Origin of the sequence: Allorhizocola rhizosphaerae, from assembly GCF_003426775.1 — a bacterium.
Classification (GTDB): Bacteria; Actinomycetota; Actinomycetes; order Mycobacteriales; family Micromonosporaceae; genus Allorhizocola; species Allorhizocola rhizosphaerae.
Genome location: NZ_QJUG01000021.1, coordinates 1 through 54946, shown reverse-complemented (window position 1 = coordinate 54946; position 54946 = coordinate 1). Strand labels below are relative to the sequence as shown.

Annotated in this window: 41 protein-coding genes and 1 pseudogene; 23 read left to right on the top strand and 19 right to left on the bottom strand. The window is 67.4% G+C overall.

Annotated elements, in window-relative coordinates; all coding sequences use genetic code 11:
• Together DM816_RS06430 and DM816_RS06425 are read right to left on the bottom strand one after the other, a co-directional pair.
• Nucleotides 1-361 (bottom strand): leucine-rich repeat domain-containing protein (locus tag DM816_RS06430; protein ID WP_211588568.1); only part of this gene is annotated, 361 nt, incomplete at its 3' end.
• 515 nt (nucleotides 362-876) lie between these two features.
• Complete coding sequence (locus tag DM816_RS06425) at nucleotides 877-1917, bottom strand: DUF4238 domain-containing protein (RefSeq protein WP_117209215.1); 1041 nt, start codon at nucleotides 1915-1917, stop codon at nucleotides 877-879.
• 994 nt (nucleotides 1918-2911) lie between these two features.
• On the opposite strand from DM816_RS06425, the gene DM816_RS06420 reads away from it, so the two are divergent.
• Nucleotides 2912-4558 carry an alpha-amylase family protein gene (locus tag DM816_RS06420; RefSeq protein WP_117209214.1) on the top strand — a complete coding sequence of 549 codons (1647 nt, stop codon included), beginning with the start codon at nucleotides 2912-2914 and terminating at the stop codon, nucleotides 4556-4558.
• A gap of 333 nt (nucleotides 4559-4891) precedes the next feature.
• On the opposite strand, the gene DM816_RS06415 is transcribed toward DM816_RS06420, so the two are convergent.
• Nucleotides 4892-5461, bottom strand: coding sequence for a dihydrofolate reductase family protein (locus DM816_RS06415; protein ID WP_117209213.1), 570 nt, complete (start codon nucleotides 5459-5461; stop codon nucleotides 4892-4894).
• A gap of 124 nt (nucleotides 5462-5585) precedes the next feature.
• Here DM816_RS06415 and DM816_RS06410 point away from each other — a divergent pair, with 124 nt between their 5' ends.
• Entirely contained in the window at nucleotides 5586-8249 is a 2664-nt protein-coding gene (locus DM816_RS06410; protein WP_162907175.1) for an ATP-binding protein, read from the top strand.
• Between the two features lie 583 nt (nucleotides 8250-8832).
• Here the strand turns inward: DM816_RS06410 and DM816_RS06405 are convergent.
• Nucleotides 8833-9657, bottom strand: coding sequence for an NUDIX domain-containing protein (locus tag DM816_RS06405; protein ID WP_281274300.1), 825 nt, complete (start codon nucleotides 9655-9657; stop codon nucleotides 8833-8835).
• Nucleotides 9658-10162: 505 nt separating this feature from the next.
• Here DM816_RS06405 and DM816_RS06400 point away from each other — a divergent pair.
• Nucleotides 10163-13729: a M4 family metallopeptidase gene (locus DM816_RS06400; protein ID WP_162907174.1), complete on the top strand. Its 3567-nt coding sequence runs from the start codon at nucleotides 10163-10165 to the stop codon at nucleotides 13727-13729.
• Nucleotides 13730-14156: 427 nt separating this feature from the next.
• Nucleotides 14157-15500 carry a hypothetical protein gene (locus tag DM816_RS06395; RefSeq protein ID WP_117209209.1) on the top strand — a complete coding sequence of 448 codons (1344 nt, stop codon included), beginning with the start codon at nucleotides 14157-14159 and terminating at the stop codon, nucleotides 15498-15500.
• Between the two features lie 617 nt (nucleotides 15501-16117).
• On the opposite strand, the gene DM816_RS42255 is transcribed toward DM816_RS06395, so the two are convergent.
• On the bottom strand, nucleotides 16118-16342 hold the full coding sequence (locus DM816_RS42255) for a hypothetical protein (protein WP_162907173.1): 225 nt from the start codon (nucleotides 16340-16342) through the stop codon (nucleotides 16118-16120).
• Between DM816_RS42255 and DM816_RS06390 the strand changes: the two genes are divergently transcribed.
• Complete coding sequence (locus DM816_RS06390) at nucleotides 16341-21596, top strand: RHS repeat domain-containing protein (protein ID WP_162907172.1); 5256 nt, start codon at nucleotides 16341-16343, stop codon at nucleotides 21594-21596. The two genes, DM816_RS42255 and DM816_RS06390, sit on opposite strands and share 2 nt — an antisense overlap.
• Nucleotides 21597-21672: 76 nt before the next feature.
• Here the strand turns inward: DM816_RS06390 and DM816_RS06385 are convergent, their stop codons facing one another.
• Nucleotides 21673-22518: a glycosyltransferase family 2 protein gene (locus DM816_RS06385; RefSeq protein WP_246001646.1), complete on the bottom strand. Its 846-nt coding sequence runs from the start codon at nucleotides 22516-22518 to the stop codon at nucleotides 21673-21675.
• Nucleotides 22519-22869: 351 nt separating this feature from the next.
• Here DM816_RS06385 and DM816_RS06380 point away from each other — a divergent pair, with 351 nt between their 5' ends.
• From DM816_RS06380 to DM816_RS06370, 3 genes are read left to right on the top strand one after another with little or no spacing between them, the layout of a single operon-like run.
• A complete protein-coding gene (locus DM816_RS06380) occupies nucleotides 22870-25188 on the top strand; it encodes a glycosyltransferase (RefSeq protein WP_117209207.1) in 2319 nt (772 codons plus the stop codon).
• Nucleotides 25178-26569 (top strand): oligosaccharide flippase family protein, encoded by a 1392-nt coding sequence (locus DM816_RS06375; protein WP_117209206.1) that lies wholly within the window; start codon nucleotides 25178-25180, stop codon nucleotides 26567-26569. The genes DM816_RS06380 and DM816_RS06375 overlap by 11 nt, the downstream gene beginning before the upstream one ends.
• Nucleotides 26562-27707, top strand: a complete 1146-nt coding sequence (locus DM816_RS06370; protein WP_117209205.1) for a polysaccharide pyruvyl transferase family protein — start codon at nucleotides 26562-26564, stop codon at nucleotides 27705-27707. Before DM816_RS06375 ends, DM816_RS06370 begins: the two co-directional genes overlap by 8 nt.
• 91 nt (nucleotides 27708-27798) lie before the next feature.
• Here the strand turns inward: DM816_RS06370 and DM816_RS06365 are convergent, their stop codons facing one another.
• Nucleotides 27799-28005: a hypothetical protein gene (locus DM816_RS06365; protein ID WP_117209204.1), complete on the bottom strand. Its 207-nt coding sequence runs from the start codon at nucleotides 28003-28005 to the stop codon at nucleotides 27799-27801.
• 148 nt (nucleotides 28006-28153) lie between these two features.
• Nucleotides 28154-28900: a hypothetical protein gene (locus tag DM816_RS06360; protein ID WP_117209203.1), complete on the bottom strand. Its 747-nt coding sequence runs from the start codon at nucleotides 28898-28900 to the stop codon at nucleotides 28154-28156.
• Between the two features lie 118 nt (nucleotides 28901-29018).
• Here DM816_RS06360 and DM816_RS06355 point away from each other — a divergent pair, with 118 nt between their 5' ends.
• The 7 genes from DM816_RS06355 (at nucleotide 29019) to DM816_RS06325 (ending at nucleotide 37261) form a co-directional block, all read left to right on the top strand.
• Nucleotides 29019-29471: an NUDIX domain-containing protein gene (locus tag DM816_RS06355; RefSeq protein WP_117209202.1), complete on the top strand. Its 453-nt coding sequence runs from the start codon at nucleotides 29019-29021 to the stop codon at nucleotides 29469-29471.
• 244 nt (nucleotides 29472-29715) lie between these two features.
• Complete coding sequence (locus tag DM816_RS06350) at nucleotides 29716-30135, top strand: hypothetical protein (RefSeq protein WP_117209201.1); 420 nt, start codon at nucleotides 29716-29718, stop codon at nucleotides 30133-30135.
• Nucleotides 30136-30261: 126 nt separating this feature from the next.
• Nucleotides 30262-30714 (top strand): amphi-Trp domain-containing protein, encoded by a 453-nt coding sequence (locus DM816_RS06345; RefSeq protein WP_162907171.1) that lies wholly within the window; start codon nucleotides 30262-30264, stop codon nucleotides 30712-30714.
• Between the two features lie 472 nt (nucleotides 30715-31186).
• On the top strand, nucleotides 31187-33106 hold the full coding sequence (locus tag DM816_RS06340) for a fibronectin type III domain-containing protein (RefSeq protein WP_117209199.1): 1920 nt from the start codon (nucleotides 31187-31189) through the stop codon (nucleotides 33104-33106).
• Nucleotides 33103-34101 carry an AAA family ATPase gene (locus DM816_RS06335; RefSeq protein ID WP_117209198.1) on the top strand — a complete coding sequence of 333 codons (999 nt, stop codon included), beginning with the start codon at nucleotides 33103-33105 and terminating at the stop codon, nucleotides 34099-34101. The genes DM816_RS06340 and DM816_RS06335 overlap by 4 nt, the downstream gene beginning before the upstream one ends.
• Nucleotides 34098-35201 (top strand): DUF58 domain-containing protein, encoded by a 1104-nt coding sequence (locus DM816_RS06330; protein ID WP_117209197.1) that lies wholly within the window; start codon nucleotides 34098-34100, stop codon nucleotides 35199-35201. Before DM816_RS06335 ends, DM816_RS06330 begins: the two co-directional genes overlap by 4 nt.
• Nucleotides 35198-37261, top strand: coding sequence for a transglutaminase TgpA family protein (locus DM816_RS06325; protein ID WP_117209196.1), 2064 nt, complete (start codon nucleotides 35198-35200; stop codon nucleotides 37259-37261). The genes DM816_RS06330 and DM816_RS06325 overlap by 4 nt, the downstream gene beginning before the upstream one ends.
• Here the strand turns inward: DM816_RS06325 and DM816_RS06320 are convergent.
• The 8 genes from DM816_RS06320 to DM816_RS06285 all read right to left on the bottom strand — a co-directional run bounded on the left by DM816_RS06320 (nucleotide 37204) and on the right by DM816_RS06285 (nucleotide 44682).
• Complete coding sequence (locus tag DM816_RS06320) at nucleotides 37204-38937, bottom strand: serine/threonine-protein kinase (RefSeq protein ID WP_162907170.1); 1734 nt, start codon at nucleotides 38935-38937, stop codon at nucleotides 37204-37206. The two genes, DM816_RS06325 and DM816_RS06320, sit on opposite strands and share 58 nt — an antisense overlap.
• Nucleotides 38938-38981: 44 nt before the next feature.
• A complete protein-coding gene (locus DM816_RS06315; protein WP_117209194.1) occupies nucleotides 38982-39755 on the bottom strand; it encodes a class I SAM-dependent methyltransferase in 774 nt (257 codons plus the stop codon).
• A gap of 87 nt (nucleotides 39756-39842) precedes the next feature.
• Entirely contained in the window at nucleotides 39843-40172 is a 330-nt protein-coding gene (locus DM816_RS06310) for a nucleoside triphosphate pyrophosphohydrolase family protein (RefSeq protein ID WP_117209193.1), read from the bottom strand.
• A 44-nt stretch (nucleotides 40173-40216) separates the two neighbouring features.
• A complete protein-coding gene (locus tag DM816_RS06305) occupies nucleotides 40217-41179 on the bottom strand; it encodes a glycoside hydrolase family 6 protein (protein WP_162907169.1) in 963 nt (320 codons plus the stop codon).
• Nucleotides 41180-41255: 76 nt separating this feature from the next.
• Nucleotides 41256-41483: a DUF6458 family protein gene (locus DM816_RS06300; RefSeq protein WP_117209191.1), complete on the bottom strand. Its 228-nt coding sequence runs from the start codon at nucleotides 41481-41483 to the stop codon at nucleotides 41256-41258.
• Between the two features lie 311 nt (nucleotides 41484-41794).
• Nucleotides 41795-42037 (bottom strand): hypothetical protein, encoded by a 243-nt coding sequence (locus DM816_RS06295; protein WP_117209190.1) that lies wholly within the window; start codon nucleotides 42035-42037, stop codon nucleotides 41795-41797.
• Nucleotides 42038-42067: 30 nt separating this feature from the next.
• Nucleotides 42068-42988 (bottom strand): PrsW family intramembrane metalloprotease, encoded by a 921-nt coding sequence (locus tag DM816_RS06290; RefSeq protein WP_117209218.1) that lies wholly within the window; start codon nucleotides 42986-42988, stop codon nucleotides 42068-42070.
• Nucleotides 42989-43284: 296 nt separating this feature from the next.
• Nucleotides 43285-44682: a CHASE3 domain-containing protein gene (locus tag DM816_RS06285; protein WP_117209189.1), complete on the bottom strand. Its 1398-nt coding sequence runs from the start codon at nucleotides 44680-44682 to the stop codon at nucleotides 43285-43287.
• Between the two features lie 54 nt (nucleotides 44683-44736).
• On the opposite strand from DM816_RS06285, the gene DM816_RS06280 reads away from it, so the two are divergent.
• Nucleotides 44737-45381, top strand: coding sequence for a response regulator (locus DM816_RS06280; protein WP_211588569.1), 645 nt, complete (start codon nucleotides 44737-44739; stop codon nucleotides 45379-45381).
• Here DM816_RS06280 and DM816_RS06275 read toward each other — a convergent pair.
• Nucleotides 45302-45694: a response regulator gene (locus DM816_RS06275; RefSeq protein ID WP_246001643.1), complete on the bottom strand. Its 393-nt coding sequence runs from the start codon at nucleotides 45692-45694 to the stop codon at nucleotides 45302-45304. The two genes, DM816_RS06280 and DM816_RS06275, sit on opposite strands and share 80 nt — an antisense overlap.
• Nucleotides 45695-45797: 103 nt before the next feature.
• Between DM816_RS06275 and DM816_RS45175 the strand changes: the two genes are divergently transcribed.
• The 4 genes from DM816_RS45175 (at nucleotide 45798) to DM816_RS06255 (ending at nucleotide 49760) form a co-directional block, all read left to right on the top strand.
• A complete protein-coding gene (locus DM816_RS45175; RefSeq protein ID WP_281274299.1) occupies nucleotides 45798-45926 on the top strand; it encodes a hypothetical protein in 129 nt (42 codons plus the stop codon).
• 38 nt (nucleotides 45927-45964) lie between these two features.
• The gene (locus DM816_RS06270) at nucleotides 45965-46420 is read left to right on the top strand and encodes a YbhB/YbcL family Raf kinase inhibitor-like protein (RefSeq protein ID WP_117209188.1); all 456 of its coding nucleotides are present in this window, start codon (nucleotides 45965-45967) and stop codon (nucleotides 46418-46420) included.
• Between the two features lie 245 nt (nucleotides 46421-46665).
• Nucleotides 46666-47385, top strand: a complete 720-nt coding sequence (locus DM816_RS06260) for a beta-phosphoglucomutase family hydrolase (RefSeq protein WP_117209187.1) — start codon at nucleotides 46666-46668, stop codon at nucleotides 47383-47385.
• Nucleotides 47385-49760, top strand: coding sequence for a glycoside hydrolase family 65 protein (locus DM816_RS06255; protein ID WP_117209186.1), 2376 nt, complete (start codon nucleotides 47385-47387; stop codon nucleotides 49758-49760). The genes DM816_RS06260 and DM816_RS06255 overlap by 1 nt, the downstream gene beginning before the upstream one ends.
• 96 nt (nucleotides 49761-49856) lie before the next feature.
• On the opposite strand, the pseudogene DM816_RS44230 reads toward DM816_RS06255, so the two are convergent.
• Nucleotides 49857-50216 (bottom strand): annotated as a pseudogene (locus DM816_RS44230) (SRPBCC family protein); the annotation flags it as partial.
• 86 nt (nucleotides 50217-50302) lie between these two features.
• On the opposite strand from DM816_RS44230, the gene DM816_RS42250 reads away from it, so the two are divergent.
• Nucleotides 50303-50479: a hypothetical protein gene (locus DM816_RS42250; protein WP_162907167.1), complete on the top strand. Its 177-nt coding sequence runs from the start codon at nucleotides 50303-50305 to the stop codon at nucleotides 50477-50479.
• 41 nt (nucleotides 50480-50520) lie between these two features.
• On the top strand, nucleotides 50521-51573 hold the full coding sequence (locus DM816_RS06245) for a glucose 1-dehydrogenase (protein WP_117209184.1): 1053 nt from the start codon (nucleotides 50521-50523) through the stop codon (nucleotides 51571-51573).
• 19 nt (nucleotides 51574-51592) lie between these two features.
• Here DM816_RS06245 and DM816_RS06240 read toward each other — a convergent pair whose 3' ends face one another.
• Nucleotides 51593-53557: a SpoIIE family protein phosphatase gene (locus tag DM816_RS06240; protein ID WP_117209183.1), complete on the bottom strand. Its 1965-nt coding sequence runs from the start codon at nucleotides 53555-53557 to the stop codon at nucleotides 51593-51595.
• A gap of 14 nt (nucleotides 53558-53571) precedes the next feature.
• On the opposite strand from DM816_RS06240, the gene DM816_RS06235 reads away from it, so the two are divergent.
• A partial coding sequence (locus DM816_RS06235; RefSeq protein WP_117209182.1) for a HAMP domain-containing protein occupies nucleotides 53572-54946 on the top strand: 1375 nt, incomplete at its 3' end.

The window sequence follows — 54946 nt, the reverse complement described above, 5'->3', positions numbered from 1 at the left end:
CGGCCGGCACCGCCGTGAGCTGATTGCCGGACAGGGACAGCGTGGTGAGCGAGGTCAGGTTGCCCAGCTCGGCCGGCACCGCCGTGAGCTGATTGCCGGACAGGGACAGCGTGGTGAGCGAGGTCAGGTTGCCCAGCTCGGCCGGCACCGCCGTGAGCTGATTGCCGGACAGGGACAGCTCGGTGAGGGAGGTCAGGTTGCCCAGCTCGGCCGGCACCGCCGTGAGCTGATTGCCGGACAGGGACAGCTCGGTGAGGGAGGTCAGGTTTCCCAGCTCGGCCGGCACCGCCGTCAATCCTCTGCGCGAAAGGTCAAGCGTTGTTGCCTGCTCTGCTGCTGCCTTGACTATGACATCAGCCACCGAGAGTTCCACATGTTCTCCGCAACGTCTGAGAGCTTTTACACCCAAGTCAGCCACAATAAGGCGTGAATCAATGTCATCCCAACCTTTGGAGCCAAAGCGCCGACGGAGTCGTCGGTAACCCATGTGACTGGATCCCAGTGATCAGATCACATGGACCAGAAACTAGGTTCCAGCCATAGAGTAGTGAACCACGTCTGTCACGAGCCACATACTAATGCCGATTGCCGCCATAACGGACAATTCATCATGAAACGTTGATGTCTCCGATCGGTGCCCGTCGTCATGGGAAACATGGCAGACGACGAACCTTGCCGACACGTCGCCTCGTGGGTACAGCAGCCGTACCGGACAACAGTGTCCAAAGGCGACCCTCAGCACCACGACGAGCACGGCAATGGCCGTGGATGAGCTTCGTATGGTTAATCCGCGTTTCAGGGTTCGGGCGGTTATCGACCGAGGTCAAGCTGGCAGCAGCCGATTCCTCTTGACTGGACTTTCAATTCGCTGGCCGTTTACCGACATGATTGCTGCCAACTACGTGGTTCCGACCAAACTCCGTCGTTCTCCCCGTGGTTCGAGTAGCGAAGCGCGTGGAAATGTGCGTTAGTCCGGACAAACGGTTCAAGACTGCTGCCGGGCCGGAAATACATATGGCGAGCCGCACCACGGATCTGATGGCGGTTTAGAACATCAACCTGGTCTTGACTAAGTGGAAGATATGTGTCGGTTTCGCCTAGCGCGATCATGCAATATGGCGTGATAGGGAGAGCGATAGTGATGGCCTCGTTGAGGCCAACGCCATCTCGAAGGCCAATCCGCCCATCACTGGAAATGGCCAAAGCAGGGGCGTCTCCGAGCAGAAATTCGCCGGTTTCCGGCGTGCAGACCTGGAGGCCCCAACCAGCCAAAGTGGAGACGCTGAGGCGATACAGACGCTCGAGACTGTCGCGGAAAAATCCGTCATCGCGCCATAGGGCTTGCATCGGGGCAAGGGCATCATCAACTATGAATTCCAAACAACCGGGGCCAGGAACTAAGCCGTGATATCGACGCCTGAACTCATATTCGGCCATCGATCGACGTTCAGTTAGGAGAAGTCGGCGTAAGGCGGCAACCCGATCGTGCCAAATTGGATCAAGGAAAGAGCGGAGGTGAACGTTCCGTACATGATGCATGGCTATCGCCCCTTTTAAGACCTCTACTAAATCGGGGCGAGATAAGACAGTCCTTTCTAGACATGCATCGATGGCTTCTGGAAGGCGATTTTCGGTCTCATGCCAAACCATCTCCATCGTCTTGGAGGCGAATCGCACGAAGTCAGCGATATAACCGGTCCCAGCCGGGAAGTAATAGCAGGGCTTTGCCGAAGGCCACTCAAGGTTGATGCTTCCAATCCGTCCCGCATGCGGCAAGCCATTCGGCGCAGCGAAGCGCCGAAGGATTAGCTGCGACACCACGTGTTGCTTGCGGACATGGCCCCCCGACTGCACGTTTAGTACCCGAATCTGCTCCACCGTTCGATGTGGGTAACGCTGTGGGATCATCAAGGTCATAGCATCATTGTCGCAAAGGCGAACCGCCAGGCCGAGTTGTTATCCGCTCCGGAGGGCTCATGCAGTCATCTCCGCAATGTGGTGCGCACGGCCAGGGGATCATGCAGGTCGAGGCTTGGCTGACAACGGAAGTTCACCCACCATTCGAGCGGGCCCTCAAGGTCGGGTGGTTCCTGTCCACTACCCAGCCACTAACCGCGAACGTGCAGAAGGCCGAGGACTGCGCTGGTGGCGATCGCCCAGATGCGTTGGTCGCGAACACGGTTGGCCTGCACCAGCTTCCTCCTTGGAGGACGTCAGGAATCGAGAGCAGGACAAGGCTAACTAAGGTTACAATACCGCCGATTCGCGATCATGAGACGCATAAAACCAAGATCGATCGTGCCCCCGTATGCGCCTCGAACCGGTTCCTTCGGGTGTCGCGAGCGGTCATTCGCAGACGGCGCGAGCAGGACATTCGAACATATACCACTTGATCACGGAGGCTTCCAAGCCGATTCTCCGGAGGTTCCCGTGCCCGCCGACTTCGGCGGTATCGGTCGGGCAGAGGACCGAGCGGTTCGGGATATTTCCGGGATGATCTTGTCCTGTTGATAGGGAAGAATCGACGTCAGTTGAGGCCACGACTGCCCCCGGCAAGGTGCCGTGATTGGACTCATAATCCGCCGGTCGCGGGTTCGATCCCCGCCCGCCCCACCAGATGATCGTTTGCTGGCTAGCCGGTAGATTTCGCGTGGCTTGTTGAGCAGGTCGAGCAGGATTTCGATGGCTTCGCGCCTGGCGTTGATCTGTGGGTTGCCGGTCTCGGCGAGTTGGCGCTGTAGGCGTTCACGTTCGTCGCGGACTGGCGGAGCCGTTGGCTGACCTTCGCCTTGGGCCACTCGGGATCGTCGCGGCAGGTCAGGTGCTGGGAAGAAGCGGCGGGATCCTGCCCGAACATGAGCTTTGTCGCTGGCATGTTTCGTAGGCCGCTGATCGGGTCACAGGATTTGGTATGACCGGACGCTGGTACCAGAAAGCTGTCATTTACTGCCTGGACGTGGACACCTTCGCCGATTCGGACGGCGACGGCGTCGGCGATTTTCGGGGCCTCATCGGCCGGCTGCCCTACCTTGCGCGCCTCGGTGTGACCTGTGTGTGGCTGCACCCGATCCATCCGACAGAGGGCCGTGACGACGGTTACGACGTCACCGACTTCTACGGCATCAACCCCGCCCTGGGGACGCTGGGTGACTTCGCCGAGTTCCTGAGGGAAGCCGAAAGCACGGGCATCAAGGTCATCATCGATCTGGTGGTCAACCACACCTCCGACCAGCATCCGTGGTTCCGCTCGGCCCGCGCCGACCCCGGCTCGCCATATCGCGACTTCTATGTATGGAGCGACGAGGAGCCGGCCGACCGCCATCAGGGCATGGTGTTCCCCGGCGAGCAGGCCGAGACATGGAGCTACGATCGCACCGCCAAAGCCTGGTTTTACCATCGTTTCTACAAATTTCAGCCGGACCTCAATTTCGCCAACCCCGCCGTGCGCGAGGAGATCAAGAAAATTGCCGCCTTCTGGTTGCAGCTCGGGGTGGCGGGGTTCCGCATCGACGCGCTGCCGTTCATCATCGAGCTGACCAAACCCGGCGACGCCGAGGCAGCGAAGGATCTCTCGTTCATAGCCGAGCTTCGCCAGCATCTACAATGGATTCGGCCCGATGTGCTGCTGCTGGCCGAGGCCAATGTGGAAGCCGACCAGCTGGTCCGCTACTTCGGCGACGCGCCGGACTCCAACAACGGTGTGCACATGCTCTTCGACTTCATGCTCAACGGCCGCATCGTGCTCTCGCTGGCGCGCCACGATCCGGAGCCGATCATCGACGCGTTACGTGACACCCCGGTCCTGCCCCCGCATGCGCAGTGGGCCACCTTCCTGCGCAATCACGACGAGATCGACCTGTCCCGGCTGACCGCCGAACAGCGCGGTGAGGTCTACGCAGCCTTCGGCCCGCAGGACAACATGCGCCTCTACGATCGGGGCATACGGCGGCGGCTCGCCCCGATGCTGGCCAACGATAGGCGCCGCATCGAGCTCGCCTACGCCCTGCAGTTCTCGCTGCGCGGAACCCCCGTCCTGCGCTACGGGGAGGAGATAGGCATGGGCGAAGACCTCTCCCTGCCTGGCCGTGAAGCGATCCGCACCTCGATGCAGTGGTCGTACAAGGCCAACGGCGGCTTTTCCACGGCCCCGGCCACACAGCTGACCCGCCCGGTCATCTCCGGCGGCGACTTCGGCTACCAGAAGGTCAACGTCACCGCCCAACGGCACGACCCCCGATCCCTCCTGGCCTGGTTCGAACGCATGATTCGCACTCTGCGTGAGGCGCCGGAGGTCGGCATCGGCACCTGCCGCCACGTCGACATCCCGCTACCATCCGGCGTGCTGGCCCACCGCGCCGACGGCGAAGGCGGATCGTTGCTATTCCTGCACAACCTCGCCGATCAGGACGTGACCGCGGACTTGAGCTCACTGGCCAAAGAAGCCGACCAGCCTAACGACATCCTCGCCGACCAGGACTACGAACCCACCGCCGATCTGGCGTCGCTGCGCCTGGCCGGCTACGGCTACCGTTGGATTCGCCTGTATCGCAACCCATAAACCGGCGCGGCGGGAGGCGCCCAGGCCGTCAGCTCGACCGTCGCGGGACCGGCTGGGATGTCCTTCCCGCGCCGGGCGTTGTCTCACACTGGATCCCGAACCTGCACGGCAAGCCCTAACCAGCAACGATCCTGATTGGACCTGCAAGCGCCGTATAACAACTGGAACCGGCCGTCGTGTGCCATACGGCCGATGTCCCGTCGCTGTTCACCTGAGCGTTGCTGTCCGTGACCGATGCCGTACGCGGAGGCAACCATTTCGTCGCCCGCTGTGCGACGCGCCAGGGTGGCGGCCGGGTGTCTGAGATGGACGCCCGGCCGCACCCGGGCGCCGTTACCGTTCGGATGCCTCGTCCGGCGCATAGGCGAGATTCAGCACACCGGACTTGAAGGTCTCGGAGGAGAGCAGCTTCAGCGGAATCCGCTTATCGCCTTCGTCGAACAGGCGCATGCCGTCGCGCACAGCGATCGGGTGCATCAGGAGGTGCAGCTCGTCCAGCAGGCCTGCGACCAGGAGCTGCCGGACGATCGAAATCGAGCCGCTGACCGCGATGGCGCCGCCCGGCTCGTTCTTGAGGGCCGTCACCGCACCGACGAGGTCGCCGCTGAGCTGTTCGGAGTTCCGCCAGGTGAACGCGAGCCGCTGACGCGATACGACAATCTTGCGGTTGTCGCCGAGCGACCTGGCGATGGCCGCGTCCTCCTCGCCGGCCGCCTCGCGCTGCGGCCATGCTCCCGCGAAGTCGTCGTAGGTTACGCGGCCAAGAAGGAGGGTGTCGGCGGCGCCGACCGCTGCGGCGACGGCGGCGCCCATCTCGTCGTTGAAATACGGGAAGTGCCACTGGTCGGGCGCCTCGACGACTCCGTCGAGCGAGATGAACAGGCTGGCGATGATCTTTCTCATGACTTTTCTCCATCGAAGGTGTCGGGGATGGTCCGTTCACCACAGCCTCCAACCGGCGACGCGTACGATCATCGGTGCCGACCACCTATCCACCACCCATATGGCCACGGAGACCTTAGGGGCGATGACGACTCAAGCGGTGACAGAGCGGGAGGCGCAGGTCCTGACACTGCTGGCGGATCGGCTGTCGAACGCCCAGATCGCCAACCGGCTGCACATCTCGGTGCGCACCGTCGAGCACCACGTGTCCGCGCTGTTGCGCAAGCTCGGTGCCGACGACCGGCGGGCACTGGCCGAGTTCGCCGTCCGGCACCGGGTGGGCGTTCGCCGGCTGGCCGGACTGCCGAGGCCGCACACGAGCTTCGTCGGCCGCGCCGTGGAGCTCGATCTCGTCCGGGCGGCGTTGGAAGGTAGCCGGCTGGTCACGCTGGTCGGTCCAGGCGGCGTGGGTAAGACCAGGCTGGCGGTCGCCGTGGCTGAGGCGATGGCGCCGGCGTCCGGAAACAGGGGCGGGTTCGTCGACCTGGTGCCGGTACGCGACGGCTTCGTCGGCCCGGCTGTGGCGGCGACCCTGGGTGTGGCACAGCGGCCGCATCAGCCGCTGTCCGACACGATCGTCGAGTACCTCGGCGACGCCCCGGCCCTGCTGGTGCTCGACAGCTGTGAGCACGTGCTGGACGGGGCGGCCGAACTGGTGGCGGCCGTGCTCGCGGCCTGTCCAGCGGTGCTGGTGTTGACCACCAGCCGAGAACGGCTGCGCCTGCCGGGTGAGCAGAGTGTGCCGGTCGAGCCGTTGCCCGTCGCCGACGAGGCGGTGGCGTTGTTCCGGGACCGGGCCGCGGCGGCCGATCCCCGGTTCGGCGCCGAGCCGGGCACGCTGGCCCGGATCTGCGCCCGGCTGGACGGCATGCCGCTGGCCATCGAGCTGGCCGCCGCACGGGTGGCCGCGCTCGGCATCCAGGGCCTGATGACCGCGCTGGATGACGCCGTGCGGGTACTGGCCGGCGGTCGCAACCCCGATCCGCGGCACCGCTCGTTGCGGGCGGTCATCGACTGGAGCCACGACCTGCTCGACGAGGCCGAGCAGGTGCTGTTCCGGCGCCTGGCGGTCTTCGTCGGCCCGTTCGACCTGTCCGCGGCGACGGCGGTGGCCGACGCCGGTGACGCCATCGCCGTGGCGAACCTGCTCGGCCGATTGGTGGACAAGAACCTGGTCGTTCTCCTGCCTGGCAGCGGGCGGTGGCGGCTGCTGGACACGATCCGCGTCTACGCCCGCCAGCGGCTGGCCGCCGACGAGTGGGCCGCGGTCCGGCGCCGCCACCTGGGCTGGGCACAGGTGATCGCCACCGCGATCGAGGACCGGCTCGGCGCGAACTGGTCAGACGAGTTTGATGCCGTCGTCGACGACCTGCGAGCAGCACTGCAGGAGGTGCCGCCCGGCCCCGATGACGTCGCGCACCGGTTGGCCCGCGGCCTCGGCCGTCTCACCTACGCCCGCCAGCTCAGACAGGAGGCGGTCGACCGCTACCAGCAGGCCGCCCGGCACGCTCCCACGGCCGCCGACGCCGCCGCCGACCTCGACGCCGCAGCGGACTGCGCAGTCGTCACCTACCGCGCAGACATGGCGTTCGAGCTGTGGCTCGACGCCGCCGACAAAGCCGGCCAGGCGGGTGAAGCCGACACCCGGGCCGCGCTACTGTCCCGAGCGGTCGAGATCAGCTGCCGGTATCCCGCGACTTTCGCCGTCGCGATACCCCACGATCGGCTGCGCGAGCTTCACCGCGAGGCGACAGCGTCAGCTAGCTCGGACAACTCCCGTACCGTGGCCGCGCTCGCCATCAACGCGGCGTGGCTGGCCGGACCGCCCAGTCCGGACCAGGCGCTGGCCGAGCGGGCGCTGGTCGCCGCGCGGGCCGCGGGCGACCCGGTGCTGCTCTGGGCGGCCATCGACACCGCCGCCTCGATGTACGAGCGGAAGGGCCACCTGCAGCGGGCGCATGAGCTGGCCCGCGCCGGGCTGCCGCTGCTCGCCGAACTGGACCGCAGCCAGCCCCGGGCCGGTGCGACCGTGCGCTCCATCCACTACCTGGGCGGCGTGCTCGCCATCGCGGTCGGCGACCTGCCGGTGGCGATCGGGGCCGCGCGGGCCGCCGCCACCGATCCGATCACGGCGGAACCCATGGCCCTGGGCAGCCTGCTGGTGCCGCCGCTGGTGCTCAGCGGCGACTTCGACGAGGCCCTGCACCACGCCGACGCTCTATGGCATGCCTGGGAAGCCGGTGGTCGCGCTGTCGCTGGCCGGCTGTGGTTTCCCGCCGCTACCGCCGCCCTCGCGCACGGGCTCAGCGGTAACCGGAGCGGCTTCCGCCTTTGGCGCAACCGGATGGGCAACCTCGCCGGCCCGCACAACGCGTACCGGTTACGCACCGCCTCGTCGGCCCGCTTCGCCGACGCCCGCATGGCGGTGCACACCGGTGACCTGACCGACGCCGCCGCCATCGTCGATGACGCGTTCTCGGACCCGGCGCCATCACACCGCTACCGCGTCTTCGCACAGGCCGCCGCGGCCGAACTGGCCGTTGTCGCGCGCCTGCCCAACGCCCACCGGTACCTCGACAGGGCGGCCGAACTCGCCACCGAAAACGCATGGGCAGCCGCCTGTCTGGCCCGGGCCCGCGGCCGGAACCACCGCGACCCCGGGGCCCTGCGGGAGTCCATCAACGGCTGGGAACGCATCGGCGCGCGCTTCGAACACGCCTACACCGTCGAGCTGCTCGAGCATGGCTAGGCCGAAGTTGGGGTCATTTCCCAGTGCCCTAGGGCCACATCAATCCCGAACACCTCGATCGCCGTGGCGCCGACCGTGCCCGCTCGGATGATCGTGGGGCGCCAACGGCCGCGAGACAGCGGATGCTGAAACCAGCGACCCGGATCGTCCGGTACCCCGCTACCTATAGCTGACATAGTTGAAAATGGTGTACCGCGAACGCTGAAATGGCCTCTGGCCGGCGTGAATGCGGTTCGGATTCTGCCACCTTAAGTCCACTTAAGTACATGAATATGTTTCCGACCTGGACATTCATGGTTCGAGAGACGCGTGTCGATGCCGACTCCGGCAGCTGCGGGTGGTAGCCCGCGCTCGGCTGATTGACTTTGAGTGGGCTGAACTGGGGTTTCGGGATTCGGGTTCTGCGACTTCGCTATGCGGATGACTTGAGGCGGCAGAATCCGAACCGGTTTGGGTGCTGATCAAAAGTGGCAGATCCGGACGGGTTGAGCCTGCCCGCCGCCGGTTCTATCGGCGAGCGCGGTGCCTCGTCAGCTCGAATTCGGCTTGGACACCGGCATGGGTGGTCGCTGCCGAAGCTTTGCTAGAGGCCGAGTTGGACCGGATGCGCCGGGGTGCCTGTGGTGAGAAGCGCCGTCAACGGTGTGGCGAGGTCGCGGGGCGAAAACAGATCATGGCCGGCGTAGCTGACGATCTCCGAGAGCTGCCACCAGCGGAACGCGGCCAGGTTCTCGGCGGCGAGTTGGTCGTCGGTCCGTTCGCCGCGGGGCTGGAAGTGGCTCGCGCGGATGAGGAAGTAGTCGTTGATGATGCCGTCGAAGCCGGGCGCGTGGTCGGCGGCGACGACTTCCTGGTGCCAGACGTGCGGTGGGTCCACGGTGACCGCGAGACCCGTCTCCTCGCGAAGTTCGCGACGCAAGGCCGTCAGCGGGTCCTCGCCGGGTTCGATGCCGCCGCCTGGTGCCGCCCACACGACCTTCGCGTGGCCCGGCACTGCCGGGTGAGGGAAGACGAACCGGCACAACAGTATGCGATCGTCCTCGTCGAGCACGATCGCACGGACGGACCGGCGCAGGTTCGGCGTCATGGTGTGTCGGACGCGGCGCCGGGGCGAGCGATGATCGACATGTCCGGAGACTATCAGCCCCTCACTCGATCTATGTGCCTTGCCGTGCCCTTGTACTTCCAGCTGGTTCGTCTGTCCGAAGTGGATGATCATGTCAGCGGGGCCGAATCTGAACTCACCTTGTATGGGCTCAACCGAATCCCGTTTCAGTTCGTTCTCCGTCGTGACCGTGTCCAGCTCGTTGCGGACGAACGCGGCGTATTCAGGCTCCGCCGCATCGGCGAGTGCGTGTGCCCTTACAGCGGAGCCGATTTTCACCTTGCCTCTGGCTGCCGCCTTCAGGTTGAATGCTCGGCAGTGGCGGCACCCGGATCGACCGCGACCGTCCGTGAGTTATGAACTATTACCGCTGTGGCTTTCCTCAGCTATCCCATTCCAGGTGTCCTCACCGTGATGTATGTACATGTATACGAGGCGCCAGGAGTATGGTCAGGTGATCGCCAGTCGTGGCACCATCAGCCCGACGCACCACCGATCGCCCCACCAACCAGCCCGACCCACGGAGAACGCCGGAACGACCCGCGATCAACCACACCCCAACCCGAAACCATCCATCAACACCTAGAGGAGCTGGTTTGTCCAGCACCGCTTTTACTACGCCATGTCGAAGCAGGGTAGGACGATCGGTTGAATAAGGGTTGGCGAAATATAGACGTCTGCCTGTTCGGCCACATACGCTCGCCAAATTGTTTCGTCAAATCGTGGAGTTTCGTTGAACCAACGTCAGTGGCCAGTCGGGAAAAGACTGGCCTTTGTTATCGCGTCCGTCGTCGGCGCGGGTGGCCTCGTGGTCGCCGCTCCAACCACCGCAGCGCAGCCAGCTTCCGAAATCGCCATGGTGCGCGACGACAAGGGTCGTGTACGTGCAGTCCATCCGGCCGCGCAAAAGGTCATCAAGCCCAAGCCGATCAACGGCAAGACACCGTCGACACCCGCGGAGGCGGCACGCTCACACGCCAACCAGCTCGCGAACATGTTCGGCGTCCGCGACGCGACCAAGGAGCTGGGAGTCTCTGGGGAAACGCAGCTGAGCGACGCCAAGGTCGTTCACTTCGCCCAAACCATCAACGGTGTTCCGGTCATCGGCGGTGAGATCAATGTGCTGGTGGACGGGGCTGGAAACCTGCGCGGCATGAACGGCGAGACCAGCACGGCAGCCCTGTCGGGCAAGGCGAAGGTCACGGCCCGTGCCGCCGCCGACACGGCCATCAAGGCCACCGCCAAGGCCACCCGCATGCCGGAGCAGGCGCTCAAGGCCGGCAACCCGGTGCTGTCGGGTTACGACCCCGTGCTGATAGGCGGTCCCGGATCCGCTGCCACGGTGTGGAAGGTCGAAGTGACCGCCGGCAAGGGCATGGGCGTACGCCAGCTCGTTCTGGTCAACGCCGAGGACGGGCGGGTCATGCTCAGCTTCTCGCAGGTCGCACACGCCGACCGGCGAGTCTGCAACTTCGACAACGTTGTCAACCCGGACAACAGCTGCCCGGGCGGTGCCACCGTCGCCCGGCCGGAAGGACAGGGACCGACCGGGAACTCGACCGTCGACGCGGCCTACGAGTTCTCCGGCGCGTACAACTCGATGCTGGCGACGCTGGGCCGCAACAGTATCGACGGCAACGGCATGGCGCTGGTGTCCTCTGTGGACTTCTGCCCGGAGGCGCCGTGTCCCTACGAGAATGCGTTCTGGGACGGCGTACAGACGACCTACGGCCGGGGCTTCATGACCGAGGACGTGCTGGCGCACGAGTTCACCCATGGCGTCACCGAGTTCACTTCGAAGCTGCTGTACTACTACCAGTCCGGCGCCATCAACGAGTCGATCTCGGACGTGCTCGGCGAGGCGTTCGACCAGCTCTACACCGGTCCGTTCGCAGGCAACGACACAGCGTCGGTCAAGTGGCTGATGGGTGAGGACGCGACGGGCGGTGCCATCCGGAGCATGGCCAACCCACCGGCGTTCAATCAGCCCGACTCCACGTCGAGCTCCCTGTGGAAGCCGGACCCGTTCGATCTGGGTGGCGTCCATATCAACAGCGGCGTGGGCAACAAAGCGGCCTATCTGATGACCGATGGCGGCTCGTTCGGCGGGTTCGTCATCCCGCCGATCGGCGACATCCTCAAGGTCGCCCGCATCTGGCTGACGGCCGAGGGCCTGCTGACCGCCGGCTCGGACTACACCGACCTGGCATACGCCCTGCACCAGGCGTGCATCAACCTGACCAAGACACCGGCGTTCGGGATCACCAACCAGAACTGCTTGTCGGTTCTCTACTCGACCGGCGCGGTCGGCATGTCCAACACCCCGGTGGCCGAAGGGGCGATTCCGCAGGCATCCCAATGCACCCCCGGCACGGCGAGCACCAACGTGCTGTTCGAGAACTTCAACTGGCCGGCCAGCGCGACCCTGCCCCCCGGCTGGTCGGAGTCGGGCGAGTCGTCCATCGACGGCCGGGCGCGTCCGAGCAGTTCGGCGGGCAACGCGCTGTTCATGCCCGATCCGTTCATCGATCCGTTTGTGACCGAGACGGTCGAACGCACCTCCTTCGTTCAGCTGCCGGTCTCCTCATCGCTGTTCGCCTACTTCAACCACCTCTACTCGTTCGATTTCGTCCCGCCGGGTCTTCCGGGCCAGGGCTACTTCGACGGTGGCCGGGTGGAGATCGATGTCGATGGCGACGCCTCCGGCTGGATCCCTCTGGACACCGGCTGGAACGTCGGCCCGGACAAGTCACTGTCCGGCAGGTTGGGCCTCTGGTTCAGTGGTGACAGCCGTGGCTGGACCTCGAGCCGGGTATCGCTGGCGGCGTACTCCGGAAAGCGGGTCAAGCTTCGCTTCGTCGTGGGGACCGACGGGTTCACGCCCTACTCCGCCGCGCATGGCTGGTGGATCGACAATTTCAAGATCTACAATTGCTCGGGCAAGAGGCCGCTCACCACCGACATCAACGGCGACGGCCACGGCGACGTGGTCATCGGTGAGCCCGGTAGGAGGGTCTCCGACCTGGCCAACGGCGGGGACGTGCGGATCGTGTGGGGCAACTCGCAGGGTCTGGACGTCTTCGGAAACGAGGTCTTCAGCCAGGACAACGCCTTTGTGGCCGGTACAGCCAATGTCAATGGACGGTTCGGCGCCGCGGTGGCGACCGCCGACTTCCACGGTGACGGCTTCGCCGACATCGCCGTCGGCGCGCCCAACAGTCCCGAGGGCGAGGGCTCGGTCACGCTGCTACGGGGGTACGCGTGGGGCGTGACGACACAGAATTCCTTCGTCGCCGCACCCGCCGGCACCTCGGTCCCGGCGCCGTTCGCCAACAGCAACTTCGGTGCGTCCCTGGCCGTAGGTGACTTCAACAATGACGGGTTCGGCGACCTGGCGATCGGCGCCCGCGGCCACAACGCCGGACGGGGCGGGGTCAAGGTTCTGTATGGATCGGCCAGCGGCCTGGTCAGGACGACCGGCGCCACCAACTGGTTCGTCCAGGGTGCCAACTCCGTGCCGGGCACGGCCGAGGAGGGCGACGGCTTCGGCTCTTCCCTCGCGGCCGGGGACTTCAATGGCGATGGCCGGACCGATCTGGCGATCGGTGCGGTCGGCGAGGACATAGGTGCCGCGACCGACGCGGGTTCGGTGACGGTCCTACTGGGCACCGCGAGCGGCCTGAGCGGCACCGGTGCTCAGGAGTTCACCGAGGGCGCGGCGGGCATGCCGGGCACGGCCGAGTCCGGTGACCAGCTCGGCTTCTCGCTGGGTGCCGGTGACGTCAACGGCGACGGCAAGGCCGACCTGGTCGTGGGTGCTCCCGGCGAGACGGTCGGGGGCAACGCCAACTCCGGGGCGATCTTCCTCCTGCGAGGCGACACCGCCGGTCTGTCCACTATCGACAGCCAGGTCATCGACGAATCCAGCGCCATAGTTCCGGGTGACGCCGGCACCGCCAAGTTCGGTTACTCCGTCGCGGTCGGTGACCAGGACGGAGACGGTCGGGCCGAAGTGGTGGTCGGCGCCCCCGACAAAAACGTCGGCGGCCAGGATCAGGCCGGCGCGGTCACCGTGCTTCCCGGCTCGGCCTCCGGCCTTGTCGTCGCGGGCACCACCTGGAGCCAGGGCACCAACGGGATACAGGACACAGCCGAGGCCAATGACCACTTTGGCGCGGCGGTCCGGATGGCGAGAATCCGCTTCCAGTCGAGGTTCGACATCGTGGCCGGTGCTCCTGACGAGACCGCCGCCTTCGTCGAGCAGGGCCTGGTGCACTTCCTGACCAACACCGCAACCGGCAACCAGGCGGTCAGCTCCAGCAACCTCATCGGCGGCGGCATGGACAACGCGGATTTCGGGGCAGCAGTGGGCTAACCGCGGCCCGGCGGAGGGGCGGCCCATAGGCCGCCGGAGTAACAAAGGTCGGCAGCGGGTGTCGCTCGGTTCGCCGAGCGGCGCCCGCTTCGCCACACATGAACATGTAGGAATAGAGGCATCTCTTGCCGGGCGATTGTCGTCACTCCGGGTGACTGCGACATTTACGCAGGGGAATTCTTGGGTACCACCTTATCCATTTTGGACAGCCGACGTTCCGGGCGTCGTTGCTGGCACAGGCATTTCAGCCGACCGGGGTTGGTGGTGAGCCGGACGGGCTGTATTCTCCTCGCGAGCAGATGCTCGGGGGGAGGAAGCCTTGGGCCTAAATGACGAGCGCGCACTCTACGGGTTAGAGGGCGATGACGGCCGACCCGACCCGGCCACTGCGCGCACGGCTACCGAATTCGTTGCTCTACTCGGTGCTTTGGTCGAACAGTCCGGGCTGTCACTATCCGAGATCGAGGAGCTGGCCGCGGCCAAGGGCTATGTGCTGCCAGAGCAGATCGTCGCAACGGCGCTGAGCAATGATGCCTTGCCACCCCAGCAGCTGGTCGTCGCGTTGGTGCGTTCCATCGGCACCAACGACCGCGAGGTGAAGTACTGGGTGGAAGTATTGTGGCGCTTGGAGTCCAGGGCCGCATACGACCCTGCTCAGGCCGATCAGGAGCATGAGCGCAAGGCGCCGCGTGACATCGAGCAAATCTATGGGCCCGAGGACGAGCCCGGACCCTCGGAACCATACGTGGTCCCGGCGCCCTATGACGTCGGCCGGGTCCCCGATGTCGACGAAGCATATGAACAACAGTATGCGGCACCGATGTCCTATGAGGCCGGTCAGGTCCCCGGCGTGGCTGAGCCTGACGAATTCCCGCAGCACTACGGCGCCGAGCAGGGTCAGGCGGTCGGCGAGGCTTACGGAGCCGAGTCGCATCCGGGCGAACGCAGTTCGCGGGCGGGCATGCACCGCCTCCGTGACGACGAGGACGATGACGGCGGCCACGCGGACGACGCACAACTTCTGCAGCACCACGAGACCCAGGACACCGGGGTGGTGCGGCCGGGGCGCCCGCGAATCCGGCATCTCGCGACCCGGCCGATCCGCCGGGTCAACCGGAAAGCCAGGTGGCCGCTGCCAGTCGCGGTAGGACTGTCCGTCATGCTTGTCGTCTCGGTCGTCTCCTGGATGGCGTTCGGCGGTGACGATGACGGGAAGCTACTCCCCGATGCTGCCGGTTCGCGGCCAGGCGGCACCCACAACCCGACGCGCACTGGCAGCGGGACAACGGGAGGGCCCGGCAGCCCGACCGTCGGCGAGGGTGGCCTGCCGAGCGGGGCGCCGGAGGTCATCCCGGGGACCAGTGCAAAACCGCCGGCCAATCCCGAGATCCCCAACCCGCCACCGACCACACAGGGGCCGGGGCCGGATCCGGTACCGACCCAGACGCGCACCTACGGCACGCAGCTGTCCGGCACGGGCAGCACCAGCTGCACAGCCGAGGGCGGCCAGTGGCGCGTCCGAATACTGGTCAATGTCACGGTCAGCGATCCCCCGCCGGGTCTCGCCCCGCAGGGACAGGCCGGCCTGTCCGGCTCGATGCAGGGCTTCTCGCTTTCCGGCGGCGGCACCTCGTACAGCGGCTCCACTACCATCTCGGTGGGTTCCTCCTCTTCGCCGAACGTGGGCACCGTGCAATGGGTGGTGACCATGAGTGTGCCGGGTGGCCGGACCGCCCGTGACGAGAGTTTCGAAGGCTACAGCTGCTCCTGATCCGCTCGGCGACACGGCTGCCTGGCCTTGCCCGCGACTTTCCAGGGTTGCTCCTTGGTCTTCGGGCACCTGCACGGCATACGCTTGCACCAGTTCGCGGATCCGCGCATGGGCGACTCTCAGCACTTCCGCCGTATCCGATCACTCTCAGTTATTTACCTGTCGCATGCAGTCGCCGGTCGGCCTTGGGGCGCAAGCTTTTTCGGTCCGTATTCGCTGTTATCCAATTGTGATCAATCACTGTCGGTGACCGCCCGGGGGGTATCGCGGCCGCGTCGAGCGGACGTTTATACCGATGTCCGGTCCAACGTGGACAGTGATCGTCACTGTCGGGATTGGTCGGTCGGCGCCCGGCTTTTCCGGTCCGGTGTACTGACTGAGCGGCGCGGTGGGTTTTGCCTTAACCTCATCACCGTCTTGGGGATTCCCATCCATCGATCCTGGGGAGGATCTGTGCGAAAACGTGCTGGTGCGTTAGCGCGTAGACGTGCCTGGTTAAACGCCGGTGTGGTTTCCGTGTTGGCAGCGGGCTTTGCGGTGGGTCTCCCTCCCTCTGCCGCGATGGCTGTCGACGGCGGGCCGGCGGAACAACCTGTCTCTACGTCGCCATTGCCTTATCAGGCGCCGGATACGACGAACCTGCCACAGTGGACGGCGCCCGCGGCGCCGGTGTGGCCGGTTGCCGGTTCGGCCGTAGTTGACGTGACGAGCGGCGCGCCGTCGTCGCTTATGGACGGTGGCGTGGGCATCGCCAGCACGGTTTCGCCTGGCGGGCTGCCCATCACGGTGACGGCGCCCAGCTCTTCCGCCCTCAGCGAGGAGGAGATGGAGGAGCGGGCCATGAAAAGGATGCCGCTCGGCGTCCAAGCCGCCTACTCGACCACGCTGACCGTTTCCACCTACGCCCAGACGGCGTCGCAGGCGCTGGGTTTGCGCGGCGTGATGCTGTCGCTGCAGCCGAGTTCGACGCTCCCCCCATCGTCCTGGTTGCAGGTGTCCGTGAACTACAGCGCGTTCGCGCGGGCCTTCGGCGCCGACTTCGGCGACCGGCTGCGGCTGGTCGCGATGCCGGCGTGCTCGGTGACGACCCCCTCGGACCCCGCCTGCCGCAAGCAGGCGCCGCCGCCGTCCGCCACCAACACCACCGCTACCGACCGGGTGTCGAGCACCGTCGACCTCGGCTCGCCGGCCTTCCCCAATTCCTCGCCGGGGATGGGGGTTGATGCCGGGATCAACGCGGGCGCGCAGATCGTGCTGGCCGTGGTGGCCGGCACGTCGTCGGGCACCGGCGACTGGTCGGCCTTCCCGCTGGCGCAGAACAGCGACTGGGCGGCGACCCCGTACGCGGACGACAACGGTTGGTCGGCTGGATCGGTGGCCGGTGACTTCACCTACAAGGTGCCGGTCGACGTGCCGCCCGCGCCTGGCGGACTGGAGCCGGAGGTCGCCCTGACCTACTCCTCGGCCCGCGTCGATGGGTTGACCAGTTCGAAGAACACCCAGGCCTCCTGGGCCGGGGAGGGCTGGGACTACCACCCCGGTTTCGTCCAGCGGGACTATCGGCTGTGCCGCTACGACGGCATCTCCTACACCGGCGGCGACCTGTGCTGGATGGCTGTCTCGCCGCTGACGCTGTCCCTCAACGGAAAAACGACCCGCATCGTCGCCGCGGACACCGGGTGGAAGGCCGAGGACGACTCTGCGGGTTGGAAGGTCGAGCGACTGACCGGAGTCGACAACGGTGTCCGTGAGGGCGAGGCCTTCAAGGTGACCACCCGGGACGGTACTCAGTACTTCTTCGGGTCCCGGCGGGCCGGCGGTCCGAACAACGGCGGCGACCCGAACGGCCGGTACGGCGGCCCCCTGGTCGTCCAGGTGTTCGGCAACAACGTCGGCGAGCCTTGCTACAACGCCAGTGGGTTCGCGGCCTCGAGCTGCCAGATGCCCTACCGGTGGAACCTGGACAAGATCGTGGATGTGCATGACAACGTGATCGAGTACCAGTGGTACCGCGACCGTGCCAGCTACGGCGGGAACAACGGCGTCACCGTGTACCAGTATGACCACGGAAGCCGGCTGGTCGCAGCGCTCTACGGCGCGAACCAGGTCGCCGGCAGCGTTCACACCGGCCGGGTCCAGTTCGACGCGCTCAACCGCTGCCTTGGCGCCGACGCGGTTTGCAATTCGTCCGTTCCCGCCAACTGGGTGAACTGGCCGGACACTCCGTGGGACCAGTTCTGCGCCGTGAGCGCCACCACCTGTGCGCAGGTGACACCGGTGTTCTTCACCCCCTACCGGCTAAGCGCCATCGAGACCCAGGTGTACCAGCCGGGATCGGGGACGTTTGGCATGGTGAACCGGTGGGAGTTCGGGTACACCTTCCCGGCCCACTCCGACGGCACGTCGCCGTCATTGTGGCTGGACTCGGTGATCCGCCCCGGCTTCGTCAACCCGATGTACACCGGTGGCACGGACATGGCCAACCGGGTCGACTACGGTGCGGGCAAGCCGGAGATGAAGCACTACCGGCTCACGCAGATCGACAACGGGACCGGCGCGATGACTCAGGTGACCTACTCGGGTCACGACTGCACCGCCTCCACGCTGCCGACCGAGGTCGACTTCAACCCGAAGCGCTGCTACGCGCAGAACATCAACGGGTTGTTGTCGTGGTGGCACAAGTATGTTGTCACCGACGTCGATGTCATCGACCACGTGGCGGGCGGCCAGTCGGAGCGCTGGCACTACGACTACAGCACGATAGGGTCGTCGACCACCACGATGTGGAAGCACGACCAGGCGTGGCACACCCCGACGCCGTGGCGGACGTGGTCGCGCTGGGCCGGGTATCCGATGGTCATCACCACCCGTTCCGACTACGACGGCACCGGCCCCAAGGAGGTCACCGAAACCCTGTACTACCGTGGGCTGCACGGTGACTGGACCAAAGCCAGCGGCGCCGGGACTCGGCAGGTCAATGTCATTGACGATGTCAACAGCTCCCGGCAGGACAAGGATTCGCTGACCGGCCGGACGGCCCGGGTCAGGGTTTTCGACGGGCCGATCAACGCGGACCGGTCGAACTGGGTGTCGGCGCAGTGGCACGTCTACGGTGTGGCGCTCACCGGCACACTGAACATGGCCTCGCCGAACCCGCCCGTCTTCACAGTCCGCGTCCGGGAAGCCGAGACGCGGCGGGTCACCACGATGTCCGGTGGAGTGCGCTCGGAAACCAGGGTGTTCACCGACTACGAGGGCACCTACGGTTTGCCGATCAAGGTGATCAATGAGGGTGACACCGCTGTCACCGCCGACAACACGTGCACCCACACCGAGTACGCCACGGCCAACACGACCAAGTGGCTGATCGGTCTGAAGAAGCAGGAGTGGGTCACCAACTGCGCCGCCACGCTCACCGCCGCATCCGTGCTGAAGGCGTCGCGGACCCATTACGACGGCATGGCGTACGGGGCGGAGCCGACTCGTGGCCTGGTGACGCTCGAGCAGGTCGCGGATGAGGTCACGGCCTACCCGTTGGTGGCCGGTGACTTCCAGCAGCGGGGGCGGTCGACGTTTGACACCTACGGCCGGATCAGGGAATCCTACGACGCCCTGGACCGGCAGGTCAGCACGGCCTACACCCCGGCCACCGGCGGCCCGGTCACCAAGTTGACCGTCACCGGCCCGTCGGCCAACGGCCAGCGCTGGGACACGGCGATCAACCTCGACGTCCGCAACGGCCGGCCGACCGCGGTGATCGACGTCAACGGCAAGGTGATTCTGGCCTCGTACAACGGCCAGGGCCGGTTGACCAAGATGTGGCAGAACAACCGGGCCAATGGCGGGACCACCGGTGTGGTTCCCGATCTCGAGTACATCTACAACCTCGGCGCGCCGGCGACCGTGACGACCAAGACGTTGATGCCCAACGGGGCGCAGCTGCAATCGTTCGAGATCTTCGACGGCCTGCTGCGGCCGCGGCAGAAGCAGACGCTGTCCGCGACCACCGGCGGTTCCAAGATCGAAGATACCGTCTACAACGGCATCGGCCGGGTCGAGAAGACCACCATGGTGTACGGGGCCGAGGACCCGTCGGGGATATTGCGCGGGGTCAACGACCGGGACGCCAAGAAGCAGACCCGCTATGTGTACGACAACATGGGCCGGGTCACCAACGAGCAGGAATGGGCCGGCGACGGAACCACGGCCAGCCAGCTGTGGCAGACCGTCACCGATTACGACGGTGAGAAGAAGGTCACTGTCACCCCGCCGTCCGGCGGCACCGCCACGACCACCATCAAGGATGTGCATGGTCTGGTGACAGAACTGCGCCAGCACTCCGGTGGCACCCCGGCGGGTCCTGTCGTGGCGACGACAACCTACGGCTACGACCGGCTTGGTCAGCTGACCCAGGTCAAGGACACCGCGAACAACACCTGGACCTACACCTACGACCTGCTGGGCCGTAGGACTCGGACCGTGGACCCGGACGCCGGTACCTCGACCATCACCTACGACGCGGCCGGCCAGGTTCTGTCCACAGTGGACGGTCGAGGAGAGTCTCTCCACTACACCTACGACGGTCTGGGCCGGACCACTCACCTTCGGGAGGACTCGCCCACCGGCAACCTGCGGGCGTCGTGGACGTATGACGGCGCTGCGCGAGGCAAGCTGGTCTCGGCCACCCGGTATGAGGGCGGGCAGAGCTACATCCAGACCATCACGGGCTACGACGACGGCTATCGGCCGCTGTCGACCACCTACACGGTGCCCGGGTTCGGTGCGGGTGGAGCGACGCTGACCTATACCACAAACTACAACTACAACATCAACGGTGACCTGAACACCCAGACCTTCCCGGGTGTCGGCGGCCTGCCACAGGAGACGGTGACGAAGACGTACAACTCGATCACCGGCCTGCCAAAAGGTCTGACCACCAACGCCGCCCAGGGGATTTACCTGGATAACACCATCTATTTCTTCGACGGGCTGGCCTACAACCGGTTCCTGGGCGGTGCGGGCATGCACGTCCGTGTCCAGGCCAACTACGCTGCGCCGGGCCGCCGCCTATCGAGCATCTACCTCAACACCGAAACGCCCGGTGTCCCGGGCGACTACGGAAACTCGAGGTTGGCCAACGACCAGTACCTCTACGATTCGGCCGGCAAGGTCACGTCGATTCGCAGCACCACCAACGCCGTGCCCGAGCAGCAGGAGTGCTTCCGCTATGACAGCCTGCAGCGACTGAATGAGGCCTGGTCGCAGGTACCTGGTGCGTGCACCACACCTCAGCGTGGCGGGCCCGACCCGTACTGGCGGCAATGGAGCCGCGACGCACTGGGTAACCGGCTCAGCGAGACCGACAAGGACCCGTCCGGGGACACCACGTGGACCGACACTGTCGGCGCCGCCGGTGCGGTTGCCCCGCACCAGGTCAAGACGATCACGGGCGTCGGTCCCAAGGCCGGTCCGACCCGCACCTTCAGCTACGACGCGGCCGGAAACACCACCAGCCGGACCACCCCGAACGGCGTCGCCCAGACGATCACTTGGGATGCCGAAGGCCGGCTCGGCACAGTAACGCAAGGCGGTGTCACCACCACCTACATCTACGACACCAACGGCAAACGGCTCATCGCCAGCAGCCCCAACAAGAAGATCCTGTACCTGCCCGACGGCACCGAGCTGGTGAAGACCGGCACTGCCAACCCGACGGGCACCCGGTACTACGAAGGCATCGCGGTCCGGGACAGCGCTGGGCTGCGGTGGATTTTCGCCGACCACAACGGCACCGCCATCGCCCAGATCGACCCGAGCAGCCTGGCCATCATGCGGCAGCGCAGCATGCCGTACGGTCAGGTGCGTGGCCCCGTGGCCACCGGATGGAAGGGTGCCCGGGGTTATACCGGCGGGATCGCCGACGACAGCGGCCTTATCCACCTCGGTGAGCGGGAGTACGACCCCACCACAGGTCGGTTCATCTCCGTCGACCCGTTGCGGGATCTGACCGACCCGGCGCAGTGGAACGGGTACTCGCTGAATCCTCTCGATACCGACGACATCCTGTCGCGAGTGGAATTCTCCAGCGTCCGTTAGAGAGAGTTGCGGGGCGATCCGAAAGGATCGCCCCGCAACACCTTGCGGATATGACTCTCGCCTAACCGGTGGTTTACTAGCCGATGCGGGTCGACTCGTCGCGCTCCCAGTGATTGTTCTCAGCGCGCTTGGCTTTGTGTGCGGCAATGAGGGTCACAGCCAGGTAGGCCACGGCGGCCGGAAGCAGCCACGGCCTGGGAAGCAGCACATCTTTGAGCCATGAGGACCGGGCGGGCGGGCGCGTGCTGGCGTCGATGGCGCGCAGGCGAGCGTTGCCGGCCCGCACGCGGGTCTGGACTCGCAGGAGATCACGGGCCCGCATGGGGGTCTCCACATGCGACACTACGGTCTTCACCTCCCGCTTCTCCGCCGAGGTGAACCTGGAGTCGAGGAAGAGGTCATCTGCCATCTGCTCAGGGAAGGCGCCGAACCGCTCGCGGCCCGCCGATGACACGGCGATCACACCGCGGCCGAAGAGCGCGTCCTTGAAGATCGGGAGCCGGGAGTTGATCGCGTAGAAGCCGCGCACGATAACGGACCGGCCCTTGACGTTGAGTTCGCGGCGGGGGGTGACGGCCAGCGGCGCCGGCGCGCCGTCGGCCGGTGTCAGGGCACGGGCGAGGTCAAGGGCTGCGCCGGGGGTGAGGACGACATCGGAGTCCAGGTATATGCGCGGGAATCCGGAGGCGACCGCGTCGCCCGCGTTGAGGGCGGACGCCTTTCCCGCCACCGGCAACTCGATCACCTTCACCTGCGGCCGGGCGGAGGCGATCGCGGCGGTCTCGTCGGTGCATCCGTTGGCGACCACGATGATCTCCAGATCGCCCGGATCCGCCCCGGCGAGCAGTGAGTCCAGGCAGCGACCGATGACGGCGGCCTCGTTGTAGGCGGCGACGATCACACTGATCGGGGTCGAACGCACGGGGGCCAGCTTCGCTGACCGGCGGCCGTCTTGGCAAGCCTCACGATGGCCGGTGAAAGCCTTGCGTGATAACAACTGTGTGACAAACTGCCCAGGGTGCCTCTAACGGGGTCCGACTGTTGTACAGTCGCTGAGATTTCGGCTGATCGTCCAATGCAGATCATCCGATATGGAAAGTCGAAGTAGATCGCTCGCTGCCGGCATTGTGTGCCGCGATGCTTGGACTGGGGAGGCCGATGGGTGGCTGTGACATGCGGTCGGGCGCTCAAGCCGACCGTTACTGATTAGCATCCTCGCATCGCTTTCCGTGGTGTGCCCGATTTATTGGGTCTACTGGTTGGGCTCACGTAGATGACGAAGCTTCCACTCCTCGCCCTGCGACTCAAGCAGCTGAGACCATCTCTGTCCGCATCGGACCACCCGGCGCAGTCGGAGTCGATCCGTGGCATCACCTTTTGGTCGGTCATCGCTAGCCTGGCAATTCTCGCGGCGAAGCCCTTGCTTGACATCCTAGGGGCGAACCCGGGCGCAAACGCGGTCGACTTCGGCACCATCCTGACGATGATCGGCGGGGCGTTCATGGTGACAGCCCTGGTGACCGGTTTGCTTGACGCGGAACGGCTTCCCTGGGCGCTTTTCCTCGTCTTCGCCGCGATCGCGATCATGCTGCTGCTCTCGGTGATCAGTTACCTGGCGATTTCAAGCCGCGACGGGCTGCTGGAGGTGTTCAGGCACCACAGGACGGTGGTGTTCGGGCCGTTCGTCCCACCGGCGACCGGAGTGGCACGTGAGGCGCTGCGGCTGGTCGTGAGCTTCGCGCCGCTTGCGCTGATCGGCGTGATGGTGCGGTATGGCAAGGCGATCGCCGACCACCTGCTGCGCTACACCGTGCTAGCGGTCGTCGGCGCGGCTCTGATCCACTGCGTCATCGCCTGGCTCCAGGTCCTGGGCATAGTCAGGTATACGTTCTTCTTCATCATGCCCGGTGTCTACATGGGACGGCCGTCCGGCGGCTATCACCACCCGATGTCGCTGGGCCGGCTGCTCATCTTCTGCGTCTTCATGCTCTACGTGGGCTACGACCGGCTACGCCTCGGTGCCGTCAAGCACTATGCGCTGATCACCGTCCTGTTCGGCACCACGGTGATCTCCACGCACCGCCTCTCCATCATCTGCGTGACAATGACGATCGCGTTGTTCGAGGGGCGCCGGCTGCTGGCCCTGCGCGGACAGCGGCGACTCAACAGGAAGGCGGTGATCGGGTCGGTCGCGGGGGTGGGTGCCCTCACGCTCGTCACCGTGGTGGTGATAGGCGATCATCTCGCCTCGCGCATCAAGGTGATGTTCGCGGCCGTCGGCTCCTGGGATGTCGGCTCGGATCGCTTCCTCAACGGGCGCGGTGCGGTGTGGATCGACACCATCCGCGCGTTCGGCAAGTCCTCGTGGGACATATGGCTTTTCGGCTTTGGCTACGAGCCCTGGGACATGCACAACGATCTCGCCCGGGTCGCTGTGGTGTGGGGGGCGACCGGTGTCGTCCTCACCGCGGCGATGCTTGTCATCCTGTACAGGTTCACTCGTCGCATGGTCTCCGCCCGCGGCAGGTTGGCATTGGCCACCCTCTATCTTGTGCTGCTGATCTGCGGGCTCACGCAGAAACCCGCCTCCTATCCGTACTTCATGTGGCTGTTCCTGTTCTGCCACATGCTGATCCTCGGCTATTACCCGGTTTCTCGGCAGGTTGGGATTCGGCGGACAATGGCGGGAGCGCCGCACACCTCTGTCCCGGATTTCGAGGTACCTCGCCAGAGGACCGGCTCTCACGAGAGGATTGACCGGAGTCAGGCGGAGACCTCCGTCTTGCCGCTTGTCAATCCGGATCTGGCGCTCCCGTTCTTCTCGGTGTGCATCGTGGTGCGCGACCGGCCCGAGCTGTTGAAGAAGGCCGTTGCCAGCGTCCTGGCTAATTCGTTCCGCGACTTCGAGCTGGTCATCGTCGACGATGGATCGGCCATCCCGGTCACCGAAGTGCTGGCGGCGCACCCCTACTCGGCCGACCTTCGGGTCCGGGTGTTCCGCCAGGAACAGTACGGGATCTCGCCGGCCCGCAACCATGCGCTCAAGGTGGCCAAAGGTACCTTCATCACCGTCCTCGACTCCGATGACGAGCTTGCCTCCGACGCGCTGCTTCTCCTGCACGACTTCCTCATCGCCACGAGTTCGTTGTGGGTCTACGCCGACTATCAGGAGATGGGAGAGGAGGTCAGCCGGCTGATCCGGCTACCGGAGTACAGATCGCCGCAGAGCATGCTGCGCGGCGTCATGACCCGCCCGCGCCTGCCGTTCAAGCACTCGGGGATGACGATACAGCGAGACCTGCTGCTGAGCATGGGTGGCTACGACGAGAACCTGCGGCTGTTCGAGGACATCGACCTGATGCTGCGCGGCTTGCGTGCCGGCATCCACCCCCGGCGGCTGGCCGAGCCGATCGTCCGGTACCACTGGCACGACGGCAACATCACACGCCAACGCCGGCTGCACGGCATCGGCATCTGGTTTCACTTGATCGATCTTTACCGGCCCACCCGGGTCCCGGGCGGCAACGCCAGGATCAAGATGTTGCGGGCCGCGGGGGAACTGGGCAAGTGGCTGGTGCGCCTTGGCGGCTGATCGCGCGGCCACCACGCGGGCGCCGGCGGCGACGGTACGAACAGGCCGGTTACAGCGAAGCGTCCGGCTCGCCGTGGTCAACCTGAGCCTCCTGGGGCTGAGCCAGATCGCGGTCACCATCGCCGCCTTCGCCACGCAGGTGGTGCTGGCTCGATCCCTTTCACAGCACGACTTCGGCTCCCTCATGACCGTCCTGGGGTTCGTCTCGCTGACCGCCCCGCTCGCCGTGTACGGGGTGAACGAGCTGTGGCTGCAGCGGTTCGGGCGGGAGGGGCCCAAGGCGTTCCGCTGGGTGCGGCGCTCGATCGGCGTCGTGATGGGCGCCACCGCCGTAGTCATGATTGTCATGCTGCTATGGGGCCTGGCCGACCCCGTGTACCCGATCGACGCCGGTCTGAAGTTCCTGCTGGTTCCGGTGGTGGCGGCGCAGGCCTTCATCGCGCTGGCAATGTCGGCGTTGCAGCTGCGTGGCGCGTACAAGGCGGTGGCGGCCCTGCAACTCGCGCCGCACCTGGGCCGCATCGCCGTGGTCGTGGTGACCGGCGCCCTCGGCCTGACCGTGCTCCACACCGCGCTGGGCTATGCGCTCATCGCCGTGGTCACCCTGACCCTCTCGGTGCCGATGCTCGTTCCCTATTGGCTTGGGCGGGTGAGGCTGGAGGGTCACCCGGCCGGCCCGCCGCCCCCGGCTGCGCCGCCCCGCTACGCCCGCCTGTTCAGCAGCGCCAACCCATTCATGCTCGGCAGCCTCTTCTATCTCGTCGGGATGTACCTCGGAACGGTGGTGGCCGGCGAGTTCCTGGGGACCAGGGAGGCGGCCTTGTTCTCCGTGCCGATGTCGATCCTCATGGCGGTCTATCTCATTCCGCGTGTGGTGTACCAGCAATACTTCCTCGCCAAGCTGCACCGCTGGGCGCGCAACGACCGGGACATGATTCTTTTGGCGTACCGGGTGGGCACCACCGGGATGGTGATTGCTGGCTGCGTGATCGCCGTGCTGGTGGCAGTGGGCGGTGCCGTGGGGATCCCGCGGCTGTTCGGCGAGCAGTACAGCGACAGCGTCCCGATCCTGCTGATACTGGCCGTGGCGATCCCGCTGCGCTTCGGTGCGGCGAGCGTGGCGTCGTTGCTGACGAGCGGCCGCCAGTTGCGGCGCAAGGTGGCCTATCAGGGCGTCGGAGCCCTGGTCTATCTGGCGAGCCTGGCGATCGCGACCCCGCGCTACGGACTACTCGGAGCCGCAGCCTCCACCGTCGCGGCAGAGGTCGCCCTGCTGGTCCTATTTTGGACAGCGGTCAAGAAGTACGTTGTCTCCGGCGCCAGGCTCCCATCATGGGGAATGATCCAGCAGCGCTTGAGGAAGGGTCTGTCCGATGAGTGATGAAGCCGGCCGGCCGCTCGTGATCGGCTACTACGGCATGGACAACGCCGGCGACAACTCGTTCTGCCTGGTGATGAACTGGGCGCTGGGCCGGTACTGGGGCGCCACGGCACCCGTCTTCGCGGCGCCGCCGCTGGTCGACCTGCCGGTGGACCGGACCCCCCTGGACCCAAGGTGGTACAGGTCCAACGGGCTGGTCTCGCGTGCCGGAAACCTGTCGCAGAAGGCTGCCCTGCTTCGAAGGTCATCGATGGTTGTCTATGGTGGCGGATCGGTCTTCCGGGAGATGGGTCCGCTGAGCGAGAAGCGCCTGTTCTCATGGCACGCGCGGATGACGGGTCACCCGGTCGCGGCGGTCGGGGTCTCGGTCGGGCCCTTCGTGTCGGCGGCGTCCGAACGGCGCCTCGTCGAGGTGCTGCGCCGCATCCCCTACGTCGCGGTCCGTGACAGTGCGTCGGCGGAGGCGTTGCGCGCCATGGGCTACCCCGGCTCGCTCACCGTCGCCGCCGACCTGGCCGGGCTGCTGCCCGAGGCGCTGGGTGAAGACCTTTGCGCGCCAAGGGTTTCGCGCAACCAGCGACCGCGGTTGGGGGTGACCCTGCTCGGGGTGGACTACGAGGCGAGCGAGGAGGAGGTCCTGCGGCGCGAGCGCGCACTGACAGACGGAGTCCGAATGCTCGCCGAGAAGGAGCCGATCGACGTCACCATCTTCGTGTTCAACACCCACCCGCAACACGGCGACATCGACGCGAGCCACCGGCTTCGGTCGGCGCTGACGGACCGCTGCGGCGTGCGGGAGGTGACCGAGCGGGACGGGGTCGCCCGGATATGGCAGGAGATGAAGGAGTGCGACCTCGGCGTCCACATGCGCCTGCACGGAGCGATCTTCGCCTACATGGCCGGGGTGCCTTTTACCCTCTTCCCGTATCAGCGCAAGTGCGACGACTTCCTCGACGAGATCGGCCAGCCCGGCTCATTCCGGCTGGACTTGGGCAAGTCCGACGCGAACGCTGTGTTCGAGGTGCTGGCGGGCCTGCTTAACGCGGCCGAGTTGCCAAGCGTCACCCGGCAGCGGTTCGCCGACAAGGCGCGGCTCAACTTCACCGCCGCGCCCTGGCACCAGCCACCCGCGGGTTAGTGGTGCAAGAGGTTCTGCACCGGATTCATATGCATTAGTGGTGGCCAGCTGGTAGACGTCCGGGGCGCGCTGATGGCCTTGTGTGACGACGTCAGCCGGCCGGACACGACGGCTCGCGTGACAGAACGGCAATGCGAATCGTTTTGCAGAACGACGCCGCATTGAGGGAGGTCACGCCATCGCGATACGCCGGCGAAGGGTCACACCGGTCCCGGTTGTGTAGACGCTCGACGGATTCGGTGCATTCGTCGGTGGCGATGTATGGTCCGCCTGCGTCCATGTCGACGAACGTTTTCACGAAGAAGGTTTGGTTGAGGACCTTGCGGCGCGTCTTGTCGGCGAGCCGGTAGACCTCGTGGGTCGTTCTGCAGGGGTCAGAGCCCGGACGGAACCGGTGGCTTGCGGCCCGGGTGCGGTACGTTTCAAACCCGTAGCCGCAAGTCGGGTCATGGCAGCTGGACCACCGTTTTGAACGCCTGGCCCTCCCCGATCCGCCAGCTGGCGACCACTTGGCGAGGCCCGCCGAAGTGCGGGTCGTCGGCGCCGCGGTAGTAGGCACCGCCGCTACGGGCGCCGTCCTCGGTGCGGCAGATGTCCCGCAGTGCGTCGCGCAATCCAGGATGCTCCACGGCGGCGAGCTTCTCCTCCCAGGATGGGTCGACGCCCCAGTCCGGCTCGCATGGCCGCAGGTGGTCAGGGCCACGGTGGGTACCGGTGACAAACCGCATGGCGTCGAACAATGACCCGTCGGTGTGTGCCCGCAACTGGATGTCTGGACACGCCCGGTAGACCTCTTGAGGCGTCAGGCCACGCTCGAGGAGGATCCTGCCCAGATCCTGGCCCCGGATCGGGGAGTCGAGTTCGGGCACCCCATGTTGTGCGCCGCCTTCCATCATGCAGGCCTCGAAGACGGACTCGCCGAGGTCGATGCTCCAATATGGAGTGTCGAGATCCCAGCCCTGCAGCAGCTTTCCCAGCTCGGGAATCGTCTCGAAGGGTGCCCGGACGATCTCACCACGGGCCAGCGGAGCCAGATCGAAGCCCTTCTTGAACAGCTCGATGGCCAAGTCGTCGCAGTCGTAGTACGCGGCATACGTGGCTTGCGGAAACTGCTCCAGCCGCCGACCGAGCAGGATCGCGAAACCTTGCTTGAGCGCATCGTTCCAGCCGTCATGCTGTGCCGACTCTGCCATTGTCACCAATCCGTGAATAGTCATCGCGCCGAAGGGATGGCTGCACTGAAGCCTCCGCGACTCTAGCGGACGGGTGCTCACGAGATGGTGACGCACTTGCCCTAGTTCTTATCCGCCGGTGCGGCACCGTGGCATCGGCCGCCGTCCGGTACCGCCCTCCGCGAATGTGCTGGTGGTCAACGACTCGGGCGAGATCCTGATGATCCGCCGTGCGGACAACGACAACTGGGCATTGCCGGGCGGCGCGATGGATCTCGGCGAATCCCTGCCCGCTGCCGCTGTGCGCGAGACCTTGGAGGAAACCGGCGTCCACGTCGAGATCACTGGACTCTCCGGCATCTACACCGATCCGCGTCACGTCATCCTCTACACGAGCAACGGCGAAGTGCGCCAAGAGTTTTCGGTCGTGTTCGTCGCCAAACCGCTCTCGGGGGTGCCGACGCCCAGTCACGAGTCGCGTGAAGTCCGATGGATCGCACCAGGCGAGCTGTCCGACCTCGCCATGGATCGCTCGATGCGAATGCGCGTCGAGCACTACCTCGCGGGATCGGGCAGCGCACGTCTTGGATAGTGGCGGCCGCCACCGATGTCTTCTTCGCGGCCGGCTCGGTCGGCCGGCAAGAATGTCCAACGGATCACCTCGGCCTCAAGCGATAGTCCGCCTGGCCCGTCGCCAGCCGGCCTGCTGTCACCGTCGTCGGCGCCCCGGCCCGTGATCGATCCACGTAAATTTCTAAGACTTACGGAGGAGGCCTTTCCGTAGACGTCCGTCTATGCTTGCCGGAGTTCTGGCCCTTCTCGCATCCGGAGGTACGATGCGCAAGCGACTGCTGCCAAAAACGGGGATAGCGCTGGCCATGATTGTGGGATTGCTGGTCACGCTGGCGCCCACGGCCGCGAGCGCGGATGTCACCGTCAATGACACCCGCTCCTATGACCTCATCCGGCTCAACTGCGACGACGAGGCTGAGACGTTCTCCGACGAAGTCCAGATGTACATCAACGGCCGCTGGGTCGGCAGCCGCGGCAACCTCGACGGCGGTGACTGGTGGGACCTCCCGTTCGGCGGCACCTTCGACGCGCCCTTCCTCGTCGAGTTCTGGGAGAACGACGGGTGGAAGATCGGCGAAACGTGGGTCTCCCCCAATGATGCCGGCCAAGGCTACATCGAACGGGTTTACGAGGGTTACCACGGCACCCACTACAGGTACCGCTTCACCTACATAGTGTGGTGAAGCACCTCGCCACCCGGGCGGCGCCACTGCAGCCGCCCGGGGGTCGCGCGCTGACTCGTCGATACGGGCCCACCACGACGTACCGTCCAAAGCGGACTATCGCCCCCGTGTGCGAGCATGCTCCGCATGGAAATCTTCGAGGATGAGCGTACGGTCTCGCGGGCAGATCTGGCCGCGTGGCTGCGGCAGATGGCCGGCCAGTTGGAGTTGGACGGCAAGGTCATGTTTGGTGCAGCCGGCGCGGTCACCGTCGGCGACGAGGTCCACTGTGAACTGGAGATCGAGAGCAGTGGCTCCAAGACGTCGATCGAGATCGAGTTTAGCTGGACCGGTGCCGGCGCCTCCGGAACGGTGAAGGACTCCAAGGCCGAAGCCGACGAGGACGAGGGCGAAGAGGAAGAAGACGAGGAAAGCGAAGGGGAAGAGGAAAGCGAGGCGGAGGCCGAGGGGGCTGGCGACGTGGGTGAGGAGCGTGCCACGCTGCCGGCCGTAGCCGGTGTTGCGCCGGCCGTTGAGCCGGGCGATTCGGCTGAGGAGGACAAGGGCGGCGACGCTCGGCCGACTGCTGCGGCGCACTGACAATCGCGGTCGAGCCTACCTGGCAGACGTGCCCGGGTGGGCTCGATCGCCCGAGCCATGTCTCGAAGGCGGCGCGGCATGAGGAATAGCATCCAGTGATCTCGATGCAGGCTGGATCCGGGTCTGAGGCGTGGGGCGCCATCGTGCGGGCCCTAGCCGTCTATTTCGGACAGAGCGTGTCGAAGTGCTGAGCTGCTGGCGTTTCGGGCGTGCCCGGCAATTCGACCCGCTCGCTGTGGGGCTGCGCCGTGGCGTGGCAATTCCGGCGTGGCGGGTGCCACCGATCTTATTCAAATCGAGACCTTCTGTGGCCATCCGGTCCGACGACCGCGCCGAATAACCAGCATGGGAGTCATACCCTGGACGGGCTTCATGATGCTTTTCGATTTTCGGCTATGCTGCCCTGTGCTACGGCCGGGCCGATGGGGGGATCGGGCCGGGAGGTTTTGCGGGGCGCGGGAGGGAGCTCGCCGTGAATCTGTCACTCCGTAAGGGCCGCAGGCTGTTCGGGTCGCGCGGCGCCACCGAGGTTATCCTGGTGATTCTGGTGGCCGGGCTGGTCGCGGCCGCCCTGTTCGCCTCCGGCATCGCGCCCACCCTGCTGTCCACATCGGACGGCCTGACCTGGCTGGGCGACAACCAGCGCGGCGAGGCGGTGCAGGTGAACCCGGCCACGGGCCAGCAGGAAAACCGGCTGAAGGTGGCTCCCGTCAACCATGACATCTCCCTTGCCCAGCGCGATGGCCTGCTCGTGGTCACCGACGCCACCAACGGGTCGGTCACGGTCATCAACGTGTCCACGCTCATCACCGGCGGGCGCTGGTTCGGCAACGGCGGTGGAGCGATCGAGGTCCTGCTCAACGCCAAAGAGCTGTACGTTGTGGACCGGGTGCGCGGCACGGTGGTGCGGCTCGACCCGGTCAGCGCACGCCCGATCGGCGCGGGCTGGATGGCCGGCGGCCTGCTCGCCGACGCCGCGATGGACGGCAAGGGCAAGCTGTGGGCGCTGCGCGGCGACGGCCAGCTGCACACCCTGGCCTGGTCCCAAGACACCGAACGCCTGGTGGAGACGACCTCGTCGGTGCGCGTCGACGGCGCCGACCTGCGCTCCCGGCTCGTGTCCCACGATGAGGGGATCACGCTTTTCGCGCCCGAGCGAGGGGTCGCGGTGCGCGTGGGCACCGGGGACGACACCGTCGTGGAGGTCGGCAAGGTACCAGGAACAATAAATGCCGCGACTGAGGCGCCTTCGGACCTTGTGCCTGTGTCCGTTGTGGAGTCCGCGACCGTGCTGCTGTTCCATCGCGGCCGGGCGATCACGGTCGACGTTGGCAAGATGGGCTGCCAGAAGCCGGGTGAGCCGGTCGTGTACCGCGGACGGGTCTATGTCGCGTGCGCGGGCGCCCGCAAGGTGCTCGTGCTCGGCCGCGACGGCGAGCACCGCCCGCCCGACATCCAGATCCCGGCGGGTGAGCCGAAGCTCGTCATCGACGACGGCAAGCTGTTCATCCACGTGTCCGGCGGCAACGTCGGCTACGTCGTCAACGAGGACGGCAAGGTCACGCAGACCGAGACGCACGACGCCACGCAGCCGGTCAACGACCCGGACAATCGGCCATCGCCCAAGGTTCCCACCACCAAGCCGCCCCGCAGCACCCCGACAAACACCACCACCACCACGGGTGGTGGCGGCGGTGGCGAGACGCCCAGCCCGAGTGTGGAACCGCCGCCGACGAGCGCCGCGCCGGCCGGGCCGAGGGTTCCGGGTGCGCCGACCGGCGTGTCGATCAGCGCGCAGTTCGAGTACGGCACGACGCTGCGGGTCGAGGCCAGCTGGCAGTCGCCGCCCGACAACGGCAGCCCGCTCACCGGCTTCGAACTTCTCCTCACCTCCGATCGCGGCTTCTCGCAGCGGTACAACCTCACCGCCCTGCGCAGCGATCCGGTCGAGATCGGGTGCGGCTCGCGCTGCCACGGCATGCGGGTGCAGGCCGAGGTCAGGGCCGCCAACGGGCAGGGGCAGGGCCCGGCTGCGACGGGCGGCTACACGCACAACGCGCCCGCGCAATCGCCGGCTACCGGTGAGGTCGTCGTCAACGCTGTCGACATGTACGAGGCCGCGGCGCCCAACTGGGCCGTCCATGCGGTGTTCAACCCGCCGTTCGCCTGGCGGACCTACGAAGGCTCATGCACGCTCAACTGGAGCGGGCCGACCACCGGGTCGCTGGTGGTGTTGTGCTGGGCGACGTCGTTCGAATTCACGCTGAGCGGCGGCGGCGGAAACTACCGGTTCTGGATGCAGGCCGGCGGTGTGAGATCCAATGAGGTGCAGGTGTACGCGTTCCGAGAGCCGATCGAGCGGCCGCCGTGCCGGGGGTGCGAGATTCCATGACCGCTGCGACGCAGACCCAGGTTTTGAACGTGGTGGGCGAGCGCGAGGTCGCCGCGTTCCGGCAGCTGCACACCCGGCTCGGTGACGCGCTGGAGATCGCCGTGCGCGGCAAACGGTCCATTGTGGACCTCGTGCTGGTGGCGTTGTTCGCCGGCGGGCACGTCCTCATCGAGGACGTGCCCGGTACCGGAAAGACAACGCTGGCACGGTCCCTCGCGGCGGCGCTGGGCGGAGTGTCGCGGCGCGTCCAGTTCACGCCCGACCTGCTGCCCAGTGACGTCACCGGCACGACGGTGTTCGACGCGCGCACATCGCAGGTGGCCTTCCGCCCGGGGCCGGTCTTCGCCAACGTCGTGCTCGCCGACGAGATCAACCGGGCGGCGGCGAAGACGCAGTCCGCGCTGCTGGAGGTGATGGAGGAGCACACGGTGACCGCCGACGGGGTCGCGCATGCGGTGCCCGACCCGTTCCTGGTCATCGCCACGCAGAACCCGATCGACCTGGAGGGCACCTATCGGCTGCCCGAGGCGCAACTCGACCGCTTCATGATCCGCACGACGCTGGGCTATCCGGAGCTGGCCGACGAGCTCGCGGTGATGCGCCCCGGCGACCGGGCGGGTGCGGTGCAGGAGATACCGGCCGTCACCACCCCGGCCGAGGTCGCGCATTTCGTCGCGCTGCTTCCGGGGTTGCACTTCGCCGAGCCGCTGCTGGCCTATGTCCGGGAGATCGGGGTTGCCACGCGCACCGACAAGCGGGTGCGGCTCGGTGCCAGCCCGCGTGCCATGCGGGCATTCGTGCGCTGCCTTCAGGTGTACGCGGCGGCTCAAGGAAGACATTATGTGGTACCAAATGATGTCCATCGCTTGGCGGAACCGGTGCTCGCGCATCGGCTGTTGCTGACCCGGCGCTCGCTTTTGGACGGTGAGACCGCGGGCGGGGTCATCACGGACGCGCTTGCCGCCGTCGATGTGCCGAGCCCTGCGGTGCGATGATCCGCCCGACCGCCCGGGGTGTTGCGGTGGCGGTGCTGGCCGCCACCGCGCTCGGATTGGGTTGGTGGTGGCGCTATCCGGGGCTCATCGCCGTGGGCGCCGGCTTCGCGGTGCTGCTGCTGTCGGCCTTCGCGTCAGTGGCGGCCCGGGTCGATGTCACCGCTCGCCGGTCGGTGGAGCCGTTGCAGGTCGAGCGGTTTGGGCGCTGCACCGACGCGGTGGAGCTGGTCCACAATGGACGCCGGTTCGCCGTGACGGTGGACGCGGTCGAATCCGTTGGCGGGGAGCAGGTGCCCGTGCTGTCGACGACGCTGCGCCCGCGGGGGTCTGCCGAAAGCCGGATCGATGTGCCGACCTCGCGCCGGGGCACGATCACCGTGGGCCCGTTGAAGTTGCGCCGCCTCGGGATCGCGGGTCTCACCCGCGCCGAATGGGAGGAAGCCGGAGTCGTGAAGGTGCGGGTGCTGCCACGGGTGCTGCCGCTGCACGGGATTCCGGTCGGGTCGACACGCTGGGTCGCGGGCAGCGACGAGCGGATAGCACGCGGCGGCACGGACATCGTCGGCATGCGCGACTATCTTCCAGGCGATGATCTGCGCCGATTGCATTGGGCGACAAGCGCCCGCGTCGGCCGGCTCATGGTGCGCGAGGACGCCGACCCGTCGCGCGGCCGGGTGACGCTGCTGCTTGACGACCGCGCTTCGGCGTATGCCTCGCCCGCCGATTTCGAGGAGGCGGTCGATGCTGCGGCCTCGATCGCGGGGGCGGCGAGTGCGGCAGGGCACCCGGTGGCGGTACGAACCGCGAGCGGCGTGATCTGGGCGGAGCAGGCCGACGAGGAGGAGGCGTTGGCCCTGCTCGGTGATGCGGTCCTGGCGGAGGGCACCCTGGTCTTCGACCGGCCCGACGCGCACGATGTGCTCGTCATCCTCGGCGGGGCCGGGTCAGACGCGGGTGAGCTGGGGTTGGCGGCCGGCCAGGCGACGTCCGTCATCGCGCTGCTCGTGTGTTCGGGCCCGCCGGAGTCCGATGGCCTGGTCCCCGTCGTGCGCGGGGCGAACGCCGAAGAGTTGTTGCGCGGTTGGGAAGAGCAGGTATGACACGGGTAGTCTGGGCCGCGCTGCTGGTGGGCGTTGGGGCGTGGCAGCTCTCGCTGACATGGTCCGTCGACCGGGAGCTCATCATTGCCTCGGCTGTGCTTCCCGTTGTCCTGATTGGATTGGGCGCCCGGCTGCTGCCCGCTCCGGCGGTGACGTTCACCGTGGTGGGGCTTGGGGCCGTCGGGTTCTACGTGATGTGTGTCCGGAATGGACTGGACCCGGGTGACGTGCTGCGGCGGGGCGTGCCCAGGTTGCTTGCCGCGCCGCGCCCGGTGCCGCCCGAGCCCGGACTGCTTCTGCCTGGCGCGACTTTCGGGTTCGTGACCGGGGTTTGGGTCGGGCTGCGCGCGGTGTCGAGTGGACTGATCGCAGCTCCCGTTGGGGCCGTGGCGCTTTACACCGGGGCGGCTCTGCTCGGCTCGGGAGGTACCGACCCGAAAGGCTTTGTGGCGGCGGCGCTGGTCTTCCTCGCCGCGGCAGGATGGGTAGGCCGCAATCCGGCGGTGTCGCTGCGGCGGCTCGCACCGGCGACCGTTGCCGCCGTGGGTGTGGCCCTCCTGATCGGTCCAATCGCGATGGCGGACGCCTTCGATCCCCGGCGCCTCGTCGAACCCGAGGGCAGGCACCTGCGCCAGCCGAGCCCGCTGGCCAAAATCGCGGCGTGGCACCGGCAGGGCGACGTCGAACTGCTGCGCTACACCTCCGGCCGGGACGAACGGCTGCGTCTCGTGGCGCTGACCAACTACACCGGGGCGAGCTGGTCGGCGGAGGGCAGATACCGGCGCATCGGCACCGTTTCCGACCCCCGGCAGCGCACGGCCGACATCGCGGTCAGCATCGGGGCGTTGGAAGGCCCGTGGCTGCCCGGCCCGGCCCGTCCGCTGGCCGTGTCGCTGTCCGATGTGGAGTTCGACAGCGACTCCGGCTCGCTGGCGCTGCGCGATGGGGTGCTGCAGCCGGGGCTCAGCTATCGCGTCACGTCGGGACTGGACGGTCCAACCGAAGAGGCGGTCGCCGCGGCGGATGTGCCGTCGGGGGCGGAGATGCGGTCCTATGTGGAACTGCCCTCCGCACCGGCCACGCTCACGGCGTACGCGCAAACCATCACCGACGGCGCGAAGACCGCCTACGAGAAGGCGGTCAGCCTGGAGTACTCGATCCGGGAAAGCGGCCGCCACGACCCGGACGCCCCTTCGGGCTCCTCCTACGCGAGGCTGGAAACCTTCCTGTTCGGCACGGCGGGGACCGTCGCGGGGGCGAAGGAGGGCACCGCCGAGCAGTTCGCGTCGGCGTTCGCGGTGCTCGCGCGGGCGGTCGGACTGCCAACGCGGATCGTCGTCGGTTTCGCCCCGGGCACCCCGGGCGACGGTGGCACAAGGGTGGTGCACGGGCGAGACGCGCACGCCTGGCCCGAGGTCTACTTCAGCGGAATCGGCTGGTACCCCTTCGATCCCACGCCGGCCGCGAGCACGCCAAGCGAGACCAGACTCGAAATCATCAACCGGCTGTTCCAGCAATCGATCCGCCCGTCGGCGGCTCCCTCGTCGGCACCGCCGATGGCCGCGGGCGGCGAGCAGGTGGAGCGGCGTGTGCCCTCGCCCGCGACGGCGGCGCCCGGCTATCCACTGCTTGCGGTGGGGATCGCCTTGCTGCTATTGGGTTCTCTGATACTGGCGAGGCGGTTGCGGACTGTCCGGCATCGACGGGCCGGCGCGGCCGGAGCATGGGCCGAGCTGCTCGACGTGTTGCTCCTGATAGGACGGTCACCGGCGCGCGGGCAGCCCGCCCCGGTGATCGCTGCGGGCCTGGCCGCCACGGTGCCGATGATGGACGCCGTGTTGGTGGTCGCCGACGAGGCCGACCGCGCGGCCTTCGGGCCCGGCCCCGTGCCCGGTGACGTCGCCTGGCGTGCCATGCGGCGAGTGCAGCACGCGGCCCGCACCGCGATCCCGTGGCATAGAAGGATTTTCTGGTACATCGACCCGCGCCCGCTGTTTCGCTCTCAGCGCGCCGGGCGGCTGCCGCGCACGCCGGTGCACTTCAAGGGCGAGATGCCCTGACTGGCCTCGGTGACAGCGAGCACCGCAAGGCAGTAGGGTCTGCCCGGTTCGATCCCGTCCACGATGGCGCTCGTCTTGCCCGCGCCGACCTGGGTCAGCGGCACGCCCTCGGTGCCGACGATCTCGACGATGACGAACACGGCCTTGCCGCCGCTGCGATCGGACCACGTCACCTCGAAGGACGTGCCCCGGTCGGTGAGCCGGGTGATCTGCGGCGCGATGGCTGGATCGTCGACGCGTGCCGGGCCGGAGTTCTCCGGTGACAGGGCTCCGCTGAACGACGGGACCGGGCGGCCGGGGTCGTCGGTGGCGGGCGTTGCGCTGGGGCCCGGCAGCGCGACGGTGTTGAGCCCGCTCACCCACACGATCGTGACCGTCGCCAAAACGCCCAGCAGCACCGCGATCCCGAGGAGGATGACCAGGCGCGGCCAGCCCGAGCGGCGGCGGGGCTCCGGTGGGGCGGCGGGAGTTTCGGCGGGGGCTTCAGGACGCACACCGGCGAGCACGGCATTTGACGAACGGTCGACCCAGAGCACCTCCGGGGACGACTCGATCGACCACATGCTCCTGCCAAGCGACTCCACCGGCATCGTCGGCTCGGACGGCGCGGGCTGCTGCGGTGATGGTCCGGTCGGTGGCACGACGGCGGCCTTCGCCACGACTGTGGGCGCCGCTTCGTTCGGTGGCACCACGGCGGCCTTCGCCACCACTGCGGGCGCCACTTCGGTCGGTGGCACGGCGGGCTTCGAGCCGGTTGGCGCGGCATCGGGTGCCCATGCGCGATCCTCGGTCCCAAGGGCCGACAGCGCGGCATGCAGCTTTGTCGCGTCGGGGAAACGCTCCTCCCGCCGCTTGGCCAGGCATCGCCTGATGATCGCCGCGAGCCCGTCCGGCACCCCCCTTATGCTTATCTCTCTCGGAGGCGCGGTGCGGACCCTTCGGATATACGCAAGCGGGTTGTCGGAGTCGGGATCATCTGCGGCGAACGGCGGTCGCCCGTCGAGCAGGGTGAACAGGGTCGACCCCAGGGAGTAGACGTCGTCGGCGGCGTCCGGAAGCTCGCCGTCGAGCACCTGGGGCGCGGCGTGCCGGTAGCTGAACAACTCCATCGAGGCCGAGTGACCGGCGTCGGCGCGGCGGGCGAGCCCGAAGTCGGCCAGCACGTAGGAGGTCGGCAGCACGAGAATGTTTTGCGGCTTGACGTCGCGGTGCAGCACACCCTGGGCGTGCGCGAAGGCGAGGGCGTCGGAGATGACCACGCCGATCGCGATCACCTCGGCGACGGGCAGCGGGCCACGGGCGCGCAGCTGGTCGTACAGTGAACCGGCGTCGAAGTACTCCATGACAATGCAGGGCCGCCCGTCGGGCAGGACGCGCGTGTCGAGGACGGAGACGATGTGCGGGTGCGCGCGGCCGAGCCGCACGGTGATCTCGAGCTCCCGCTGGAACCTGGCCGACCGGTCTTCCCCACCGTCCGGGCCGGCGGCCAGAATCTTCACCGCGACCGGGCGGTCGAGGCCGACCTGGAGCGCGCGATAGACCGTGCTTTCCCCGCCGGCGGCGACGGGTGTGAAGTCGGTGTAGCCCGCAAGCTCCACATAGGACGGTGGGTTGGCGGTTCGGGGTCCGGAGGCATCGGGCGACCATGCCTCATCGGGTACTGCGGTTTCCGGCACGCCCCACAATGTACCCACGTAGATGTATCAACGGCAGGCAGGCTTTATGTCCGATCCGCGCCATCCTGTCGGACGGCGGCCACGGCCGCGTCCTGCCCGCCACGCCACACCAGGCCGACCTCCGCGAAACCGGCCGACCGCAGGGTTTGCAGGTGCCACGAGGCCGGCGGGTAGGACTCGGCCGAGTGCCGCACCGCGAAGATCTTCTCGCGCTCGCGGACCAGCGGTCCGAGCTGTGCATCCTTGGCGGCATGCTCCCACCAGGCCGCCCATGAAAGCACCGCGCCCGCGGCCCAGCGGGCCTCCCGCCGGGCCTGCTCCCAGGCGGCGACACGGCTGCTCAGCTCGGGCAGGCCGTCGTCGGGCATGTGGTCGGCGTTGATGAAGACTCCGCCGGGGCGCAGCACGTCGCGAATTTCGGCGTAGAGCGCGGTGAGCCGATCCGGGGCGATCCAGTGCAGCGCGGTCGCGGTAAGCACCGCGTCGTAGTCGTGACGCGGCAACGATTCGCTCCATTGTGGACTGAGCAGGTTGGCCGCCACGATCGTGGATCGTTCGGGGTCAAGGCTTGCGCGGGCGATGGCCGAGACAGCCGGATCGAGGTCGAGCAGCGTGGCATGGGCGTGCGGAAAGCGCCGCAGTGCCCGCAGGGAGATCGATCCGGTCCCCCCTGCCAGGTCAAGGATGACCGGCGGACGGCCGTCGTTGATGGACTCGACGACGTCGAGCATCGCGGTGAAACGGTGCTCACGGTCGGGCATGTAGGCCTCCTGCTGGCGGTCCCAGCTTTCCTGCCATGCGATCCCGTTTATCGTCATCAGGGTCCCTTCCACACGCCAGCCGGCCGAAGATCACCCTAATACATAATGACAACCGTTTTCAACTATGGGCTAGGCCACCCTGGCTCAGCGGTTGTCGCCGCTGCCGCTCAGCACGCCACGGCCCTGGCGGCTGGCCAGCTTGGCCAGGTTGGCCGTCGCGATGTCGTCCAGCGACAGGTCGAGGTAGTCGGCGAGGACCGCCACATACCAGAGCACGTCGCCGAGTTCCTTGGCGATGTCGGCCCGGTCGATCCGCGACTCGTCGCTGTCGAGGTCGCGGACCCACTTCTTGAACTTCTCCGCGATCTCCCCCGACTCGCCGACAAGCCCGAGCACCAGATGGAGCAGCTCGTTCCTCTTGTCACGTGGAGCGGCGGTACGCAGGGCGCCCCGCTGGTACTCAGCTAAGTCCATGGCAAACCAGTATGGTCTAACCTTCCACCCGACCAGCCACGCCGTCATGCCCTCTCGTTCCCGGCCCGCCGACGGAGATTTTCTGGTACCCATTGAGCGTTCGCGATGAGCGTGGCGGCCTGACGTGGCGAGAAGCCGAAGGTGCTCTCGCCGCCGCAATGCCCGTCGGACTCGCCCGGACGTTTGACCCACAGGTGCGCAGCCGCGCCCGTGCCCGGGTCGGTCGTCGGGCGTTCGCCGAGGCCCTGTCGCGCCGGGTTGCACCACTCGTCTCCCGGGGGTGGGCCGAGCCCGTTGCGGCTGGTGTCGATGAGGAACTCGCGGTCGCCGGTCATTTTGGACACCTCGCGTGCCCAGACGTCGCTGTCGGCGGTGGTCTGCCGGTTGGACACGTTGACGGTGAAGCCTTGCGCCGCTTGGATTCCGGAGGCGATGAGGCGTTCTGCGGCCTGGCCGGGCTGCCGCCATTTCGGGTGCCCGGCGTCGAGATACAGGTGGTGGCCGGCGCGCGCCAGCCGGTAGGTCGCCTCGCGCAACAGCTGTGCCCGAGCGTCGGTGTAGCAGTCGGCCGCGATGGCATCCGGTTCCATGATGATGACTGCCTTGTTGGTACCGAGCGTGTCCGCCAGCCGGTCGATCCAGGCCAGATAGGAGTCTGGGTCCGGTGCCCCACTCGCGGCGCCCGCGCAATCCCGGTTGGGCACGTAATACGTGACCAACACCAGAAGCGCCCGTTGGCTTGCCGCGGCGCGGATCACAGCGGGCAGCCGGTCGAGGTCACGCGGGGCAGTGAGCCAAATGGCCTGCGGTGTATCGGTTATCGGCTTGACCCAATCGGGGTCGCCGTTGGCCCGTGCCCATGCGGCGGCCGCCGTTTCGATGTCGTGGAACAGGTTCGCGCCCTTGAACGGGTGCACCAGCGGCGCGTAGGTCACCGGCGGCCTGTCGGCGCGGGCGCACGCGGCCAGCACGGCCGCGACGATGGCAAGAAGAATCGCGAGCTTCATTTTTCCTCTGCATGCCAACATGTTGCTGGCCGCCGGGCACGGCTCGCGCCCGGCGGCCAGCAGGAGGTGTATCTCACTACAGGTCTGAGCGTTCCTCGACCCGCCGGTATTCGGTCGGTTCACGGGTGGCCACGGAACGATGGCGCGGCCCCCAGATCAGCGCGGTGAAAATCAGTCCGATGACACCACCGACCATGAGGATCCAGCCGACAATGTCCAGGTCGACCCCGCCGACCTCCAGGTTGAGGGCGAACGTGAGGATCGCACCGGCCACTATCATGAAGATGCTGGCGCCAATACCCATGTCGTCGCCTCCTCTTATAGGCGGGCGAACGGAATGTTCGCCTATCGCATGGGGTACCCGGCGCGACCGAAGACAAACGGCCAAGCGCGGTCGATAACGCCGGCGGAAATTGCTCACGTTCGGCTGTTTGCCGCGCCCGAAACGGGGTAGGCGGCAAGGGCCCTTCCCCGTGGCACTCCGCTCTGCTCCGCCGGCGAAGCCCCAAGCCTGCACCCGCCTGGGGCACCTAAAACATCCCGCCAGCAGTGCCACAATCGTGGGACAGGTTTCACCGGTGGCCGCATTCCCGATACGTTGTGCGGCGAAACCGGCTAGCCACCGCTGCTGTTCGAACTGGTGGTGCCGCTGGTGGGCGGGTTCATGCCGCCGCTGCCGGCGTCGCCCGTGGTGGTCGGGGCGGTCTTGCCCGGGTTCTTGCGTCCGGGCTTGACGCGCATCGACGTGCCCGCCTTGCCCCCCGTTGTCGTCATCATCCCTGGTGTCTCGCTGGGCCCGCCGTCGCGGCGTTCCTCTTTTTCGAGCTCCCGGTCGGCTTCACTCTTGGCGTTGGTCATGCCATCGGGTTACCCAGCCGGCGCGAGGAATCAACGTTGTCTGGCCAGTCGCCAGCGCACGAGGACCAGGACCAGACCGACGAGCCCGACCGTGGCCAGCAGACCCCAGTAGAGCACCGTGAACAGGTCAAGCTGCGCCTGTGTTACACCGGGCAGTTCACCCAGCCGGACCATCGTCCACTGCGCGGTCGTTCCGGTGAGCACCAGCATGAGCCACACCGCGACCGGCTGCGACGCGTCCCACAGCGCATGCAGCGCGGCCACGACGAGGTACCAGATGAAAACTTCCCCGCTGAACAACCGCGGCTTTTTCGTGTAGGCGGCCGTGGCGAACAGCGCGCCGCCCAGCAGGGCCGTCCACAGTCCGTGGCCGAACGGGGTCAGGATCCCGCGCAGCGCTTCGGTTTCGGCCAGGTTGAGCAGCGACAGGCCGCTCTTGGTGAACATGGCGTTGAACGCGTACCCGGCGCTTTCGAACGCGGCGAAGCCGAAGCCCACCGCCGCGCCGAGCACCATGCCGTCGCGCCTGGTGTAGTAGGGCAGCCGCCGGGCCAGCAGCCACAGCGCGCCGAGCTTGACGGCCTCCTCGATGAGCCCGATGGCGACGTATGCCACGCCGGAGACGTGAGCGAGCAGCGCAGCCTCCAAAATGGACGCTCCCAGGATGCCGAGCACGCCGCCGTAGATGAACGCGGCGAAGATGCGCTGCGCGGTCACGACCTCGTCGGCGTGCCGGAACGCGTACGCCACAAAGGTCACGGGCACCAGGAAGCTGCCCACGAGAATGATGGTGGGCACGAGGTTGACGTTGCCGGTGGCAAACGTGACACCGACGGTCGCCAGCCACAGGGCCAGCCCGCCGAAGAAGATCTTCAGCCAGCTCGGGCCGGTCCGGCGTGCGGCAGGCGGTGGCGCGGCCACGACACGTGTGGTTCGAATCGCGAGGTCCATAGGCTTCAGCATCAGCGTTTGCATAGCCATCGGTCTCCCCGGCCACCCACCAACCCACCTACCAGCTAGCAGTAAAACTCTGCCACGCAGCCCACCCCTCTCGCGTCGATCATGAACTTACGTCGATGCTCGACGACGTGTCGTGACACTAACTTCATGATCGACCGGAGGGGGTCGCCCGAGAAAGGCGACCCGAGCGGCCGACCCGAGCGGCCGACCCGAAGAGGCCACCGGAAGTGGTCAACCCAAAGAGGCCAGCCCGAAGAGGGTGGCCCGAAGAGGGTGGCCCGAAGAGGTCAATTGGCGGCGATGGGCAGGTCGGCGGCCAGGGTCGTGCCTTCGCCGGGCGGGCTCGTGACGGTCACCGTGCCGCCGAGCGCCTCGACCCGGTCGGTCAGCCCGACAAGGCCGGAGCCCCTGCCGGAGGCCGCGCCGCCCACACCATCATCGCTGATTTCCAGACGCAGCAACCCATCCCGGGCATGCGCCCGGATCGTCACGAAGGACGCCTGCGCGTGCTTGGCCGCGTTGGCGAGCGCCTCGGACACGACGTAGTACGCGCACACCTCGACCGGCTCCGGCAGGCGGCCCGCAACGTCGAGGTCCAGCTCGACCGGCACCGGGCTGCGCCGGCCCAATGCCTTGAGCGCCACGGCAAGCCCGGCCTCGGAAAGGATCGCCGGGTGGATGCCGCGCGAGATCTCCCGCAGCTCGTTGACCGCCTCGCCGAGCCCGGCCGTGAGCCGGTCGAGCTGGCCCGCCAGCTCCGGCCGGTCCTCCTGCGACACCATCTCGCGCGCCGCCCGCGTGTCGAGCACGAACGCGACCAACCGCTGCTGGATGCCGTCGTGCAGGTCGCGTTCGATACGCCGCCGCGCCTGGTCGGCGGCGGTGACGATGCGCTGCCGGGAGGCGGCGAGCTCGTCGGAGTTGCGGGCCAGTGTGGCGGCCATCGTGTTGAAGCTGTTTTTCAGTACCCCGACCTCGCCCACGCCACGGCCGGCCACTCGCGCGCCGAGGTCGCCCGCGGCGAGCCGTTGCGCGGCACCGGCAACGCGGCGCACCGGCGCGACGACCGCCCGGGTCACATATCCGGTGTAGGCGGCGATGAGGAGCAGCGACCCGGCGAGCCCGGCAATCCCGGCCGCTGTGGCGCGCATGGCGTACTCGTTGGCGCTGCGGCGCTGGTTGTCGGCGGCGGCCTGCTCGGTGGCGACCATGGCATCGAAGTCCGCCCGAAGCGCGTCGATGCGTTGCTTGCCTTCCTGCGTGACCTGGGTTGTGCGGGCGGCGGCCGGGTCGCGGCGGGCCGTGTCGATCAGCGGGATGGCGTATTCGCGCATGTATGCCGAGCCGGCGTCGGAAATCTCGCGCGTCCGGGCCTGCTGTGCGGGATCGTCGGCCACCAGGCTCGCAAGGGTCTGCGCCTCGCCCGGGAACACCGCGCTTGCAGCGTGCCACGGTTCGAGGAAGTCCTCATCGCCGGTGAGCGCAAACCCGCGCAGGCCCGTCTCCATGTCGACGACCAGCCGTTCGAGCCGGTTCGCCGACACCAGCACCTGGGTCGAGCGCTCCAGCCGCAGCTGTGCCTCGCGCAGCTGGGAGATCGAGGAGAGCAGCACCGCGAAGGCACCCGCGATGATCACCGCGAGCGCGGCTCCGGCAATGATCGCGCGCCGGGTGAGCCCGCCCATCACCGCAGTGTAGCGAGCCCTCGGGGGTGGTCGATAATGCTTGTCATGACCGGGTTGCGGGTGGTCGTCGCCGACGATGACGTGCTGCTGCGGGCGGGTTTGGCCAGCCTGCTGGAGCGCAACGGGTTCGACGTCGCCGGTCAGGCGGGCGACGCGGAGGCGCTGCTGGCCCTGGTTCACCAGCAGCGGCCGGATCTCGTGGTGGTCGATATCCGGATGCCGCCCACGCACACCATCGAGGGGCTGCAGGCCGCGTCGCGCATCCGCGAAGAACTGCCCGACGTGGCCATTCTCGTCTTATCCGGGTATGCCGAAGTCGAGCACGCGATGCGGCTGCTGGCCACCGGGCAGGCCGTTGGGTACCTCCTCAAAAGCCGGGTCACGGATGTGGGGGACTTCGTCGACACGCTGGAACGCGTCGCCAAGGGCGGCTCAGTGGTCGATCCGGCGCTGGTGCAGGAGCTCGTCTCGGCCCGGCGGCGCGACGATCCGCTCGACGTGTTGAGCGCGCGGGAGCGGGATGTGCTCAGCCTCATGGCCGAGGGCCGGTCCAACGCGGGGATCGCCCGCCGGCTGTGGGTGACCGAGGGTACCGTCGAAAAGCACGTCAGAAGCATCCTCACGAAGCTCGGCCTGGCTGAGGCGGACGACGACCACCGGCGGGTCCTTGCCGTGCTGGCGTTCCTTGAGGCGCGCTGAGCAGGCCCCGGATCGCCGCCCCGGTAAGGTCCGATTTGGACAGAAAGCCGATGGCCGGGCTCGCCTCGACCAGATCGGCCAAGTCCTCCCGATCCCGCGTCGATATCAGGATCGCCGACGTCCCCTCCAGCCTTCCAGCGACATCAAATCCGCTCTCCCCATCAAGCCCGACATCGACCAGGGCCACATCCGGCCGCAGCCGCTCGGCAAGCGCGACCGCCTCGGCCCCCGTGCCGGCCACGCCCACGACGTCGACGCCCTGCCGCTGGAGCAAACCACGGGCGGCCTCCAGGAAGTGCGGACTATCGTCCACGATCAGGCAACGCAAGCTCACATCCCCAACACTCCCACCCCTCACCCTCACCCACATCCCTGCTACCCCCCACTCTCCCGCCCACCTCCCCTTCCTGTTGATCATGAAATTACGCCCATGTTCGACGGCGCGGCGCGGCACCAACTTCGTGATCAACGCGGATTGGGTCGGGTGGGCCAACCGCCCGCGGCAGGGCAAGCAGCTGCCGGCTCAGCGCCTGACGCGGGTCTGACCGCATGGCATCCAGCCGCCGGGGGTACGGGTAAGGGTATGACCGAACTCCAGTTGACCAGTCCGGCGTTTGGCGACCGGGAGTGGATCCCGGACCGGTTCAGCCATCTGGGCGGCAACATCTCCCCACCGCTCGCGTGGTCCCAGGTGCCACGCGACGCCGCGGAATTGTTGTTGCTGTGCGAGGATCCCGACGCGCCGAGCGGGACCTTCCTGCACTGGCTGGTGTCGGGCATCGCTCCTGAGACCCAGTGGGTTTCCGAGGGCGCGGCCCCTGGCAACGCCCAGCAGTGGCCCAATGATTTCGGCGAGACCGGCTGGGGCGGCCCGCAACCGCCGGTCGGCGACGCACCGCACCGGTACGTCTTCCAGCTGCACGCGCTGGCCGAGGCCGTACAGTTGCCGCCCAATCCGGATGCCGGGCAGCTCCACCAGGCGATCAAGGAGGCTCAACCGCTGGCCAGCGGCACCCTCATCGGCGTGTACGGTCGCTGAACCGCACACCCGTCAAGCGCTCCGACAGCTCCCACAGGCGACGGCCGGACCGTCCTGCAGCGGTGGAGCGCCAGCGACGGCGCGGACGATCCGGCTGACCTGACCGACCGCGCCTTCGCGGTCATCGCGCCCGCGCTCGGCCGGGCCTGGCCGCAGACCCACTGGGTCGATTTACCGCTGGCAGGTATTGCGCGATTGGCGCTGACCGCGATGTCCGGCACCGCGCGAAGCGCGATGATCGATGCATGTTGGGATTGCCCAAGGGCGTGACCGCCGGGCTGTTCGACCTCGATGGGGTGCTGACCGACACCGCCGCGGTGCACAACCGGGCGTGGACGGAGACGTTCGACGCGTTCCTGCGGGAACGGGCGCGGCGGACCGGCGAGCCGTTCGTGGCGTTCGACCCGGTGGCCGACTATGAGACATACGTCGATGGCAAGCCGCGCGCCGACGGCGTGCGCGACTTCCTCGCCAGCCGCGGCATCGCGCTGCCCGAGGCGGAGATAACCGGTCTTGCCGACCGGAAGAACGAGGCCCTGCTGCGACGCATCCGCGCCGACGGGGTCGAGGTCTTTTCCGGTTCTATGCGGTACCTGGAAGCCGCTCGCGATCGCGGGCTGCGCCGCGTGGTGGTTTCGGCCAGCGCCAACACCGCGCAGGTGCTTGCGATCACCGGGCTCGCCGGGCTCGTCGAGGGCTGGATCGACGGGATCGCCATCGCGCGGCGCGGCCTGAAGGGCAAGCCCGCGCCCGACACGTTCCTCGCAGGCGCTTCGTTTGTGGGGGTCGAGCCGGAGCACGCCGCGGTGTTCGAGGACGCGCTCGCGGGGGTTGCCGCGGGCCGTGCGGGCGGATTCGGGTTCGTGGTCGGGGTGGACCGGGTCGGGCACGGACACGCCGACGCCCTGCGGGAGCACGGTGCCGACATCGTGGTGCGCGATCTGGCCGAACTATTGGAGGCGTGATGAGCGACTTCCCCATCGAGCCGTGGCAGGTGCGCGAGCACGGCCTCGACCTGGACCGGCTGGCCCGGTCCGAGTCGGTTTTCGCGCTCTCCAACGGGCACATCGGGTTGCGCGGCAATCTGGACGAGGGCGAGCCGTTCGGCATCCCGGGCACCTATCTCAACTCGTTCTACGAACTGCGGCCGCTGCCCTACGCGGAGGTCGCCTACGGCTATCCCGAGTCCAGCCAGACGGTCGCCAACGTCACCAACGGCAAGCTGATCCGCCTGCTGGTCAACGACTCGCCGTTCGACGTCCGATATGGACGGCTGCTCGAACATGAACGCGTGCTTGATTTTCGCGCCGGTACCCTGACCCGCTACGCCGACTGGGAGTCCCCCGCCGGGCACCGGGTCCGCGTGCGCTCGACCCGGCTGGTGTCGCTCACGCAGCGGGCGATCGCCGCGATCGAATACTCGGTCGAGGCGGTGGACGGGCCGGTACGGCTGGTCGTGCAGTCCGAGCTGGTGGCCAACGAGCCAACGCCCACCCGTTCCGGCGATCCGAGGGTGGCCGCCGCGCTGGACCACCCGCTCGACGCGATCGCCCAGGAGGTGCGCGACGACGGCGCCACGCTGGTGCACCGGACACGGGTGAGCGGGCTGCTCATGGCCGCCAGCATGAACCATCTGGTCGAAGCGCCCGGCCCGGTCAACGTGGACACCTCCTCTGCCGACCACTGGGCGCGAACCACGTTCGTGTGCACGCTCGCGCCCGGACAACGCCTGCGGCTCGTGAAGCTGCTGGCCTACGGCTGGTCGGGCCTGCGCTCGGAGTCCGCGCTGTGCGACCAGGTCGCGGCCGCGCTGACCCGGGCCAGGCACACCGGTTTCGACGGCCTGCGCGCCGAGCAACGGTCCTATTTGGACGATTATTGGGCCGGTGCGGACGTGGTCGTCGAGGGCGATCCGCAGCTGCAGCAGTCGGTGCGGTTCGCGCTGTTCCACGTGCTGCAGGCGGCCGCGCGAGCCGAGCGGCGGTGCCTGCCCGCCAAGGGGCTCACCGGTCCCGGCTATGACGGGCACACGTTCTGGGACACCGAGGCATATCTGCTGCCGATGCTCGTCTTCGTGCAGCCGCACACGGTAGCCGACGCCCTGCGCTGGCGACACTCCACTTTGGACCTGGCGCGGGAGCGGGCGGCGGCGCTCGGGCTGCGCGGGGCCGCGTTTCCCTGGCGGACCATCCGGGGCCAGGAGTGCTCCGGGTACTGGCCCGCCGGTACCGCGGCATTCCATGTCAACGCCGATATCGCCGCTGCGGTGGCCTTGTACCGGGCGGTGACCGGCGACGAAACCCTTGAGGCGGAGGCGGGTCTGGAGCTGCTGGCCGAGACCTCCCGGCTGTGGATGTCGCTGGGGCACCACGACTCCGACGGCGTGTGGCACATCACCGGCGTCACCGGGCCCGACGAATACACGGCCATCATCAACGACAACCTGTTCACCAATCTGGCCGCGGCGCACAACCTGCGCGATGCGGCCGATGCCGCACAGCGGCACCCCGATCGGGCCCGCGATCTCGGTATCACCCCCGCCGAGATCGCGGCCTGGCGCGCCGCGGCCGAGGCCGTCCACGTCCCCTACGACGGCCGGCTGCGCGTGCACCAGCAGAGCGAAGGGTTCACCCGGCTGCCCGAGTGGGACTTCGACGCGTCGCGCGAAAAGTACCCGCTGCTGCTGCACGCACCCTACTTCGACCTGTACCGCAAGCAGGTCGTCAAACAGGCCGACCTCCTGCTGGCGCAGTATTGGTTCGGCCACCTGTTCGACGACGACGACAAGGCACGCAACGTCGACTACTACGAGCGGCGCACCGTCCGCGACTCCTCGCTGTCGGCCGCGATCCAGGCCGTCACCGCCGCCGAGGTCGGGCATCTCGGGCTCGCCTACGACTACACCTATGAGGCGGCGCAGATCGACCTGCTCGACATCGACCACAACAGCGGCGACGGGCTGCACATCGCCTCGCTCGCCGGCGTCTGGACCGCGCTGGTCGCAGGCTTCGGTGGCCTGCGCCACCGCGACGGCGTGCTGTGCCTGGCACCGCAGCTGCCCGTGGGAATCCACCGGCTCGCCTTCACCGTGCGGTGGCGCGGGATGCGCCTTGGGGTCGACATCGACCCGCAGCGAGTGACCTACACCCTGCACGACGGGCCCGATGGGCCCGACGCCACACTCTCCCTACGCCACAACGGAAGGACCGTCACGGTCAGCACCGCCGAGCCCGCCGTCGAGACGCTGATCCGGCGCCGGCCACTGCTCCCCCGGCCGGCCCAACCACCCGGCCGCCGGCCCCGAGCGCACCGCTCCTGGCTCGACCAGCCGGCGTCGTGACGGTGACCGTGACCCGGTGGAGGCGTGCCGGATCGGCGTGCGTTGCCCCTCCAGGATGTCGCGCAGCAGGTGCAGGCGTTTGGTGACCGCCCGGTGCAGCAGCGGGAAAAACCAGCGGCCCATGTAGCGATACACCGACGCGCCCACGACCTTGGTGTCGAGCACCATGCGGGTGCTTTGACCGGCGTCGATTGACTGGAAGGTGAATGTTGCCGTGTATGGCGTAGCCGACACTGTCGACAGAAGACTGAGGCGCGCCGGGGGGACATATTCCGTGACGCGCATCCGGGCCGTAAAGCGCCAGCCGAACAGCAGATTGTCCTGCTCATATTCGGCACCGACCCCGTGGTCCACAAGAGACAGCACTCGCACCGCGCGGACTCCGCGAAACCATTCCACATTGTTGCGACTGTCAGTCACATAGGCGAACACCTGGTCGACGGGTCGATCGACCACGAGTTCAAAACGCAGCGGCTTCACCTGGGTCAGGTTACTCGCGCGCCGCGCTGTGGGAAATGAGCTACTTCGATACGATGAATCGCATGGAACAGCCAACGACGGAACGGGCGATGGCGCTGTTGCTGGTTCCGGCGATCATCATGGGCTTCCTGCTCTCGATCCTGATCGCCGACACCTGGCCGATCCGCGGCCTGCTCACCCCCGTGCTGTCCTTCGTGCTGCTCGCGATGGGCACGTGGATCTGGCGGCGGACGGACTGATTTGACCACACGGCGCCGCCTGGTCAGGCAGGATTGATGACGTGCTCGCATTGACGGTGGACCCGAAGAAGGCCGGCTCGCTGGACGTGCGGGAGGTCGCAGACCCACGGCCGGCGGCCGGAGAACTGCTGGTCCAGGGGATCGCGATCGGCGTGTGCGGCACCGATCGCGAGATCGCCGCCAATGATTACGGTTCGGCGCCGCCCGGCAAAGACAGGCTCATCCTCGGGCACGAATCACTCGGACGGGTGGTGCAGGCGCCACCCGAAAGTGGCTTCGCGCCGGGCGATCTGGTGGCGGGGGTCGTGCGCCGGCCAGACCCGGTGCCGTGCGGGGCGTGCGCGCAGGGCGAATTCGACATGTGCCGCAACGGGTTGTACGTAGAACGCGGCATCAAGGACGTGGACGGGTTCGGCAGTCAACTGTGGACGATCGAACCGTCCTATGCGGTCAAGCTCGACCCGTCGCTGGGCGAGGTCGGCATGCTCATGGAGCCCACATCGGTGGTGGCCAAGGCCTGGGAACAGGTCGAACTGGTGGGCAGGCGCTCATGGTTCGACCCCAAGCGGGTGCTCGTCACGGGAGCTGGCCCGATCGGTTTGCTGGCCGCGATGCTCGGCGTGCAGCGTGGGCTCGACGTGCACGTGCTCGACCTCGCGACCTCCGGCCCGAAGCCTGACGCCGTCGCGGCACTGGGCGCCGAATATCACTCTTCCGGGATCGATTCATTCATCGCCAAGGGCCGGCCCGACATCGTGATCGAGGCCACGGGCGTCTCCGAGGTGGTCATCGACGCGATCGGGAGCACGGCCGCGTACGGCATCGTGTGCCTGACGGGCGTGTCGCCTGGCGGGCGCCGGATTTCCGTGGACGTGGGCGGGGCCAACCGCTCGATGGTGCTCGAAAACGACGCCGTCGTCGGCTCGGTCAACGCCAACCTGCGCCACTTCGCCGCAGCCGCCGAGTCCCTCCGCCAGGCAGACCCCACCTGGCTCGCCCGCCTTATCACGCAACGCATTTCCCTCAACGACTTCGCCCAGGCCTTCACCCACCCCGACCCCGACACCGACATCAAATCCATCATCACCCTCTGACCCGCCGCCCACTGCGCGGTTAGAGTGTGTTGCGGAGGACAAGGATGGCGATGTCGTCGCGTGGGGGCTCGTTGGAGAAGCCGAGCACCGTTGAGCCGAGGCGGGCCGCTATGACCTCCGCCGGGTAGCCGGAAAGGGTTTTGAGAACCCGCTTCAGCCGCGCGATGCCGAAGAACTCGTCGTGCCTGCGCCGCTCGGTCACGCCGTCGGTGTAGAAGACGATCGACTCTCCCGGGCGCAGCACCAGCGACGTGCGCGGTGAGCTGAGCTCCTTGAGCAGGCCGACCGCCGTGCCGCCCGCGCCGACCTCCGTCACCGCGCCGCTGTCGTTGATGAGGATGGGCTGGTCGTGCCCGGCCAGATGCAGCGTGAGCCGTGCGGTGCCGTCCGGGCAGGGCGCGACCACCGCGAGGGCCAGGGTGCAGTAGCGTCCGCCGCGCTCGTACAGCATCTCGTTCAGAGTGTCCAAAATGGACTCCAGCGGGCGGCCGTCCCGTACCAGAACGCGAATCACATCCCGCACAAGGCCGGTCACGTTGGCCGCCTGGATGCCCTTGCCCGAAACGTCGCCCACGACCAGCAGCCACCGCCCGTCGGACATGGGCACCGCGTCGTAGAAATCGCCGCCCACGTCCACGTCATCGCCGATCGGCACATACTGCGCGCCCAGCTCCAGCCCATCCACCTGGGGCAGCTCGGGCGGCAGCAGCGACTGCTGCAGCGCGTGCGCGATGCGCCGCCGCTCGTGGTGGATGCGGGCGTTGTCGATGGCGAGCGCCGCCCGCCGCGCTAGGTCGCTTAGCACCTCCAGCTCGTCGGGGTGATGCCGGTGGTCCTCGTGCCGCCCGACGGCGAGCAGGCCCAGCCGCTGACCGCGGGCTGCGAGCGGGATCAGGTATCCCTCCGTCGGCGGCGCCAGCGGGGTGAGCCAGTCGGTCACGTCCAGGTGCTTGAGCTGCTCTTCCAAGGTGGACAGCAGCGAGGGAAGCTCGGCCTCATCCGAATGCGCGGCCGTGGCCAGCTGCGGCGAGCTCGGGTCGTCAACCGTGTAGACCGCGCACCACGAACCGAGCCGCGGCACCACAAGCCGCGGGATGAGCGCGGTGGTCAGGGCCGGGTCGAGCGACTGGGCGAGCAGCTCGCTTGCCTCGGCGACGAACGTCAGCCAGGTGCGCCGCTGATCGTCGGTGTGTTTGAGCCGCTGCCGCTCCAGCGCGAGCCCGAGCCGCTCCGCGGCCAGCCGGGTCAGGACCATCGCGTGCGCCGACTGCGGCACGCCCAGCACGAGACTCCCCGACCACGGGCGGGTGAGCGGAAGGGCCGCGTCCCACTCCCATTCGTCGATGGGCGGACCGAAGCTTGCCAGCGTCGTCGGCCCGTCGCCCGTATCGAGCAGGACCGCGCCGGACTCGGCCGGCAGCCACTCGGCGAGCCGCTCCAGCATGCGGTGCGCGTATTCCGCGGCGGTCTCGTCGAGGTCGGCCTCCGGATCCACGTTGAGCAGGGCCTCGACCGCCGCGAGCGCGGAGTCTGGGGTCAGTGGCGGCGTCCCGGGCGAGTCCTGCGTCTCCAGCCGGAACCACACGGCCTTGCCGTTGGCGTGATGATGCACACCCCAGCTGTGCGAGAACCTGTCCACCAGCACGAGCCCGTATCCGCCCTCGTCGGGCGGTGCCGGGTTGAGCCCTCCGGGCGAGTGGTCGCCGACGGTGACCGTGACCCCACGCCAGTCGGTGGCCACCTCGAGGTCTAGATTGCTGCCCGTGTGCCTCACCACATTGGTGGACAGTTCGGCGGTCAGCAGGAGCGCCTGTTCCATGACATCTGTCAGGCTGGACTCCACCAGCGCCGTCCGGACAAAGGCACGCGCCACAGCCGGCGTGCTGTGACCCGAGGGTAGACGGACGCGACGGATGTGTGTTTGCGTGTCTATGTGACCCGGCACAGTGCCAGTCTCTACTGTCGAGCTATCAACATCCAACATGGCTGGGAGTTCCGATGAGTGTTACCCAGGCCGAAACCCTCCCAAACGGCACAACCGACATCCTCCGCCAGCTGGCGGAAGCTTTGGGACAGGTCCGTGACGGCAACTTCCGGGTCAGGCTTCCGCGCGGCGCCGGCCTGGTCGGCGAGGTGGCGGACGCTTTCAACGACGTCGTGAGCATTGAGGAACGTCGAAGTCGGGAGCTGTTGCGGATCAGCCGGGTCGTCGGGCGCGAGGGCCGGATGACCGAGCGGCTCGACGAGGAGACGTTCGACGGGTCGTGGGCCGAGAGCGCCCGCGCGGTGAACAACCTCATCGACGACCTGGGCCGCCCGACCACCGAGATCGCCCGCGTGATCGTTGCCGTGGCCGAGGGCGACCTCTCCCAGCACATGAGCCTTGACCTGGAGGGCCGCCCGCTGCGGGGCGAGTTCCTGACCATCGGCCGGACCGTGAACAAGATGGTCGACCAGCTGTCGTCGTTCGCCGACGAGGTGACCCGGGTGGCCCGCGAGGTCGGCACCGAGGGCAAGCTCGGCGGACAGGCCGACGTGCGCGGCGTGTCGGGCACGTGGCGCGACCTGACCGACAACGTCAACATCATGGCGTCCAACCTGACCCATCAGGTGCGGTCGATCTCCCAGGTGACCACGGCCATCGCCCATGGCGACCTGTCGCAGAAGATCACCGTGTCGGCCAAGGGCGAGGTGGCCGAGCTGGCGCTGACCATCAACTCGCTCACCGACACGCTGCGCGCGTTCGCCGAGCAGGTGACGAGGGTGGCCCGTGAGGTGGGCACGGAAGGCAAGCTCGGCGGTCAGGCTGAAGTTCCCAATGTTGCCGGCACCTGGAAAGACCTCACCGACGCGGTGAACTACATGGCGTCCAACCTGACGGCTCAGGTGCGCAACATCGCCCAGGTGGCCACGGCCGTGGCCAAGGGCGACCTGTCGCAAAAGATCACGGTCGACGCCCGAGGCGAGATCCTGGAGCTGAAGTCCACGGTGAACACGATGGTGGATCAGCTGTCGTCGTTCGCCGACGAGGTGACGAGGGTGGCCCGCGAGGTCGGCACCGAGGGCAAGCTCGGCGGGCAGGCCGACGTGCGCGGTGTGGCGGGCACGTGGCGCGACCTCACCGACAATGTGAACTTCATGGCGTCCAACCTCACCACACAGGTCCGCAACATCGCGCAGGTCGCGACGGCCGTGGCCAAGGGCGACCTGTCCCAGAAGATCACCGTGGTGGCGCAGGGCGAGATCCTTGAGCTCAAGGACGTCGTGAACACGATGGTGGACCAGCTGTCGTCGTTCGCCGACGAGGTGACCCGGGTGGCGCGCGAGGTCGGCACGGAAGGCAAGCTCGGCGGACAGGCCGACGTGCGCGGCG

Coding starts and splice junctions, on each gene's coding strand:
- DM816_RS06425 (WP_117209215.1), bottom strand. CDS start 1,917: ATGACCTTGATGATCCCACAGCGTTACCCACATCGAACGGTGGAGCAG.
- DM816_RS06420 (WP_117209214.1), top strand. CDS start 2,912: ATGACCGGACGCTGGTACCAGAAAGCTGTCATTTACTGCCTGGACGTG.
- DM816_RS06415 (WP_117209213.1), bottom strand. CDS start 5,461: ATGAGAAAGATCATCGCCAGCCTGTTCATCTCGCTCGACGGAGTCGTC.
- DM816_RS06410 (WP_162907175.1), top strand. CDS start 5,586: ATGACGACTCAAGCGGTGACAGAGCGGGAGGCGCAGGTCCTGACACTG.
- DM816_RS06390 (WP_162907172.1), top strand. CDS start 16,341: ATGAAAAGGATGCCGCTCGGCGTCCAAGCCGCCTACTCGACCACGCTG.
- DM816_RS42255 (WP_162907173.1), bottom strand. CDS start 16,342: ATGGCCCGCTCCTCCATCTCCTCCTCGCTGAGGGCGGAAGAGCTGGGC.
- DM816_RS06380 (WP_117209207.1), top strand. CDS start 22,870: ATGACGAAGCTTCCACTCCTCGCCCTGCGACTCAAGCAGCTGAGACCA.
- DM816_RS06370 (WP_117209205.1), top strand. CDS start 26,562: ATGAGTGATGAAGCCGGCCGGCCGCTCGTGATCGGCTACTACGGCATG.
- DM816_RS06360 (WP_117209203.1), bottom strand. CDS start 28,900: ATGGCAGAGTCGGCACAGCATGACGGCTGGAACGATGCGCTCAAGCAA.
- DM816_RS06350 (WP_117209201.1), top strand. CDS start 29,716: ATGCGCAAGCGACTGCTGCCAAAAACGGGGATAGCGCTGGCCATGATT.
- DM816_RS06345 (WP_162907171.1), top strand. CDS start 30,262: ATGGAAATCTTCGAGGATGAGCGTACGGTCTCGCGGGCAGATCTGGCC.
- DM816_RS06335 (WP_117209198.1), top strand. CDS start 33,103: ATGACCGCTGCGACGCAGACCCAGGTTTTGAACGTGGTGGGCGAGCGC.
- DM816_RS06330 (WP_117209197.1), top strand. CDS start 34,098: ATGATCCGCCCGACCGCCCGGGGTGTTGCGGTGGCGGTGCTGGCCGCC.
- DM816_RS06325 (WP_117209196.1), top strand. CDS start 35,198: ATGACACGGGTAGTCTGGGCCGCGCTGCTGGTGGGCGTTGGGGCGTGG.
- DM816_RS06315 (WP_117209194.1), bottom strand. CDS start 39,755: ATGACGATAAACGGGATCGCATGGCAGGAAAGCTGGGACCGCCAGCAG.
- DM816_RS06310 (WP_117209193.1), bottom strand. CDS start 40,172: ATGGACTTAGCTGAGTACCAGCGGGGCGCCCTGCGTACCGCCGCTCCA.
- DM816_RS06305 (WP_162907169.1), bottom strand. CDS start 41,179: ATGAAGCTCGCGATTCTTCTTGCCATCGTCGCGGCCGTGCTGGCCGCG.
- DM816_RS06300 (WP_117209191.1), bottom strand. CDS start 41,483: ATGGGTATTGGCGCCAGCATCTTCATGATAGTGGCCGGTGCGATCCTC.
- DM816_RS06295 (WP_117209190.1), bottom strand. CDS start 42,037: ATGACCAACGCCAAGAGTGAAGCCGACCGGGAGCTCGAAAAAGAGGAA.
- DM816_RS06290 (WP_117209218.1), bottom strand. CDS start 42,988: ATGGACCTCGCGATTCGAACCACACGTGTCGTGGCCGCGCCACCGCCT.
- DM816_RS06285 (WP_117209189.1), bottom strand. CDS start 44,682: ATGGGCGGGCTCACCCGGCGCGCGATCATTGCCGGAGCCGCGCTCGCG.
- DM816_RS45175 (WP_281274299.1), top strand. CDS start 45,798: ATGAAATTACGCCCATGTTCGACGGCGCGGCGCGGCACCAACTTCGTG.
- DM816_RS06270 (WP_117209188.1), top strand. CDS start 45,965: ATGACCGAACTCCAGTTGACCAGTCCGGCGTTTGGCGACCGGGAGTGG.
- DM816_RS06260 (WP_117209187.1), top strand. CDS start 46,666: ATGTTGGGATTGCCCAAGGGCGTGACCGCCGGGCTGTTCGACCTCGAT.
- DM816_RS06255 (WP_117209186.1), top strand. CDS start 47,385: ATGAGCGACTTCCCCATCGAGCCGTGGCAGGTGCGCGAGCACGGCCTC.
- DM816_RS42250 (WP_162907167.1), top strand. CDS start 50,303: ATGGAACAGCCAACGACGGAACGGGCGATGGCGCTGTTGCTGGTTCCG.
- DM816_RS06240 (WP_117209183.1), bottom strand. CDS start 53,557: ATGTTGGATGTTGATAGCTCGACAGTAGAGACTGGCACTGTGCCGGGT.